Here is a 50,626-nt window from a genome sequence, read left to right on the forward strand (position 1 = left end):
TACTATCCAACAACTTTATATGCAATTTGGTCTAAGGATAGAGACTATGGTCGTCGCAAAGACCGTTATGATCGTGATAAACGTGATGAAGAACCTGTAGACACTAGAGAAGTTCACGACCACAACGCTTACATGTTCGGTTACACTGACGGAACTGTAAGACCTAATGGTAAGATTACAAGAGCTGAAGCAGCTGCATTAGTAACAAGACTTCTTGGCCTAGATACTTTCGCATCAGCTGCAAAACCAATGTTCTCTGATACTCCAAGTTCATGGTATAACAAAGCCATCAACGCAGCTGTTGATAGAGGCATCATGAAGGGTTACCCTGACGGAAGATTCAGACCAAACGCTCCTATCACTAGAGCGGAATTTACTCAAATGATATCAACTATTGACAACAAGCCTTATGGCGTTGCACCATTCGCTGATGTTGTTGGACACTGGGCTGAAAGACCTATCGGCAGCGAATATCAAGCTGGTAGAATCAAAGGTTATCCAGACGGAACATTCAGACCAAACGCATTCATCACAAGAGCTGAAGCTGTTGTAATTCTTAACAAGATATTTGAAAGAAATTACGATGCAATGTCAGCTATGAATGCAAAGAACAAAGAATATATCAAGAGATTCATTGACTTAGCACCAAGTTTCTGGGGTTTCAATGATATGGTAGAAGCTACTAACACTCACTTATTCAAGAGAAGAGTGAAGGGAGCAGTTCAAGAAGACTGGACTGAAGTTAAGTAGATAAAATTCAATTACAAATAAATAATTGACATAATGACAAGGCATGTGGGAGCAAATCTCACATGCCTTTGTTATTAAGTAAAGGAGGGGTGAGGTGATTTTTATTTTATTATTATATTTTATGGTAAAGGAGATTATTAAAATGTGTAACACAGAAGAAACTGGATTAAATGAATATAATCTAATTTTTTCAAATAGAACCTGTGACATATCTAAACTTAAAATCGAAAGTAAAATAGAAAAATTATTAAGATTAATTAGGAACAAACTATGTAATAAGAAAGTTAATAATTCAGATGAAACTATATTTTTTTACAATAAAATTAACCAAGTTGTGAATTATATGAGAGACAATCTTAAAGTTGAAGTTATAAGAAATGATTTAAGCAAAGTTAAAGCTCGTAAAGAATATATAATGTGTAAATCTCATACTGATTTACAAGCTGATTCTTTTATATCACTTATGCCACTTTTTTTATCTATAATTTCTATAGTTGTTAATATACATCAAAATATAATGACGTTTAATAAATTTGATAATTATAACGAGGCTAAAGATATTATTTATAACATTAACTTTAGTTTAAATGTTTTAAAAATTTTACTTTTTATTATAATAGCTATAGCAGTCGTTGCTCTTTTAAATAAAAATGATTTAAAAAATTATACTAATCAGGTTGCGTATTATACATATTTAGAATCTGAATTAAATAATTTAATTTCTAATATTGAAAAGAAAAGATTGCAAAAATAAATTATCTTTATTTCAAATATTTGGAGAAGTATTAATTAAATCTCAATACTTCTGTAAAAAATAGCATTTATTTTAGACTATCTATATTGAGCGCGGTAACGTTTTTTTTTAAAATAGCTTATTATGCGATAGGGCTTGCCATTTGAACCGAAAATATTATTCAAAAAGCCGCTAGCTACATGTATTTAAGCGAAGAAGACATTGAGAAAGAGATACCGAAAGCGATGGATGATTTCGATAATGCTAGGATATATTATTTAAAAGATATCAAAAAAGTTAATAAGCAATGAGAGAAAATCTAGTATGTCTCTGTTATAATAAATGGAGGGGTGAAATATGGAAATTTATGAATTTGACAAACAATTACTTACTAAAAATTTAGGAATAGATAAAAATTCATTTGAGAAAATTTTAGATGAAAAGGAATCAACTTTAATAGTTCTAGATACTAATGTACTTTTAGCACTAGCGGAAGTATCATATTATGCAAGCAAAAATTTACTTCAAATATTTGATAAGTGTAAAGATTTGTCATGGATACCATATCAGGTTATTTCAGAGTTTGAAAAAAATAAGTATAAAGTTTTTGGAGATATGTATAGAAAATATGAAAAGTTGTTGGAAAATTTAAGTAGAAAAACAGAAAAAATAGATAATGAGATAATTTCTGAATTTGACAAATATAGTGAATATGATGATTCTGTCATAAAAGATTTAAAAGTTGATATCAAGAAAAGTTTACAAGAATTATCTAATATAGTTAAAAAATATGATAAGAATAAAGAAGAAATGATTAGAACAGATAAAGACCAAATAAAAATGCTTCAAAAAGAAATTATGTCTTATATTAATGATTTAAAAGCTAACAACAGAATAGGTAATTGTGTGAAATTTAGTGAGGCTATGGAGATTATAAAAGAAGGTGACATAAGATATAAGTACAAAATGCCTCCAGGATTTCTAGATGAATACAAGAAAACTGTTGATCAGTTTGGCGACTTATTTATCTGGAAGGAAATAGTTAATCTACCTGAAAAGTTTAGTTCAGAAAGAAGTACAAATATAAAAAACATTATATTTTTGACCAATGATATAAAAGGTGACTGGTGGAAAACTATTAAAGACGATAAAGGTCAAAATATTAAGCTAGATGTAATGAGAGATGAGCTATTTTTAGAATTTAATGAAATAAATCCTAACACTTCTATATATTTTATTAAGTTAAATATGTTTCACGAATATACTTCAGAGATATTTGGTTTGTATGATTCATTTGTTTATATTGAACTTAACAAGAATGATGAAGCATATACTAATAAGATTAAAGATAAAGTAGCAAATGATATAATTGACCAAATTAAGAGTAATAATAGTGTTGATGAATTAGATTTTGAAGATGCGGGAATTAGAAATATACATGTGTATAATTGTGCTTTTAAGCAAAGTTTAGGAAGTGTTATTAATAAAATCGATAATTCAGCAAAAATAAATTATAAATTAGAGTTTATTGTTGATTTAGTTGGACACTCTAGCACACACAATATATACTCGTGTTACAACATGCATAGTCCGTTCGAAATTAAAGAGCACTATATGAGCTTGTCAGTAATTGTTAGTGTTGATAGAATTATAAAAGATATACAAGCAGAAAATTTAATTAAAGATTTAAAAAAAGATAGTGAGTATAAAAACTTTAGAATAATTAATGCCAGTATTATTAAACATGAGACAAATATAGAAGAAGAAAAGTATTCAGATAATGAGTGCCTTGATGATGATGAATATGATGAAAGTTTTGGTTTTATTTGCACTAAATGTGGAAGAAAATTTAAAGATAGGTCTAACGATATTGGGGGAGTATGTATAGAATGTTATAGAAAATATGATGATTTATAATTTACATTAAATTTTATCTATAAAACAGAATCACTAGTCATTTCTTGTAAGGCTTAGCTTTTACACCAATTTAATCAATAATTAACTCAACAGAACCTCCCCACGCTTAATGTTTTATACATGCGGACCAAGGGGAGGACATTTTTTTACCTTACTATAAGCATTTCACTTTCAAGAAATGAAAAAAAATTAAAGTTTTGAAAGTGAGGTGTCAACATTGAAAATTATTGAGAGGCCTTTGTATTTAGATAGGTTAAAGAGGCTCTACGGTACTCCTGACATCAAAATTATAACGGGTTTACGAAGGTCTGGCAAGTCTGAACTCTTGCGCTCTTTTGTAAATTATTTGAAGGAGTCTTACACTGACATTAATATAATTCGTATTGATTTTGGTGATTTAAAGTTTGATTCTCTAAAAAATTATAAAAGTCTTTACGATTATGTTGAAAAAATGTATGATGATTCTCTTAAGAATGTTTTAATTGTTGATGAGGTTCAGCTATGTGAGAAATTTGAGCTAGCGATAAACAGTTTTCATAATAGTAAGAACTATGATATTTACCTAACTGGCTCTAACGCTTTTTTATTGAGCTCTGATTTAGCAACGCTGTTTACTGGGAGGTTTATAGAGATTCCTGTCTATCCTTTTAGTTTTGAAGAGTATTGCTCTTACTTTGATATCGATAAGGATTATTCTGAACATTTACAGGATTATCTTGTTATTGGTGGGCTTTCTGGTTCTTATGTGTATGATAATAAGGAGGATAGGGCGGCTTATATCAATGATGTATATAAAACTTTGATTAAAAGGGATTTGATTGATAGGTACAATTTAAGTGATGAGGCGCTTCTTGATAACCTAACAGAGTTTTTGGTGGATAATATTTCGAATTTGACAAATGCTAATAATATAAGTAAAGTTTTAAATTATAACAATATTGCGACTAATCATGTTACTATTGGTAATTATATTAAGTACTTGTGCAATGCCTTTATGTTTTATAAGGTTAAAAGATATGATATTAAGGGCAAAAAGTATCTCGAAATCAATGATAAGTATTATTTATCTGATTTTTCATTTCGCTATGCTATCTTAGGCGTTAGAAATATTGATTATGGAAGGGCTTATGAAAATATTGTTGCGATAGAGCTTTTAAGAAGGGGTTATGATATATACGTTGGTACGCTTTATCAAAAAGAAATAGATTTTGTGGCAATGAAGGGTGATGAGAAAATCTATATACAAGTTAGTGATGATGTATCTAGTGAAAAAACAATGCAAAGAGAGCTTGAGCTGTTATTATCAATAAGGGATGCGTATCCAAAGATGATTCTTTCTAACACAAAGCACCCAATGAGCCTGATTGATGGCGTGAAACACATTGATATAGCTAGGTGGCTTATGGGGGATGAATCTTAGTTTGTGTATATATATTTTTATTTAATCCATTTTAATTAAGTATTGCTAAATGCTATACAAAGTGATATAATATATACAAAGGAAGTGATATTATGTCGAAAACATCAAATGTATATATAAGAGTTGAACCTAAGGTAAAGGATGGCGCTGAAGCTGTTCTTAACGAGTTGGGGCTTTCTATGTCGAATGCGGTATCAATATTTTTAAGACAAGTAGTTATGCATAATGGATTGCCCTTTGAAGTGAAAATGCCAAGCAAAAAACCTTTAGTATACGAAGATTTAAGTGAAGAAGATTTTGATAAAGAAATGCTAAAAGCAATGGATGACTTTGATAATGGCAGGACTTATACTGTAGAAGAAGTAGAAAAAGAATTAAGTAAAGAGTTTGAATGATGAGATATAAAATATTGTATTCAGAAAATGCACAGGAAGATTTAAGATCTATAGCAAGATATATTTCTTATGAATTGCAAGAGTTTAATACGGCAAAGAAAATTATTGATACTATTCTTAATGAGATAAAAACTCTTGATACTTTTCCCATGCGATATCGTTTGTGTGATTATGAGAGATGGAAAAAGATTGGACTGCGCTGTATGAATGTAAAAAATTATATAGTTTTTTATTTGCCAGATGAAGATAAAGGTGTAGTAAATATTATTCGCATAATGTATCAAAGAAGAGATTTAGAAAAAGTATTAGAATAAAATTAATATTACAATTTAAAACTATTTTCACTTTCAAAACTCAAATATTTTTACAATTTTGAAAGTCACTCAAACATTTTAAAAATCAAGGACTGCTTATGTGGTCCTTTTCTATTGCCATAATTACAATCAAAACCATTTCACCCGCCCATATGTAAATTATTTTTTGCTTTCTCTTAATAAATTCATAAAGTTGTTTTAATTTTTCTATATCTCGGGTATATATATGATAGAAAATCTATTAAGGAGGTAAGCTTATGAGAATCGAATTTGTAGGAAAGAACATTGAACTAACTCAAAGTTTAAAGGATGTGGCTGAAAAGAAATTCCAAAAACTTGACAAGTTTATTGGCAAGGATGTGGACGCGAAGGTTGTTTTCTCGGCTGTTAGAAATACTAAGGCTGTTGAAGTAACCATCTTCCTAGACAAAACTATCCTTAGAGCTGAGGAAGAAAGTGACGATATGTACACATCTATCGACAGGGCGGTTGATGTTTTGGAAAGACAGGTTAGAAAGTACAAAACTAAGCTTCAAAACAGATATCAAAAGAATGATTCGATTAGGTTTGAAAATATTAAACCGATGGAGGAAGCTGATGAGGCTAAGCTTGTGAAGAACAAGAAATTCAAGGTAGTACCTATGTCTTCTGACGAGGCTATCCTTCAAATGGAACTACTAAGACATAATTTCTTTGTGTTCCAAAATGCTAAGAATGAAGCGATAAATGTTGTATACAAGAGAAAGGATGGCAATTACGGCCTAATTGAAGTGGAATAAAATGAAGATTAATATAGATGATTTTAAATTGAACAAACCTGTATCTGCGCTTAAGATCTCGCCGGACGGTCGTCACAAGGTATTCACTGTGACTGATGTTGATATGGGGAAGAATGAGTACAAAAACTCATTTTATATGCTTGATGAGAATGATTCTTTGAGGAGACTGTCTACTAATGACGTCTCTTCTACTTATGCTGTGGACAATGGCGGAATCATTTTCGCGAAGGCTGATGAAAAAAGGAAGTATGCGTCTATCGTTTATCGTCTAAGTTTTACGGGCGGTGAAAGGGAAGAGCTTTTTAGGCTTATGTACCCTATCAATAGTATTCGCATCATGGATGAGGAAAGACTCGTTTTAAGTATCGGTAATTCTGAGAAAATCAGGCACTTTAAGGATATGGATCAAGAGACTTACGAGAAAAAATCGGCTGAAATGAAGGAAGAGGATGACTATACTATATATGATGAGATTCCTTTTTATCTTAATGGTGCTGGTTATATCAACAAAATTCGTTCGTCGCTTGCCATATACAATATGAAGAGTGACACTCTTAAGATGATTACTGATGATTTTACCAATGTTTCGAGCTATGATATAGCGCCTGACATGTCTGAAATTATCTACACTTCTGAGTCTTACACTGACAAGGCGCCTATAAAGAGCCAAATTTATGTATATAGTTTTGCCGAGGATAAGTCTGTAAAACTTAATTATGAGGGCGGACTGAGCTATTACGGACCAAGCTATGCTGGGGATGATGTTTTTGTATTTGCGACTGACCAAGAGGCCCACGGCATCAACCAAAATCAAAGGGTCTACCTTATTGACAAGACTAAAGAAAATATTAAGTGTATAAACGAGGACTTTGATATGTCCATCGGCTCATCTGTCGGCTCTGACCTTCGTTATGGCGGTGGATATTCGTTTAGAGTTTTAAATGATAAATTATATTTTATATCGACTCTTCAAAATAGCGCCGATTTATTCGCCATTGACAAGAAGGGTAAATTGGAAAGACTAAGTAAAGTAGTTGGCTCTGTTGATGAGTTTGACGCTTGTGAGTGCGGAGACATCTACGCTATAGGCATGCTTGACTACAATTTACAAGAAGTATATAAATTTGATGGCGGAAAATTTAAAAAGAGCACAGCCATAAACGAAGCTCTTCAAAAGACTTGGAACGTTGAAAAATACGATAAAATTACGTTTAATAATGACGATATAGATTTTGAAGGTTTTGTGATTAAGCCGGACGGATACAAAAAGGGCAATAAGTATCCTGCGATACTTGAGATTCACGGCGGTCCAAAGACTGTTACTGGCGAGGTTTTATACCACGAGTATCTATATTTTGCAAAGCAAGGATATTTTGTATTTTTCACTAATCCAAGAGGCTCTGATGGCAGGGGCAATGAATTTATGAACATCAGAGGCAAGTTTGGTACTATCGATTATGACGATTTGATGAAATTTACTGATGTGGTTTTGGAAAAATATGAGGACATCGACAGGGATAATGTTCATGTGACTGGCGGAAGCTACGGCGGTTTCATGACTAATTGGATTATCGGTCATACGAACAGGTTCAAATCGGCTGCATCTCAACGCTCGATATCGAACTGGCTAAGCTTTTTCGGTGTATCGGACATAGGCTACTATTTTGCAGATGATCAAAATTTAGCGGATCCGTTTAATTCGCCTGAGGCTTTATGGGAGCGTTCTCCACTAAAATACGCTAGCGATGTAAGAACACCAACATTATTTATCCACTCGGATGAGGACTACAGATGCCCTCTAGAGCAAGGCATACAAATGTTTACAGCGCTTAAGTACTTCGGAGTCGACTCTAAGATAGTTATATTCCACGGAGAAAATCACGAGCTAAGCCGCTCTGGCAAGCCAAAGCACAGACAAAGAAGACTTGACGAGATAATCACATGGTTTAAAAAGAGATCATAATATAGAAAAGCCTGGTTACTTTTGTAACTAGGCTTTTTGCTTGGATATGTTTTTTGTATTTCTTATAAAGCAAGCTTTTTCCACTTGCGGATTTTTGTTCTAAATGTGCCAAAGGGGGCGATCGTATTTACGTGAATAAACTTGTAAACTTCCCACGTAGCCGTTTTTGTTGCTTCATCAGCCCACTTTCTCATATGAGGCTTAAATAATTCATCATCGCTTAATGAGTCAATCATTTCACATATGGCACCAACATTGTCACTTAACATATCTTTAAGTTCACTAAGAGATAGCTTTGCATATGTATCAGTAAAGTATTGGTATAGTTTGCCGAGCTCATTCCATTTGAATTTATCAGATGGAGTTTTAACTTCAATGCCATTTCTTTCATCATGCTCCCATTTTAATAGAAGTGATGTCCATCCGACTTGATAGGCAAGGTTCTCGGCGGGCGTTCTATCCACTTCCTCTACACGTGTATTTTTTAAATTTTCTGATATATCGTCAAATTCAGCGATGTATTTTTCAAAGCTTTTATTGATAACTGATTTTAATTCTTCTTTATTTTGATATGTTCTCATTTATCTTCTTCCTTATTAGTATGATATTAGTAAAATGTTTTTTTCTAAAGTTGACAATTTGTCACGACTATATATTTATTTTCTATTTTCACTATCTTCAATATTCGAAATTTTATTTGAAACATCATCAATTAATTTTGCAAAATCTATAGCATTTTTAGATGTAATAACTGGTTGACCAGTTTCTTTCTCAATTTCTTTTCTTGCGTTTCCAGCTATTGATCCGCCATCTTTTGCTACTTTCTTGTTCTCATCTAAACCTTGTGGATTTTTTGTTTTCGTAAGTTCAGTTGTTGTTGCTTCAGAGGCATATTAAGAACTATTTCAAGAGTAGACATATTGTCTCTAAGGTTTTCCTTTTTTAGGCCTTTTAAATTTTTATATTCTCTAGTAGTCATTCCTGACCAAGCCATAGAAATTTCATTTGTTAGTATTGCATATTCTTTGCCAGCCTTGATGCCGTGATCTTGCCAAGTGTCAGTAAGTTCCTTTCTTACTTGTATCGCTTGAAGTCTTTGGTTAATCCACTCTCTTGAATAGCCTTTTTTTAAATATGTATCTAAAGCTCTATCAATCATTAATTCAGGATCAATGATTTCGTCAATTCTTTCTTTACCTACTTCAGCTAACCACATTTTGAATGGCTCTGCCTTTGGTGATGGAACAGATTGTATTATACGGAAAATGCCTTGCATATCGGCGACGTCTGTTTTATAAAATTTACCATCTTTTGGCGACTCCATTTTCAGTTCGTGACAAATTGTCACGAGCTCATTTCCCTCTTCCTTTAGTCTTTGTTTTAGCTTACGCCAATAAGCGCCAGGATCTTTACTATCAGTTAAAACTCCAACTATGTCAATAATAGAAAAGTACCACTCTTCTTTTTCATTATCCCATGCTGAACGTATTTGTCTTCCCTCAAATAATTTAACTTCGTTATCCATTTTACACCTCAATAGTATCTTTAAATATAAATTCATATCTATATTATATCATATTTTGAAGATTAAAATATTTACAATATTCCATAGCTAAAAAACGAATTTTGTAGTATAATTATCTTAGGGGGAAAATATATTGGATTACGAAAAATTTTATTATATAGCAGAAATCGTCGGTACCGTTGCATTTGCATCATCTGGCACCTTAGTCGCCATCAGAAAAGGCATGGACATCTTTGGCATAGTGGTTCTCGCCATAATCACAGCGGTTGGCGGAGGTATCATAAGGGACATAACACTTGGAATTACGCCTCCTATGGCATTTAGAGACACGACATATACAAGCGTTTCGATAGTGACAGCCTTGGTTTTAATTGTATTTTTGTCAAAAAAGATAAAGATACTTAGCCTAAAAGGTGTTGACAGAGAATTTATGATTAAATATACACAATTTGCCTCAGTACTCGACGCCATCGGACTTGGTATATTCACAGCAAGTGCAGTAACAGTCGGCATTGCACGTGGCTACATGAACAATCCGTTTTTACTGATCTTCGTAGGGGTTATCACAGGCTGCGGCGGCGGTGTCATGAGAGATTTGCTTTCGGACACAATACCGATTATATTCACAAAAAACACGATTTACGCAGTCGCCTCACTTTTGGGCGCAGTCGTATTTATAGTTTTGAGACCATTTGGAGCAAATTTCGCCTTCTTTATAGGCGCCTTAACTACAGTAGTTATCAGACTTTTGTCCATGAAGTACAGGTGGAGTTTGCCAGACGTATCATCAGACCTCGTTGATGGTGATGATTAAGAGAATTTAATACAGATTTTACAGAAGAAAGCTTTGTTTATTCACAAACAGAGCTTTTTTTTATGTTTATATATTTGTTATGTGAAGAGAACTGTTGATAAGTCTGTGGATAAAATTAAAATCACAAGAAAATAGCTTTGTCAAGTACTATTTTTGCAGAATATGCCTGTGGATAAAGTGGATAACTTTGTTAATAAGTGTAAAATAGCGATCTTTAGTGTGGATAAAAATGTGAGCAAGTGAATTATTAAATTTTTTAAATATTTGTAAGCTTAGTATTAAAAATATTTATAAGGAATAAGACCATTTCCATTGCTTTTATATTTCTTTAGTAGTATAATAAAGTTACAATATCTATTAAGGAGGAATTATATTATGAAGAAGAAAATTTCATTGTTACTTGCGATTTTAATGCTTGTAACACTAATCCCAACAGCATTTGCTGAATCAAAAACAGTAGATGCAGTTAAAAACACTAAAAAAGTGACACTTGACGGAGAAGAAGTGAAGGTAGGCGCATACGACGTAGAAGGCTACAACTACTTAAAACTTAGAGACGTGGCAGCAATTTTAAATACTAAAAAATGCCAATTCAACGTTGGTTTTGATAAGCCAACAAAGCTAATCACAGTTGAATTAGCAAAAGGCTACGAAAAAGTTGAAGGCGATCTAGCAGAAATTAAAGACGAAAAAGCAAAAGCAATCGTTTCAGTTAAGAAAATCCTTGTTAATGGCGAAGAAAAAGAAATAAAAACAGCTCTTATCAATGAATATAACTATATGCAATTAAGAGACCTTGGTTCACTTGTAGGACTTGACGTTAAATATGACGCAAAAAATAAAGTTATCATGCTAAAGAGTGATGCTGAAGAAAAAGAAGAAAAGCCAGAAGATAAAAAAGACGAAAAAAAAGAAGAAAAAACTGACGATAAAAAAGAAGAAAAAGTTGAAGACAAAAAAGAAGATAAAAAATCTGATGATAATGTAAAAGTTATTAAAACTGATAATTTTGATGAATTAGAAACAGCAAAACTAAATGCTATGGAAAAACTACACGATGTGTTTGCTAAATATACAAAAGACAGCTACATGGTAAAGAGCAATTTATTTACACAAGTAATACCAGGAGCCGACACTATGATATCTCTTAAGAATTTTGCTAGATTACTTGGTAGCGATTTATATATAGAAGAGCATACAAGCAAGAAAAGAATAGAAGAAGTTGACGGAATACCATATTATGCTGTAGAATTTACTTATCCAAACGGCTCAAGCTTAGTAGAAAGACTTAGCGTTGAACCAGTAGATGGCGATTTTAAATTCTTAAAGAATGTGTTAATATTACCTATGATAACAGTAGATGGTGATAAGTCTTCTATACTTGATAAGGATCAAGATTATATAATAGAAAATATTAAAAAATTCCACGACGCATTAGCTGCAAAGAATTTTAAAGATGCTAGCGATGCATTAAAAGCACTTAATTTTAAAGCTACAGAAGAAAATGTTAAGAAAATGTTTGCACTTAGATGTGAAAATGCAGAAAAATTGGGAGTAGAAATATTCTCTACAGATTATACTTTTAAAAACGAAAAAGACGAAGACGATTACGCTTATACATTTACTTACAAGAATGGCGCAAAATTTATGATATATTTGAATAAACAATATCCAGGCTTAGCTAGTCTAGTAGTTGATAAATAGAATAATTTTTATGAGCAGAGTCATTACAGATTCTGCTCTTTTTATTTTTATAAATATAATTAATATAAAACAATTTCACGAGTATATTGATTTTGTATTTTTTAAGTAGTATAATGAACTTAATAATATTTATATGAGGAGGAATATATTATGAAGAAGAAAATTTCTTTGTTACTTGCTATTTTAATGCTTGTAACATTTATCCCAACATCATTCGCTGAGAGAAAAATTGTTGACGCGAAAAAGAACAATCAAAGAATAGCCCTAGATGGAGAAGAAGTAAAGGTAGGCACTTACTTAGTTGAGGATTATACTTACATCAAATTACGTGACGTTGCCGCTCTATTGAATGGAACAGCAAATCAATTCGACATTGGCGTTGCTGCGGAAGATCCTAAACAAATTGTTTTAGCACGTGGTTATGAATACAAAAAAACTGACGATGATCTTCAAGAAATTAAAAAAGATAAAGCTAAGGCTAGCGTGGGAGTTATGAAAGTTAGCGTTAGAAAAGACCCAGAGGACCTTAAAACAGCTTTAATTGATGGCTTCAACTATGTTCAGCTAAGAGATTTAGCAAAGCTTATTGGATTTGAAGTAGCTTATGATGCTAAAAACAAAACTATTTTAATAAATACTGTAAAGAACAACGAAAACTATGTAGATGATGATAAGAATAAAGTTTCTGAATCTGAGTGGACTGAAGCTGAAAAAGAATGGTTCAATGGTAGAAAAACTTACTTAAGCAATATGGTTCTAGTTATATTCGGTTTTGCAAGTGCAGATAGCCCTAATATTGAACAAATAAAACAAAAATACTTGGACAACCTAGGATTAAGTGTTCTTGGAGGAAGAAAGCTTTTTCAAGGCTCAATAACAAGCCAAAGTAATAGGGTTGAGATTAGAGATGGCATTAGATATGCTATAGCTACTTTAATCTACGAAAGTGGAGCAACTGTGGTATATGAAGGACAAAACATTGGACAAGAAAATGAATTCTGGAATACTTATTTTTATAATACAGTAATACTAACTATTGCAGACAAATTACCTGAAAAGTATATGAACGATAAAAATGCTGCTTGTGAACAAATAGTTAAATTTTACGATGCTATAGTTAATAAAGATTATGAAAAGGCTGTTAAAGAAATAAAAGAACTTAAGATAAATGCGACTGTTGAAAGCGTTAAGTTATTTGAAGAAAGAATGAAAGAATATGCTAATGGAGTAGAAATATTTAGAAAAGAGTATACAACAGTATTTAAGACAGACGAAAATGGCGACCCACATGTATTTTTCCAATATAGCGACAACACTGTTTTTGAATTAGCATATATCGGAACAAACTCTACTGGTATTTTAGCAGCAACACGCAAATAAATTAATTAATTAATCAATTAATCAAAAAATTGGGAGCGAAGGCTCCCTTTTTTTGCCTTGCTTTTATATTTCTTTAGTAGTATAATAAAGTTAATAATATCTATTAAGGAGGAATTATATTATGAAGAAGAAAATTTCATTGTTACTTGCTATATTAATGCTTGTAACATTAATCCCAACAGCATTTGCTGAGTCAAAAACAGTAGATGCAGTTAAAAACACTAAAAAGGTGACACTTGACGGAGAAGAAGTCATGGTCGGCGCATACGACGTAGAAGGCTTCAACTACTTAAAACTAAGAGACGTAGCAGCAATTTTAAATGCTAAAAAATGTCAATTCAGCGTTGGCTACGATGAGCCAACAAAATTAATCTCAGTAGAACTAGCAAAGGCTTATGAAAAAGTTGAAGGCGACCTAGCTGAAATTAAAGATGAAAAAGCAAAAGCAATAGTATCAGTTAAAAAGATCCTTGTTAATGGCGAAGAAAAAGAAATAAAGACAGCTCTTATTAATGAGTATAACTATATGCAATTAAGAGACATTGCTTCGCTAGTAGGACTTGATGTTAAATATGACGCAAAGAACAAAGTTATCATGCTAAAGAGTGATGCAGAAGCAAAAGAAGAAGAAAAGAAAGAAGAAAAGAAAGACGAAAAAACTGATGATAAAAAAGATGAAAAGAAGGAAGAAAAAACTAAAAATGAGAAATCTGATGATAAAAAGTATTCTGAAGAAGAAAATAAAGTATTTAACTTTCTAATATCAATGATAAATCAAAGGATTGAGAAATTTAAAAATTTTGCTAATGTGCCTTTTACAGGAAACGAGGAAGATGATTTTCAAGCTCAATTAATTAACATGTCTATATTACACGGAAGAAGACTTTATATGGATGGAGCACGTATAGAAAAGAAGATCACTATGGAAGAAGGTAAAAAGTGCTATGTTGTTGAATTCACTTATCCTAGTGGTGGAAAAAATACTATCAAAGCTGCTATAGAAGAAGGCAAAGAAGGTGCAGTAATAACTGAAAGCCTTTCTTATTCTCCAATAATCGGTCTTATTGATAAAAGCAAAGATATACGTAAATTATCAAAAGATGAATTAAAAGAAAAGTTTACTAAGGTACATGATGCTTTTGGCGCTAATGATTACAAGAAGGCTGCAGAGTTATTAAGAGAGCTTAACTATGATGCTAATGAAGATAAAGTAAAAGAGCTTGTAGAATTAAAAAGAGCTGATGCAAAGAGATTTGGTAGAGAGATTTTCTCAAAGGATTACAAAGTAAGCGTTGAAACAAAGGATTTAAATGGAGCAGATTACGTGCTTGTAGTGTTTAGATACAACAACGGAATGGCTTTCAGATTCGATATATATCCTGAAGCAATTGAAGGCTTAGGAACTATGTTCTTATATACTGATCAATATTAGAATATGTATTTGCATTAGTGTAATTAAAGCTAATAAACAGTTCACAGATAAAGAAAGGGTCAAGCAATTATTGCTTGACCCTTTTCATGTTTATAGTATTTGCCAAATAGACGCAAAATTAGTTTTTCCAAGTCTCTTTCATATCCTTTACTATTTCAAAAAACTCATCGCCTGGATAAATTATATGCTTAATCCATTCTTCCTTAATTTGCCAAAGATTTGCTTGAACGACAAATTCGCTTCTATCTGTAATTTCAAAGATTCTTTCCCAGCTAGCGACAATTTCTTCTCTTAGATCATCAAAAATACCGTTGTATTTTTTCTCGAACAAGTTATACACTTTATCTGCGCTGCATTTTTTTAGAGAATTTTCGAAGCGTTTCGCATCATCTTCATCAAGTGGCACGTATTGATTGTTTAAAACTAGATCCCACTTTGCTCCATCGAAGTAAATAACTTCGTCCTTTGGTACTGTGATTGCATAAACGACTTCTTTCTCGATTGGCTTTAAGCAGTTTCTCTTTGAGACGCTGCACCAAATTGGGTAGCTTATATCATTTGGCTTAGGAACTCTTTTAGATGCCATCTTAACGAAATAATCATATTTTTCTAAGAAAAAGTCTGAAATGTCTCTCATATGTAAGCTCACATAGAGCCTTTTATTTTGTATAATGCCTTTATTTTTTAATTCGTAGAGGCTATTCTCATGCTGTCTTGTATATAAATTTACATATTCCATAATATCACCTATTTATTCATACCCAATATTTCGGATTTGAAATTTTAATCCTTGACTATAAATATTTTCTATGGTATAATATCTATGGATGAGGTGAAAGGTATGATATTCATACATAATTATTTATTTACTCACAATTTTAATAAAAAATAGATTTAAGGAACGCCATGTGCGTTCCTTTTTACTTTATCAGAGTACTAACTTAGTAAAAGGAGGACATTATGGAAAAGATCGTAATCAATGGCAAAGATCTAACAATTGAAGATGTGGCAAAGGTAGCAAGATGCCACGCAGAGGTTGAAATTTCAAAGGATGCAAAGGAAAAAATCATTGCGTCAAGAAAACTTGTTGACAAGTTTGTTGAAGAAGAAAGGGTTATCTACGGAATCACAACTGGTTTTGGAAAATTCTCTGAAGTACATATCTCAAAGGATATGACTAAAAATTTACAAAAGAATTTAATTATGTCTCACTCATGTGGCGTTGGCGAGCTTTTTGACGAAGACATCGTTAGAGCCATCATCCTATTGAGAGCTAATTCGTTATCTAAGGGTTATTCTGGCGCAAGACTTGAAACTATAGAAACACTTGTTGCTATGCTTAACAAAGGCGTTACACCATGTATTCCTGAAAAGGGTTCACTAGGTGCATCAGGTGACTTAGCTCCTCTTGCTCACATGGTTCTACCTATGCTTGGTCTAGGCGAAGCTTTCTATGAAGGCAAGAAAATGACTGGTAAGGAAGCTATGGACAAGGCTGGCATAGAATGTATCGAATTAACTAGCAAGGAAGGTCTAGCTCTTATCAATGGTACTCAAGTTTTAACTGCTGTTGGCACATTAACTTTATACGATGCTATTAAGCTTTCAAAATTAGCTGATGTTGCTACATCTCTTACAATGGAAGCTATGGGCGGAATTATCGATGCATTCGATGAAAGAATCGCTGATGTTAGACGTCACCAAGGCATGTATGATACTTCATATAATGTTAGAGCGATTCTTGAAGGATCAAAAAATATTACTCGCCAAGGTGAATTAAGGGTACAAGACGCATACTCACTAAGATGCGTTCCGCAAATTCACTGCGCACCAAAGGATACACTAAATTATGTTAAGAGCAAAGTTGATATCGAAATCAACTCTGTTACTGACAACCCAATCATCTTCCCAGATGACGAAGCAGTTATCAGTGCTGGTAATTTCCACGGCGAACCAATGGCTCTACCATTTGACTTTTTAGGCATTGGTATCAGCGAACTAGCTAACGTATCTGAAAGAAGACTAGAAAGACTAGTAAATCCAGCATTATCAGAAGGACTTCCAGCTTTCTTAGTTAAGGAAGGCGGAGTAAACTCTGGCTACATGATAGTTCAATACGCAGCTGCAGCTCTTGTTAGCGAAAACAAAGTACTAGCTCATCCAGCAAGTGTTGACTCAATACCATCATCTGCCAACCAAGAAGACTTAGTATCTATGGGTACTATAGCTGCTAGAAAAGCTAGAGAAATTTATTTAAACGCAAGAAAAGTTATAGCTATGGAAATGTTTGCTGCATGCCAAGCTATTGACATAAGAGGAGATAAAGGTCTTGGTAAGGGAACTAAGGCTGCTTATGACGAAGTAAGAAAAGTAATAGACTACATTGACAAAGATAGGGTTATGTACTTTGAAATCAATAAAGCTGAAGAATTATTAGCTGATGACAAGGTTCTTAACGCTGTTGAAAAAGCTGTAGGCGCACTTAAATAGTTATTAAGTAGGGAGGTTAATTATGAAATTTGATCTTAAAGACGCTATGACAATCAAACTTGATCCGGTTTTACCACCGATGCACAAGATTGATCCAAAGGTTAGAAGAGCACCTGTCAGAGACTTAACTCTTTCAAAGCATGAGATAGAGCTAGCTTTAAGGAATGCACTTAGATATATTCCAGAAGAGCTTCACGCTGAACTAGCTCCTGAATTTATGGAAGAGCTTATGACTAGAGGAAGAATTTATGGCTATAGATTCAGACCTGAGGGCAATATCAAGGCTAAACCTATAGATGAATACAAGGGTAAATGCATCGAAGGCAAGGCAATACAGTTAATGATTGACAATAACCTAGACTTTGACGTAGCACTATATCCTTATGAACTTGTTACTTACGGTGAAACAGGACAAGTTATGCAAAACTGGATGCAATACAGATTAGTTAAAAAATATCTAGAAAATTTAACTGATGAACAAACACTTGTAATGGAATCGGGTCACCCACTAGGCTTATTCAGAAGCCATAAGACTTCACCAAGAGTTATAATCACAAACTCATTAATGATAGGTGAGTTTGATAATCAAAAACATTGGCACAAAGCAGTTGCTATGGGCGTTGCAAACTATGGACAAATGACTGCTGGTGGCTGGATGTACATTGGACCACAAGGTATAGTTCACGGCACATACAATACAGTTCTTAACGCAGCTCGTCTAAAATTAGGCGTTCCACACGATGGCGACCTAAGAGGACACATCTTCATTTCATCTGGTTTAGGCGGAATGAGTGGCGCTCAAGGTAAGGCAGCTAAAATTGCCAACGGCGTTGGTATCATCGCAGAAGTTGATATTTCAAGAATCAATACAAGACTTGAACAAGGCTGGATAGACGAATGTTCAGATGACCTTGATCAAGTATTCAAATGGGCCAACGAAGCAAGAGACTCTAAGACTCCTAGAGCAATCGCTTATCATGGTAACATCGTAGACCTACTAGAATACTGCGTTAAAAATAACGTTCACGTAGAACTTCTTTCTGACCAAACATCATGCCACGCTCAATACGACGGAGGCTATTGCCCACAAGGCTTAACATTTGAAGAAAGAACTAAGATGCTTGCTGAAGACAAAGAATGCTTCTGTAAATTAGTTGACAAAACATTAAAGCATCACTTTGAATTAATCAAAACATTAGTAGATAGAGGAACATATTTCTTTGACTATGGTAACTCCTTCATGAAATCAGTTTTCGATGCAGGCGTTAAAGAGATAGCTAAGAACGGCGTTGACGAATCAGAAGGATTCATCTTCCCAAGCTATGTTGAAGATATCATGGGACCAATGCTATTTGACTATGGTTACGGACCATTCAGATGGGTTTGCTTATCAAATAAGGAAGAAGACCTAATCAAGACTGACCACGCAGCTATGGAATGCATTGACAAGGACAGAAGAGGCCAAGACCTTGATAACTACATCTGGATCAGAGATGCTGAAAAGAATAAATTAGTAGTTGGCTCACAAGCAAGAATACTTTACCAAGATGAAATCGGTAGATTAAAAATTGCTCTTAAGTTCAACGACATGGTAAGAAAGGGAGAAGTAGGCCCAATCATGCTAGGCCGTGACCATCACGACGTATCAGGAACTGACTCACCATTTAGAGAAACATCAAACATCAAAGACGGATCAAACATCATGGCAGACATGGCTACACAATGCTTTGCAGGTAACTGCGCTAGAGGTATGTCCATGGTAGCTCTTCATAACGGCGGCGGCGTTGGTATAGGTAAATCAATCAACGGCGGCTTCGGTATGGTTCTAGACGGATCAGACAGAGTAGATACAATACTTAAGGCAGCTATGCCTTGGGACGTTATGAGCGGTGTAGCTAGAAGAAGCTGGGCTAGAAACGACCACTCAATCGAAACAGCAATACAATATAACAAGGATCACAAAGACACTGACCACATTACTATTCCTTATCTAGTAGACGACAAAATTATAGAAAAAGAAATGGCAAAGGTGGATGAATATGAAGCAAAGCGTCATAATTAAAAATATTTCTTCGCTTTTAGCAACAAAGGCCCATGGTAAAGTTAGAGCAGGCAAAGCACAAGGCGAAGTAGAAATAATCAAAAACGCATATTTAATAACAGAAGACGATAAAATAAAAGCACTAGGTACTATGGATGAGTATAAGGATATGGGAGTAGATGAGAGTAAATCTACAGTAATCGATGCTACAGGCAAACTAGTTACATCGGGCCTTGTAGACTCACATACACACCTTGTTCATGGGGGCTCAAGAGAAAATGAGCTCTCCATGAAACTTCATGGCAAAACATACATGGACATAATGAACGCAGGTGGCGGTATACACGCAACACAAAGACATACCAAAGAGGCAAGCTTCGAAGAGCTTTATGAAAAGGCAAAAAAATCGCTTGACATAATGCTAAGCTATGGTGTTACAACTGTTGAAGCAAAGTCAGGCTATGGTATAGAAGACTTCGATACAGAGCTTAAACAATTAGAAGTAGCTAAAAAATTAAACGAAGATCATCCAATCGATTTAGTATCAACATTCATGCCATGTCATGCTATGCCAGATGAGTACAAAAACGACAGAGAAGCCTTTATAAATAAGGTTATCAATGAATATAATCCAAAAGTTATGGAAAAAGGTCTTGCAGAATTTGCCGACATCTTCTGTGAAGATGGTGTTTACAGCATAGACGAGTCAAGAAGAGTGCTTGAAGCATCGAGAAAAACTGGATTTAAGCTTAAAATACATGCAGATGAGCTAATTAGCTTTGGCGGAGCAGAGCTAAGTGCTGAGCTAAAATGCGTTTCAGCAGATCACTTGATAGGCGCATCAGATGAAGGCATAAAGGCCATGGCAGCTAATGGGGTTATAGCAAATGTACTTCCAGCGACAGCATTTAACCTAAACACAGGCAAATACGCAAGAGCTAGAAAGATGATAGAAGAGGGCTGCCCAGTAAGTATCTCTACAGACTACAATCCAGGCTCATGCCCATCTGAAAATATTCAATTAGCAATGCAAATAGCTTCAATCAAAATGAGAATGACACCAGAAGAAGTATTTAATGCTGCTACCATAAACGCAGCAGCAAGCGTACTTAGAACACAATCAATAGGTTCGCTTGAAGTAGGTAAGAAGGCCGACATCGCCATCTTTAACTGTGAAAATATCGATTACTTCATATATCACTTCGGTATAAACCACACATATAAAGTAATTAAGAACGGAACAATAGTTTATGGCGCTTAAATCATTTAGAGTATTAATAGTTGGCGGTTCAGAAATATACGCCCTAGGCATAAGAGCAGCTCTTTCAGCTTTTAACGATATGCACGTCGTTGAAAGCTTTAGAGATGCTTCAGATGCTCAAGAATATTTAACAATAAAGAGCGTAGATTTTCTCATCTATGTAGATGATGAACTAAATGAAAGAAAAAAGATACCCGAGCTACAAATGATAGCCGTTAAAGATAGGCGCTATAGAATACTCTTTATGACTAACAAGCCAAACACAGAAATGATAATTTCGCCAAAAGACTTTTATCTCGATGGCATCATAGACAAAGAACTTAGTGGAGCAAGTCTCAGACAAGCGCTTCTCGATATGAGAAAAGGGGTAGTAGTTGTGTCTAAAGAAAAAAACTTCAGTATACAGACGGAACAAAAATTGGGGGATTTTTTGGACCGTAAGAAGATTTACGACACACTAAGTTCACGAGAAAAGCAAATCCTACTAAGTATAAAAGAAGGCCTAAGTAATCAAGAAATAGCCAACAGATTTTTCATCACACTATCTACATCCAAAACACACATCTATAGATTGTATAAGAAGTTGGGGGTTAAGTCGCGCTCTCAAGCTATCAACTTTTTAAATTAGTTTTGCATTCAAGCGAGCCCTTGAGCTCGTTCCTTCCTCAGCAATGCTCACGTACCATTAGTACGCTGCGCTTGCTTCGTCGGTCCACATCGCTCAATCATCTCGCTTGCTCTGCAAAACTAGTGAATAAAGATAATTTTATCTGATAAATTTGTGATAAAGATAATTTTATCTGATAAATTTGTGATAAAGATTATTTCATCTAAAAAATTTACGAAACAAATGATTTCATTTATTAAATTAGAGAAAAAAGATAATTTTTTTACTAAATTTATAAATAAAGATAATTTCATCTAATAATTTAATCGAAAAAAATTGCTATGCAGACTGAAAATTACTTCATACAATCATTACACTTGAAAATAAAAAACAAAAAATCTTAATTAATTTACGCAAGGCAATATATGATCGGAAAGAGCTTTGCGTAAAGTCATTTCAAATCCTTTTTGATGCGCCTAAATATTGGGTGCATCTTTTTTGTATTTTTTTATTAAGTATAATTAGGCTTACATTTATAATATTAATATGATTCATAAGTATTAATTATTTCTATTTCCGAAAAAAGTTTTACGTGTAAAGTAGTATTTTGATCAAAATACTTGTAATCTTAAATAAGTAGTGGTATAATATATAAAAGAGCTTTAATTAGGTAGAGCATATCGATGTTAACACGAGCTCATGAAGAATTAGTAGACCGATTCCGATTAGCAAGAACATAGCATTTATACCATACATACGGGGCTCTTAGACTATAGCTAGGACCACTTAGGTCTTAAGCACACGCAGAAATGCAAGGAGGTTTTTATGAAGAAGTTTATTTCACTTATCTTGGCACTAGCGCTTGTTATGACAGTACTTACTGGCTGCGGTGGTGGCAACAAATCAACTGGAGAAAAGAAAGGCGACAAGGACACACTTGTAATCGCTAACGACTCAGATGCTATATCTCTAGATCCAATGGGAACTAATGATAACGCATCATCAAAAGTATTAGTTCAAATTTATGAAGGTCTATTCGAACTAAATGATAAGGCAGAAGAAGTTCCTTTACTAGCTGAAAGCTATGATAAGGTTTCTGAAACTGAATATGTTTTCCATTTAAGAAAAGGAGTTAAATTCCACAACGGAGACGAAATGAAGGCTTCAGACGTTGTATTCTCATTGAAGCGTGCGTGCGAAGCACCTAACGTTAAACACTTGTTTAACACTATCGATGAAGACTCTATCAAGGCTGACGATGATTACACTGTAAGATTCAATCTTAAGTTCCCTTATCCTGGTATCATTGCATCTTTAATGCATCCAGGTGGAGCAATCCTTTGCCAAAAAGAAGTTGAAGCAGCTGGAGACAGCTACGGTACTTCTACTGATAAGGTTTGCGGTACAGGTCCATTCAAACTTGACGAGTGGTCTAAAGCTAACGCTATTAAGTTAAGCAGAAACGAAGACTATTACGGAGAAAAAGCTAAGATGGCTAAGGTTGAATACAAGATCATCCCTGAACCAACTAACAGACTAGTTGAACTTCAAACTGGTGGAGCAGATATCATTTATGAACTACAACCACTTGATGTTGAAAAAGTTGAAAAAGATGAAAATCTTGTTATGTTAAAATCAGCTGACTATGGTACAACTTACCTAGGATTCAACACTCAAAAGGCACCTTTCGACAATCCAAAGGTTCGTCAAGCTGTAGCATACGCTATCGATATGGACGACTTAATTCCAAAGGTTTGGTTAGGTCTAGGAAAAACTGCATCTAACTCAATGCCACCATCATTAAAATATTCTATCGGTGGAGAAACTAAGGCTAGAGCAAGAGATGTTGAAAAGGCTAAGGCACTTCTTGCTGAAGCAGGATATCCTAACGGCTTTGATACAACTATCTCTACTAACGAAAGAAAACAACGTGTTGACATGGCAACTATCATCAAAGAACAACTTAAAGAAGTTGGTATCAACGTAACTATCAACGTTATGGAATGGTCTGCATTCAACGATGTATTAAAGAATGCTAAACAAGATATGTTTGAAATCGCTTGGAATTCTGATACACCAGACCCAGACGCATTCTTATTCCCTTGCTTCCACTCAAGTGCAAAGGGCGAAGGCGGTAACTACTGCTGGTTAGAAGACCCAGAAATGGATAAACTACTTGATGACGCTAGACAAGAACTTGACGAAACAAAGAGAGGCGAAATCTACAGAAAAGCTCAAGAGTACATTCTTGACAATCAAATTTGGATCCCTGAATACTGGTCAGAATTAACTGTAGCAACATCTAAGAATGTTGAAGGTTTTGAAATGAACTGCTTTGGTTACTACAAATTAAACAAAGTAGAAGTTAAGACAAAGTAGTAAAATATTAGAATATTACAAATAGTGAAGGGGGAGGAGGATATCTTCCCCCCCTAACATAGTTCAATTATATCGGAGGCATTATGATAAAATACGTTATTAAGAGAATCCTCTATTTAATACCTGTTATCTTGCTTGTAAGTCTCTTCGTTTTCTGGTTATTATACATAACACCTGGAGATCCTGCTCGTAACATCTTAGGCCCATCAGCCACAGAAGAGCAAGTAACAGAACTTAGAGAAGAACTTGGCTTAAACGATCCATTCTTCACACAATTCGGTAGATACATATCTAACCTAGTATTTAAAGGAGATTTAGGTCGTAGTTACAGAACAAGAATGCCTGTTGTGCAAGAAATTGGCAACAGAGCAGGCGCAACAATCAGACTTGCGTTTTTAGCTATAACTTTCGCAGTTTTACTAGGTATACCTATAGGTATCATATCAGCAGTAAAACAATATAGTATATTTGATAACTTGACAATGATATTTGCCCTAATTGGTATCTCGATGCCAGTATTCTGGTTAGGTTTACTACTAATCATGCTATTTAGTGTGCAACTAGGCTGGCTACCTGCATCAGGCTTTGATATGCCTAATCAATGGGTTCTACCAGCGATAGCTTTAGGAGCTCAATCTGTTTCTGTTATCACAAGACAAACAAGAAGCTCTATGCTTGAAGTAATTAGACAAGACTACATCAGAACTGCTAAGGCAAAAGGTCAAGATCAAAAAGTTATCATCAGAAAGCATGCTCTTGCAAATGCCCTTATCCCTATCACAACAGTTATCGGTACACAATTCGGACAACTTATGGGTGGAGCGCTAATGACTGAAGTTATATTTAGTATTCCTGGCATAGGCAGACTTATGGTAGATTCAATCAAGATGAGAGACATACCTCTTGTTATGGGATGCGTATTGTTCGTTGCAGTTACATTTGCCCTTGTAAATCTAATTGTCGACATACTATATACATTCATAGATCCAAGAGTTAAGAGTCAATATATGTAGGTGATGATATGGCAGAAAAAAATATGAATAAAGAACAATCAGTTAAAAAATCAAAAAGACAAACAGGTCTTAGTGAAGTTTTAAAGAGAATGAAGAGAAACAAACTTGCTATGGTAGGTCTACTTATACTTATCATACTTGTTTTGGTTGCGATATTCGCAGACGTAGTTGCTCCATATACATTCAATGATATGGTTGGTCCAACATACCAAACACCTAACTCACAATTCATTTTCGGTACAGACCACTTGGGCCGTGATATATTCTCTCGTGTTGTTTACGGATCTAGAATCAGTTTAAAGGTTGGATTCATATCAGTATCCATCGCCTTAGTACTAGGTGTAACACTAGGAGCTGTTACTGGTTACTACGGCGGTAAAGTCGACACACTAGTTATGAGATTTATAGATGTGCTTCAAGCTATACCAGATATACTTTTAGCTATCGCCATCATGAGTGCGCTAGGCACAGGCCTTGCAAACCTTATGATTGCCGTTGGTATAGCTTCGGTTCCAGCATACGCCAGAATCGTTAGAAGCTCGGTTTTAACAATAAAAGATAATGAATTTGTTGAAGCAGCTAAGGCCAATGGTTCAAGTGACCTTAGAATCATCTTCAAACACATAATTCCAAACTGTATGGCACCTATCATAGTTCAAGCAACTCTTGGTGTTGCCTATGCAATTATTAACGCGGCAGGTCTATCCTTCATAGGATTAGGACTTGAACCACCTACACCAGAGTGGGGCGCTATGCTTTCGGATGGTCGTTCATATATCATGGACTTCCCACACATTACATTGTTCCCAGGTTTAGCCATCGTTATTACCATCTTTGCTCTTAATGTTATGGGCGATGGTCTTAGAGATGCACTTGACCCTAAGCTTAAGAGGTAGGAGGTTACTATGGAAAAAGGAAATTTACTTAATATAAGAGACCTATCTGTTGAGTTCAATACAGATTCAGGTGTTGTTAAAGCCGTTAATGGCATGAACTTGTCTCTAAATAAGAAAGAGACACTTGGCCTTGTTGGAGAAACAGGTGCCGGCAAGACTACTACTGCTCTTGCAATACTTAACTTAGTTCCTGATCCACCTGGAATTATTACTTCAGGAGAGATTGAGTTCGAAGGTAATGACATATTACAAACTAAAGAAAAAGACATGAGAAAGATTAGAGGGGAAAAGATCTCCATGATCTTCCAAGACCCAATGACAAGTCTTAACCCTGTTATGACTATAGGTAAGCAAATCGAAGAAGTTCTTGCTCTTCACACTAAACTTGACAAGAACGGAAGAAGAGAAAAGACCCTTGAAATGCTTGATCTAGTTGGTATCAGACGTGAAAGAGTTAATGACTATCCTCATCAACTTTCTGGTGGTATGAAACAAAGAATAGTTATCGCCATGGCTCTTGCTTGTAACCCAGAGATAATCATTGCGGACGAGCCAACAACTGCTCTAGACGTTACTATACAAGCTCAAGTTATGGAGCTAATGAAGGAACTTAAGAGCAAGTTTGATACATCCATCATCATGATTACTCACGACTTAGGTGTTATCGCTGAAATAGCCGATAAAGTAGCGGTTGTTTATGCTGGAGAAGTTGTTGAAAGCGGTACTACTAAGGATATATATACAGACAAGAAGCATCCATATACAGTTGGACTTTTCTCGTCAATACCAAAATTAACTGGAGATGTTGAAAGACTTCAAGTTATTCCTGGTATGACACCAGACCCAACAGATTTACCATGTGGCTGTAAGTTCCACCCAAGATGCACTAAGTGCATGGAAATGTGCAAAACTGAAAATCCACCAGTATACGAAGTAAGCCCAGGTCACTATGTTAAATGCTTCTTATATAAAGACGCAGCCATGGGTGTAGAAGGCGAAGCTCATACAGAGAATGAGTCAGAAGAAAAGTAGAGGAGGAAAGTTATGAGCGATAATTTCATTGAAGTAAAACATTTATGTAAGTACTTTCCGACTAAGAAGGGCGTTCTACATGCAGTTGAAGACCTTAACTTTGAAATAAAGAAAGGCGAAACACTTGGCCTTGTAGGCGAGTCAGGCTGTGGTAAGTCAACTGCTGGTCGTGCAATAATTAGATTACATGAGCCAACTAGTGGAGAAATATGGTTTAATGGTGAAAACATCATGAATCGTCACACTAAAAAGGAAATGCATCAATTAAGACGCGAAATGCAAATTGTTTTCCAAGACCCATATTCATCACTTAACCCAAGATTAAACACATTTGATTTAATTGCAGACGCACTTTATGTAAACAAAATTTACGATAGTAAGAAAGAAATAGAAAAAGTAGTTCTTGAAATGATGGAAACAGTAGGTCTTGAAAAAAGACTTATGAACTCCTACCCACATGAACTAGACGGAGGAAGAAGACAAAGAATTGGTATAGCTAGAGCCCTAGTAATGAGACCTGAGTTCATAGTACTTGATGAGCCAGTATCAGCACTTGACGTATCAATACAAGCTCAAGTACTAAACCTTCTTCAAGACATACAAAAGGAAAAAGGACTAACATACTTATTTATATCACATGACCTTTCAGTTGTTCGTCACCTTTCAGACAGAGTTGCAGTAATGTATCTTGGTCGTATGGTTGAACTAGCAGACTACAAGCAAATATTTGAAAACACATTGCATCCATACACAAAAGCACTTCTTTCAGCAATTCCAGTACCTGAATATGACTACAAACAAGAAAGAATTATACTTAAAGGCGACGTTCCAAGCCCAATCGATCCACCAGATAGATGCGTTTTCTATGGTAGATGCCCTATGAGAGACGAAGGCATTTGCAATGGTACACATCCTACGCTAAAGGAAGTGGAGCCGGGACACTATGTTGCCTGTCATTTAGTAAAATAAAAAATTTTGAATTAAAATGCCGGCCTAGGCTCGTTCGCTTTTCGGCAATACTCACGTACCATTAGTACGTTCCGTTTGTCTCAAAGCTCCACTTCGCCTAATCCATGCATTTTCTCTTCAAAATTAGTAAAAAACAATTTGGTTCTGAAGGTTGATTTACTTCGCATAATCATCTTGTTTTATCTAAAAAAATACGCATAAAGAGAATTAAGATTATGCCTTGACTAAATATCGCCTAATCCATGCTGGCGCAAAGGTTCTCGGACGTACACGGACGAGGTTCTTCTTTTCTCTTCAAAATTTACAAATAAAGATAAATTGATTTTGCATAATCACATTATTTTATCTAAAAAATTAAAATTTAAGATCTAATTTAAATAAATTAGTGACTACAAAAGCAGATGCATAATACGTGCATCTGCTTTTACTTGTCTATAAAAAAATGGAGTTACATAAGCGTAACTCCAAAATAAATTGTTAAATATATTTAAAATTTTTAATTTTATCTAAATCAAATTCTATGGATTTTATAGATTTAAAAAATAATTTATTTATGTTTCTTTACATAATCCAAAACAAAATCCTTAAATCTCTTGCCAAGTGGGCTAAGTGGCTTTTCTCTGTGATACAAGAAATAAAAGTCTCTTGAGAAGTCTACCCCCTTTATATTTAAGTACTTAAATCTATTTTCTTTAATATCTCTTTCAATTGCAATCTTGTTCATAAAACTTAGACCAACACCCTTACTTACCAAAGACTTGATCGATTCATTGTCATCACAAGTGCCAACTATCCTAAGTTTTCTAGCATCTTTAGAACTTTGGTAAATAGCGTTGATTATTGTTTCAAGCGAGGCAGAACCATATTCTCTTAAAATAAAATCTTCATCAAGAATATCTTCAAATTTAACTGAATCGCCATTCTTAAGATTTTCAAATTTTTCATTTGGAACTATAAGTACGCTGGTATCTTTAACAAGCTTAACAAAGTCAAGTTTTGGGTTGCCAGTCATCTTTCCGACGATTGCAAAGTCATTTTCATAAGATATGATTCTCTTAATCGCTTCCTTTGAGTCACTTCCTTGAAGCGAAAAACTAATCTTTGGATGTTCATTTAAAAATGATTTTATAAGATCGGGAAGTATGTACTCTCTTGGGATGGAACTTGACAAAATGCTTATCTTGCCCTGAAGACCTTGGTCGTAAGCGTCAATCTCATACTTAGCGTTATTAATCTGGTCAATAATCTTCTCCGCATGCTCGTACAAAATTCGTCCAGTTGGCGTAACTCTAAAGAGTCTGCCGCTTCTGTCAATAAGCTCGCTACCGACTTCTTTTTCAAGAGCAGTTATGTGATTGGAGACTGTTGGTTGCGTGATAAACAGCTTTTCTGCAGCTTTGGAGAAACTTTCAAGTCTAACGACTTCAACAAAAGTTTCTATTTGTCTTATGTCCATATTCTTCCCTCCTTATATATAAAGATATTTTATCACAAGTATAGATTTTTTTCAAGCTAAATATATAAATATTACGATTTTTCAAATGATATTTATGCAAAACTTGACGTAAGAACAATTATGTTTTAAAATATCTTTGAAGAATAAAATTTATTGGATAAATATATAAGAGGACGTAAATGAAGCATAGTTTTTCTAGCAATATCAAATTTTTAATTAAAAATTGGTTTAAGAAAGATAGTTTTGGGACTATCCTTGTATTTTTGTCGGCTATTCTTACAATAATAATACCGCTTTTTGATGCATATATACTTAAAACGATAACAGCAGCGATTATCGAAGGTCTTGACGCTGAACAATTTATCTTAAGTTTAATCAGTCTATTTATTTTTTACATTTTATTAAAAATTTTAAACACCTGGATGGATACTAGAAATGATTTTTTTCAAACTAAGGTTAGTATGCTCTATGGTGTAGACCTTATCTCTGCTCTTATGGATAAGGATCTACTTGATTTTAAAACAGCAGAGCAAAAATCTTTATTCGAAAGATCGAAGTCCTTTGCTTTTGAAGGAGAACAAGCTGATGGCGCTTGGTCTGCGATTAGACTTTCTAAGCTTATCACATCTTTTTTAGGTTTTTTTGCTTATGCAATTATTTTTTCTTTTCTTAGCTATAAATTAGTTTTAATTATCTTAATTTCAGCACTTATTACAGCCTATTTCCAAGATAGGCTTATGCTTTATGGAGACGCAATCACTGATGAGATGGCTAAGGAAGAGTCAAGGCACTACTATATGTATAAAGTTTCTTTAGACGATGGTGCACAAAAAGAGATTCGCTTAAACAATGCTCTTACATGGTTAGTCTATCACCTAGATAAGATATCAAAAGCATATTACACGCTTCTTCGCGGATGGACTAAAAAAGCTAATCGAGTCTCTTTAGTCGAAGGCATCTTTGGCTTCATCAGAGACTTATTTACCTACGTTTTACTTACAAAGAGCGTTCTTAATGGAGAGATAAGTGCAGCGAATTTTATCTTTTATCTAAGCTTAGTAGTTGGTTTTTCAGAGTGGCTAAATAATTTCTCGGGTCATATAAGGTCGCTTAGGAGAATTTCTCTTGTTTGCGATAAGTACAGGACTTTTGTTCAAGACAAGGCAGATCTTAATACTGAAAAAATTATTTTAAAGTCAATAGATGAGATAAAACTAGAAGATGTTTCTTTTGCGTATGATGAAGATAACGAAATTTTAAAGAATATTAATCTTACTATCAAAAAAGGTGAGTCAATCGCCATAGTTGGGGAGAATGGCGCTGGCAAAACAACTCTTATTAAGCTTATTACAAAGCTTTTTGATGCTAGCAGCGGTAGGATTTTAATCAATGGCATCGATATTGATCTTTACGATAAAAAGTCCATTTACAAGAGAATAAGCGCTCTCTTCCAAGATTACTTTTTGATGCCGACTACGCTTATTAATAATTTGGACGATAAGCAGCAAGATAGGGTTCAGGCAGAAAAGTTTATTGATGAGATGGGTTTAAGTAATAGAGTTACTTCACTAGAGAACGGCTTGGATACTGAGCTAATAAATATCGAAGATAATAAGTTAGAAGGTTTTTCTGGCGGCGAAACACAAAAGCTTTTATTCATCAAATCTCTTATGAAAGATAGCGACTTATTGATACTTGATGAGCCAACATCAGCCTTAGATCCGATTGCTGAAGAAAAACTTTATCTAAAGTACAAAGACTTTACTAAGGACAAGATGGCAATATTTATCTCACACAGAATTACTTCAACGAGGTTCTGCGACAGAATTATTTACTTAGATGATAAAAGTATTGCAGAACTTGGAACTTATGATGAGCTTATGAACTTAGGTGGAAAATACAAGGCTATGTTTGATATGCAAGCTAAGTATTATAAGGAGATTGAAAATGAAGAAGCAAGTTTATAAAGACATCTACAAAATTAAAAAAAGTATATTGCCAATAGTTTTTATAAATGCTTTATTGTGTGCGGCTGAGCCTTTTATCTTTGTCTACATATCTGGCTACTTACTAAAATTTATAATCGAAGCTAGAGAAATTAGCTTTATAATAAAATTTTCTGTGGCAGCAGCGGCAATATCCTTTGCACTTCACTATATTAAAAATATCACTGAAAACTATAAGTTAGAGTACGGCGACTATTTAAATACTAATGAAAAAAATATTCTTATTAAAAAATTGTTTTCGCTAGATTTTAAGGATCTTGAAGCTAAAGATACAAAGGACAAAATTTTAAGACACAAAGAAGAAAGTGATGGAATGAGCACCATTTACATGGAAGCGATGTATCAATTTTATAATTTTACTGTTAATATAATTAGCATTATTATAGCAATAGTATCATTAATTAGCTTTTATCCAGCACTATCAAAATCTGTGGATATTAAAGTTTTTGGCTCAAAATATTTTCCTTTGCTAATAATATTTTTAATGCTAGTAATTACTTATGCATTAATCAATTTTAGGAAGAGGGCAGAAGAAAAGAACGAAATCGATAGAGAGACCTATGCGAAAAAATATAAGATTTACGATTATTACATGAGGTTACTCTCTGATTATGAGTCGTTAAAGCAGATTAAAATTTATGATGAGAAGACTTTTATACTTGACGATATAAACGAGAATTTTGTAAAGAGTGGTCTTGGATTAAGAAAGAAAATTGCAAGAAGAACAGGTTTTAGCGAAGGCATAGATGATTTTTTGCTATCGACGCTTGGAATCTTGTTCTTAATTATGCTTGCCATTAAGGCAAAAGGTGGTCTCTTTGGCGTAGACAAGATTATAATATACTATGGTGCTTTTAAAGCATTATGCGAAGCAGCAAAGGAGCTTATCAAAACTATTGGCGAAGAAAAAGCACTTGAGCCTAAAATAGCGATTTTGTATGATATACTTAATTTGAAATCTGATAAAAATTTTGAAGTAAAGAAAAAAGATTTTACAGAGACTTTGATTAGTGTAAAGGATTTAAGCTTTTCCTATCCAGATTCAAAAATTACTCAGCTAAAAAATCTTAATCTTGAAATAAGGCGAGGCGAAAAAATTGCAATAGTTGGAGAAAATGGTTCAGGTAAAACGACTTTTGTAAATTTGCTAACAGGTTTATACAAAGCAAATGAAGGCAGCCTTCTTATTGATGGCGATGTATCTTCACTTGATTTTACTGCGAAAAATATTGGAGTAGTGAGTCAAGACTTTTATCTATTTTCATTTAAGCTTGGAGAAAATATTGCCACAAGTGAAAATTATAATGCTGATGAGTGCGAAAGAGTTTTAAAGCTTGCTAATTTTGAAAAAGCTTATGACTTAGAACAATATATATACACAGATATTGACGAAGATGGTGTGGATATCTCTGGCGGTGAAAGCCAAAAAATTGCACTAGCAAGAGCTCTTTACAATGATAAGGATATCTTGATATTTGACGAGCCGACATCAAAGCTTGATCCAAAGTCTGAGATGAAAATTTTCGAGAGCTTCAATGAGGCAGCTAAGGGCAAGACGGTCATATTCATTTCTCACAGGATGAGTGCTTGTAAATTTGCAGACAGAGTTATTTTATTCCACGACGGCAAGATTATAGATAGCGCACCACATGAAGAATTATTAAAACGAAATGAAAAGTACAAGGAAATGTGGAGTGCACAAGCAAAATATTTTAATTAATTTATATAAGTGATTAAGCAAGTCTTAGTCACTTTTTTATTGCTATTTACTCAGCTTTATAATATAATAGAATTGGTGAGGATTATGATTTATTTAGATAATTGTGCAACAACAAAAGTATATAAAGAGGCGATGGAGGCGGCGATAAATGCCTTTGAAGTGACTTATGCGAATCCATCGAGCATACATAAGGCAGGCTTTTTACTAAGAAATGATTTTGAAGAGGCAAGGGAATGTATCAAAAAATTTCTTAATATCAAGTCTGGCGAGATAATTTTTACGTCTTGCGCGAGTGAGGCGAACAACATTATTGTAAATTCGATTAAGGATATAAAGAAGAAGAAAATTTTGACAACGGCGGTCGAGCATCAAGCGATGAACAAGCCTATTGACAATCTAGTTGCGGGTGGCTTTGAAGTTATTAAAATTCATCCGCATGACGGACAAATTACTTTAGATGACGTTTTAACTAAGCTTGATGATAGTTTTGGATTTGTTTCACTAATGCATGTTAATAACGAAGTGGGCAGCATCACCCGCGTAGAAGGCATTGCTCGTGAAGTAAAAAAGCTTTATCCAGATATAATTTTCGCGACTGATGCGGTTCAAGCCTTTGGCAAGCTTCGTATAGATTTAATCGAAGGAAACATTGATTTTCTGTCGATGTCAGGTCACAAGGTTCACGCGCCTAAGGGCATTGGCTGTCTATACGCACGCGATACCCATTTAGTTAAGCCGCTTATCTATGGCGGCGAGCAAGAATTTTCTCTAAGAGCAGGAACTGAGAATGTTCCGGGCGTTTTAGCTCTTGCTGAAGCGGTTAAAATTTTGGATAAAAATCTTGAAGATAATTATAAATATGTAAATAATTTAAAAAATAAAATGATAGTGAGCCTAAAAGAGCTTGACGGCGTTAACGTTCACTCAGAGGGTGAGGGCTATTCGCCATATGTCTTGTCAATTGCTTTTGACAATATCAAGGCAGAGGTACTAGTTCATATCTTGGAGCAAGATGAGGTCTACATTTCAACGTCTTCTGCTTGCTCATCGAAGCAAAAAAAGCACATGCGCGTACTTGAGGGCTATGGCTACAGCGAAAAAGAAGCTGAAGAGACGGTTAGAATTTCATTTTCTGAGATGAATACTGAAGAAGAGGTTTTAAAAGCGGCGGAACTTATTAAAAAAGCGGTTAAATTTATTAGGAGTGTTAAAAAATGATGATGGATAAAGTGTATTTAATCATAAGTGAGGGCGAGATGCACCTAAAGGGCGGCAACAGAAGGTACTTCGAGCAAAAACTTATCTCAAACATCGACAAAAACTTAAAAGATATCGGTTACGATAGCCTTTATAATGATATTGGCAAAATTATTATAGAAGTGGACGATGCAAAATCTGAAAAAGCGATTGAAGCACTAAAAAAAGTTTTTGGCATAGTTTGGATCAGAAAAGCTTATAGATGCGAAAAAGATATTGAAGTGATTAGGCGCCTTGCTATAGACCTAGTTAAAGAAAAAAATTTAAAAGGCACTTTCAAAGCGTCATCTACAAGAGCGGACAAGAAATTCCCGCTTAACTCGATGGAGCTAGCAAGGGATATAGGCGCCGCCATACTTACAAATATGGACGGACTAAAAGTTGACGTGCATACGCCCGAACATGAAGTTTACGTCGACATAAGGAAATTTGCTTACGTTTCAGTAGAGAAGCATAAGGCGCTAGGCGGCATGCCAAAGGCTACTAACGGCAAGGCGCTTTGCCTACTATCAGGCGGCATAGACAGTCCAGTAGCTCTATATATGATGGCTAAGCGCGGCGTTAAGGTCGACGCGATACATTTTCACTCATATCCATTCACCTCGCTTCAAGCACTTGAGAAGGTTAAAGGCCTTAGAGACATAGTCGCTGCCTACACTGGCGACATAAAATTATATTCATATAATATGCTTGACGCTTACACAGCCATCAATCAAAATATGAATGTTTCGTACACAACAGTCGTTTCAAGAAGGATAATGATGCGCGTTGCGAAGAAGCTCGCTCACGACAAGGGCTACGACGCCATCATTACAGGGGAAAATATTGGTCAAGTCGCATCTCAGACAATGTATGGTATTAAAGCGATAGAGGACGCGACAGACATGGTTATCTTTAGACCGCTCATAGCCTTTGATAAGCTTGACATCATTGACATAGCGAAAAAAATTGGTACCTATGAAAAATCGATAGAGCCTTTCGATGACTGCTGCTCAGTATTTTCGCCAGACCATCCACAAACGAGACCACTTATAGCTGACGTTAAAAGAGAAGAAGAAAAAGTAGATATAGACGCAATAGTAGAAGATATTTATAAAAAAGGAGAATTACTATGAAACTAAGTTTTTTAGGCGCAGCACAAGAAGTAACTGGCTCCAACTATTTGCTTGAAGCCTGTGGCAAGAAGATAGTCATAGACTGTGGCATGTTTCAAGGCAGTAAGGACCTTGAAGAGCTGAACAAAAGGCCATTTGACTACAATGTAGGGGACATTGACAAAGTCTTGATCACTCACGCACACATAGACCACATAGGAAGGCTTCCTAAGATGGTTAAGGACGGCTACGACGGCGAAGTTATCATGACTAAGGCGACTATGGACCTAGCTCCAGTCATGCTCTACGACTCAGCCAAGATTGGTATGCAAGACGCAGAGACTGAGACTAAGAAGAACCTTCGTCAAGGCCTTGACCCAGTTGAACCTCTTTACACAGATGTAGACGTTGATGAGACTCTTAAACTACTTAGGGGCTACGCTTATGGTGAAGAGATAGAACTCTTTGATGGCATCAAAATTATTTTCAGAGATGCAGGTCATATACTTGGCTCAGCCATTATAGAAATTTATATAAATGAAGATGGCAAAGAGACGAAACTTGTTTTTTCTGGTGACCTTGGTATGCCAGACAGGCCTCTACTAAAGGATCCGACATTTATCAAGGACGCGGACTACGTCATAATGGAGTCAACTTATGGTAATCGCAATCACGAAGAACTTACGGATAGCACTCAAAAGCTGATTGAGATCATAGATAAAACTGTTGCTAGAGGGGGAACTGTTCTAATACCAAGCTTTGCAGTTGGTAGGAGTCAAGAGCTTATATACTTATTAAACAAAGAGTTCGAGAAGAGAAAAAATAATAATATAAGAGTTTTTCTTGATTCGCCAATGGCGGTCGATGCGACAGAAGTTTTTATGCGTAACTACGATGTTTTGGACGAGGATACACAAAAGCTGCTTAAGTCGGGCGACGATCCACTTATGTTTAAGCACTTAAAGTACATCCGCGAGACAGAGGACTCGAAGGCGCTTAATGTGGACGAAGGACCAAAGGTTATCATCGCATCATCAGGCATGATGACAGCAGGCAGAATAAGGCATCACTTAAAGAACTGTCTGTGGGATAAGAGAAACTCGCTTGTTATAGTTGGTTACCAAGCAGAAGGCTCTTTAGGTCGCATCATTCTCAGTGGCGTGAGAAGAGTTAAGCTCTTTGGTCAAATGGTGGACGTAGGTCTAGAAGTTTATGACTTACAAGGCTTTTCTGCACATGCCGATCAAAATATGCTACTAAAGTGGCTAGATGCCTTTGATAATAAGCCTAAGAAAGTATTCTTGGTTCATGGCGAGAGCGATGCACAAGAAATTTTAAAGCAAAAGATAATTAGAGACGAAGGCCTTGAGGTATACGCACCAAAGCTTGGCGAAACAATTGACCTAGCTACTGGTGAAAGCGCAAGGATCGACGTTCATAAGAACAAGCTCGCTGATGAAGAAGATCTTAAGAAGAGCTTTGACAATCTATTAGCCGCTTTCTCAAACATAGTTAAAAGCTCAAATAAATTATATACGAAGGAAAATTTAAAGAAGAGTAAAAAGCTTAAGGACGCACTTGACGAGGCAGAGCTTGTCTTAGTTAACGTCAATAAGGAGCTTAACTCGTAGGAGGAGAAAAATGAAGTACACAAAAACACTGAAGCGCCTGCTTGGGGACGCGATCAGAACAGACAGGAAGATGATTTTATACATCTTATTCGCCTGCATCTTAGGGGCCTTTGCTCCACTAGTATTATCTTTAATGCCTAAGCTAATAGTTGGAGTAGTAGAAAATCCTGGCATAGACGCGATTAGAAGGATTTTACTAATCTCGCTTGGCTTTTTTATCTTGGAGTTCTTAGTTGAAGGCGTGAGCCTTTACTGCTCAAATCAAGTACTAACAGTTGCCAATAAAACAAGGTTCGAGCTAATGAATGAGCAAAATAAAAAGATGGCGGCTGCCGACTTTAAGTACATAAGTGATAGATCCATCTTTAAGATGTATGGCATGGCCTTTGAAGCAACAAGCGGTGACTGGGGCGGCGTTGTGGGTACACTTAGAGAGTTTGCAAGAACCGCACCTATAATTCTCTCGCTTATACTTATTGGCGGAGTGATTACGGCTTTATCACCATTAACAGGTTTATTATTACTTTTATATGCAATTACTTATGCCTACGCACAAAGACAAGCAAACAAAGAAGTAAGAGATAATGATGCTGAGATTAATAAAATAACTGATGAGATTAGATATTACAATAAAACTGCTGGCGACTTTAAATCTGGTAAAGAAATAAGGCTTTTTAACTTAAAAGATATGATACTTAATGCTTACAAAAACGTTATCAATAAGAGAAAGGGTTTTAGCCTAAGTGGCGTGCGTAAAACATTTAGAAAGAGCCTTTTATCAGTTTTAATTTTAATTCTTGCGCAGGGCATTTTTGCTTATACACTTATACTTAACTTTAAAAACGGCTCAGTTGATACTGGTAGCTTTTTGATGTATCTAACACTTATGCTACAATTTGTATTATTGGCCGACAGAGCCATAGAAGACTACGAGTTTTTTGTTGTTAATCAAACTATTTACGTAGAAAATCTATATGACTTACTTGAAACAGATAAGTTAAACTCAGACCACGGAACTAGAGATAGACTTAGTGGCGCTGTTGATATTGAGTTTAGAAATGTTACTTTTGCTTATCCAAATACAGACAAGAAAGTGCTTGATAATCTAAGCTTTAAGATAGCTAAGAACGAGACTATAGCCCTAGTTGGTAACAATGGTGAGGGTAAGTCAACCATAATCAATTTATTAGTAAGATTATATAGACCGGACGAAGGCGAGATACTTCTTAATGGCGTAAACATCAACGAGTTTAAAGAAGAAGAGCTATATAAGATGTTTGCCTGCATATTCCAACAAGTAAATATCTATCCATATACACTTGGTAATAATATATCGATGCATGAAACTTATGATTTAGAAAGAGCCAGGAGAGCAATTGAGGACGTTGGTCTTAAAGAGCGTATCGAAGAAGAGAAAAACGCTTACGAAAGAAACATGTCTCATGAAGTTGCTAAGGACGCTCTTGAATTATCGGGCGGACAAGAGCAAAAACTTGCCATCTCGAGAGCTGTGTACAAGGACTCACCTATACTTATACTTGATGAGCCAACAGCAAACCTCGATGCACTTGCTGAGCACGAAATTTATTCAAAGCTAAATGACTTAAGAGAGGACAGAACCTCGATATACATCTCACATAGACTTTCATCGACAAAGTTCTGCGATAGAATCATCTTATTAAAGGGCGGAAAGATCTTTGAAGAGGGTACTCACGATGATCTTATGAAGAAGAAGGGTGAATATTACGAAATGTTCACTATACAAGGTAAGTACTATACTAAGGAGGCCTAAATATGAAGAACTTTAAAGAACACATGAAGATATATGGCTTCATGATCAAATCAATTTGGGAATACTCCAAAAAAACAGTATTTTTAATCTTACTAGCCTCACTGTCATCAGCAGGACTTTTACTAATAAATGTATTCTTGCCAAAACTAGTTATTGACTCAATAATGAATGGCGGAGGTTTCGAGATAGTGACTTATGTAGTACTTATGGTGCTTGCAAACGTTGTCTTAGCTAAAATACCAGGCTATGTCAACAACTACATCAACAACGTAGACCTTCCTGGCGTGCAACAAAGAATTCGTTACAATATATGCGAAAAGACTATGAAGCTTGATTACTCGATGCTTGAGAACAAAGACTACATGAATCTTAAGGACCAAGCGGACTTCATCATGAGCACTCAATCACCTCTAGCAAACTTCACTCAAGTAGCGGCGGAAGTCTTTGTTTCATTCGTTGTTGTAATCTTCTTAGCGGTAATCGCCTTTAGCTTCTCCTGGGTTTTAGGCCTTGTGCTTCTTCTAGTAGCATGCCTAAACTTTGTCATAGGCGCTTGGGCGAACAAGAAGATGGGAGACTTCTTAGCTTCACTTGAAGATATAAACAGAAAATTTTCTGCTTATATGAATATTATTTATGACAATAGCAAGATGATGGATGTAAAGCTATTTTCCATGCATAACTTGGTCAATGGCTCTATATATAAGCTGATGAAGGACATAAGCGCAGGTATAGCGAATATGTATACCATAAACTCACTTTCATTCTTTTTTAGTGGTATCTTAGACGGCGTATCGAGAGCTTTAAGCTACATCTATATATCAGTAAGAGCCGTATCGAATGTTTTTGGCCCGCAAATCTCAATCGGTTCCTTCGCTTTATACACATCGGCCTTTGTTAATTTTAACCAAAGAGTTAGAATCATCTCACAAAACTATGTCAACATGATTATGATGAGAAACATGACAGAGCCTTATTATAGATTTATGAATTTGCCAGAAGAAAAAGCAAAAGCATACGAATATGATATGCCTAAGTCCATTGATACGATTGAGTTTAAAGACGTATGGTTCAAGTACCCAAGCTCTGAAGACTACGTTTTAAAGAATTTATCCTTTAAGATTAATAAGGGCGAAAAGATTTCTATAGTAGGTCTTAATGGTGCTGGTAAGACTACCATCATCAAGTTAATGACTAGGCTATACGAGCCAACAAAGGGCGAGATACTTCTTAATGGCCTTGAGATATCTAAGATAAAGATGGATGAGTACCAAAAACTTATCTCAGTTGTGTTCCAAGACTATAACATATACAATTTCCCTGTGGCAGAGACTGTTGCATCAAAGACTGACTACGACAGAGAAAAAGTTACTAAAGTATTGAAAGATATTGATATATATGATAAAATAAATTCGTTAAGTAGCGGTATGGACACTAAAGTCTCCATGGGCTACTCTGAAACGGGAGAAAAACTATCGCAAGGACAGTTCCAAAAGCTAGCAATTGCAAGGAGCTTGTACAAGGACAGCGAGCTTGTTATACTTGACGAGCCAACATCGGCACTTGACCCGAAGAGCGAGGCGGAGATTTACGAAAACTTCAACTACCTTGTTAAGGAGAAGACATCGATATATATCTCACACAGAATGAGTTCGTCGATATTCTGCGATAGAATTTTATTAATAAATAACGGTACTGTAGAGGACTTTGACACGCATCACAATCTAATGCAAAAGACGGACAGCCTTTACTACAAGATGTTCAACGCACAAAAAGAAAACTACGAGTACCAAGAGGAGGAAAAAAGCTATGAGAATGAGTAAAATGTTTTTTAAAACATTGAGAGAGGATCCTAGCGAAGCAGAGATTGCATCACATAAACTACTATTAAGAGGCGGCTTTATCAAGAAGAGCGCCTCAGGAATTTATTCATACATGAACCTTGGCTACAGAGTAATCAGAAAGATCGAACAGATAGTTAGAGAAGAGATGGACTCACACGACGCTCAAGAGATCAACATGAGTGCTGTTCAGCCAAGAGAGCTTTGGGAAGAGTCAGGTAGATGGGATACCTTCGGACCAGAGATGTTTAAGCTAAAGGACAGAAACGACAGAGAATTCTGTCTTGCGCCAACAGCAGAGGAGTTTTTCACAGACCTTATAAGAAGCGATGTGAACTCATATAAAAAGCTGCCAATAAATATCTACCAAATCAAAACTAAGTATAGAGACGAGAAGAGACCGAGATTTGGTATCAACAGAGCGAGAGAGTTTTTGATGAAGGACGCTTACTCCTTTGACAAGACTCAAGAGGACATGGTCGCTAGCTACAAGAACATGTGGGAAGCGTACGAAAACATCTACGACAGACTTGAACTTGATTATAGGATAGTTAGAGGCGACTCAGGCGCCATCGGTGGTAACGAGTCACACGAGTTCACTGCTTTATCAGATGTTGGTGAAGGCGTGATCACATATTGCGATAGCTGCGATTTTTCAGCGACTGATGAAAAAGCCGAAGTAGCTTATAAATATGACAATAGCAGTGAAGATATAAAAGAGCTTGAAAAAGTTGAGACAAAGGGCTGTAAAACTATTGACGATTTAGCAAAACTACTAAAAGTTGATAAAGATAGATGCCTTAAGGCAGTTGACCTAATGGTTAAGGGGGAAAGAATCGTTGTATTCATACCAGGATCAAGAGAGCTAAACCTAACAAAATTAATAAAGCATCTTGGCTGTGCAGAGCATGAGATTGAGATGATGGGCGATGAAGACATCAAGTCCATGGGCTCTTTCCCAGGCTACACTGGTCCTATCGGTCTAAAAGCAGATAGACTTATAGCCGATGAGAGAGTTAAAAATATCAAAAATGCTATTATAGGCGCTAACGAAGAAAATTATCACTATATGAACTATAATATTAGTGACAATGAAAAATTTGAATTCGTAGACGATTTACTAATGATAGCTGAGGGAGACCTATGTCCTAAGTGCGGTGGCAAACTTGAATTCAAGAGAGGCATCGAGGTCGGAAACATCTTCCAACTTGGTCAAAAGTATTCAAAATCGATGAAGGCAACATTCTTAGATGAGAATGGCAAGGACGAATACTTCTGGATGGGTTGCTACGGCGTTGGTATTTCAAGAACAGTATCTGCCATAGTTGAGCAAAACAACGACGAAAAGGGTATCATTTGGCCGATATCATCATGTCCATACGAAGCCATCATTACCATAGTTAATGTAAAAGACGAAGAGCAAAATAAACTTGCTGAAGATATTTATCAAAAACTATTGGCAGAGAAAGTCGAAGTGCTTCTTGATGACAGATCAGAAAGAGCCGGCGTTAAGTTTAACGACAGAGACCTAATCGGTATACCGCTTAGAATTACAGTAGGTAAGCTTGCTAGCGAAGGCAAGGTTGAGTATTCAACTCGTCGTGAGATGGAAAATGAAGAGATAGATGCTAGCGAAGCTATTAACAAGATCATTGCATATATAAAGGAAAGGAAGAATAATCGTGGATAAAAAAGTTAGAGTAAGATTTGCACCATCGCCAACAGGTTTTGTGCACATAGGCTCATTAAGAACAGCGCTATATAACTACTTATTCGCTGAAAAGATGGGTGGCGACTTCATCTTAAGAATCGAAGACACAGACAGAACACGTTATGTAGAAGGCGCTATAGAAAACTTGATAAACTCACTTCACTGGGCTGGCATACATTACAGCGAAGGCGTTTTTATTGAAGATGGCAAGGTAGTTCAAAAAGGTGACTACGGTCCATATATACAATCAGAAAGACTTGATATATATAAGAAATATGTTGATCAGCTAATCGAAGAAGGCAAGGCATACTACTGCTTCTGCGATAAGGAAAGACTTGACAGAATCAGAGAAGAAAGACAAATCAAGGGTCTAATACCAAAGTATGATGGCTTCTGTAGAAATATTCCTCTTGATGAAGCAAAGAAAAGAGTCGCAAATGGCGAGCCATACGTAGTTAGACTAAAATTACCAAAAGATACAGACATAACTTTCCACGACGTAGTTAGAGGCGACATCACCATTAACACTGAAGATATAGATGATCAAGTACTATTAAAATCAGACGGTTTCCCAACATATCACATGGCAGTTGTAGTCGACGACCACCTAATGGGCATAACACACATCGTTAGAGGAGAAGAGTGGCTACCATCTACACCAAAGCACGTATTTTTATACGAGGCACTTGGCTGGGAAAAACCAGAGTACGTTCACTTACCAACAGTACTTAACAAAGACAGAAAGAAATTATCAAAGAGACAAGGCGACGTATCAGTAGAAGACTTCAAGGATAAAGGCTATTTGCCAGAAGCATTAAATAACTACTTAGCACTAGTTGGCTGGTCACCAGAAGATAATAAAGAAATATTTACCATGGATGAGCTAATCAAAGAGTTCTCATTCGAAAGAGTTTCCAAGACAGGCGGTATCTTTGACAAAGACAAACTAGATTGGGTTAACGCACAATTCTTAAGAAATCAAGATATAGATGTATTAAGAGAAGAAGCAAGCGAAGAACTAATCAAGGCAGGATTAATTACAGAAGATTTTGCAAAAAATAATAAAGAGTATATGGAAGTTTTAATCGATACACTTAAGGACTCCATCTCACTAATGACAGAATTGCCAGAAAAGGCAAAATTCATATTTGAAGAGCTTCCACTTGCAGATGAAACAAAAGAGTTCTTAGAAGGCGACAATGCAGAGAACGCTAAAGTACTTGCAAACGCAATTGAAGAAGAGCTTTCATCAGTAGACGAAATCACACTTGATTACGCCAAGACATTCATGAAGAGCATACAAAAGAAGACAGGCATCAAAGGCAAAAACCTTTATATGCCAGTTAGAGCGATGATTTCCTTCTCAGTACACGGACCAGAAATGGATAGGATACTTTATTTATTAGGTAAGGAAAAGATATTCAAGAGATTAGATAAATTTAAATAATTGAATAGGAAAATGATTATGGGCTTTGCGCGATGCAGAGCCCATTTTTATGGCAGTGGGCTTGATAAATAAATATCAAACAATTATAATATAATTATATCCGCAAGAAAAGCTACAAAGAATGAACGAATGATATATATCAATGGTATTTAGGAGGTATAAAATGAGAGAAGAATACGATATAAAAAAATTAAATCCAAGAGAAAACATTTATGCTGAACAAATTGCGAAAAAGCAAATAACGATAAATCTTAACGAAACAGTTATAAGTTATTTTAAAGATCAAGCGAAAAGCACAGGCATACCATATCAAACTTTAATCAATTTATATCTTGAAGATTGTGTAGCAAACAATAAAAGCTTAAAAATGACTTGGAAGTAAATATTAAATTATAGAAAGAAGTAGGGGGAGACTCTACTTCTGTTTTTTGGGTAAGATTTAGATAGAAATATACATACAATACATTTACATAAAAGAAAAAGTTTTAGCTGTGGATCAATTGACCCTAGGCTAAAACTTTTTTATTGCTTTATTTACTTTACTTCAAATTCAATGACGCCTTGAGCATCAACGGCTTTAATAATTACTTCAGTCTTAATACTTTGACGTTTTTCTACATATCCAATAATTGTTTCCTTATGTTCATTGCCATCAAAGTCAGTGTATTTCATCATTAAACTTCCCTCATAAAATGTATCATTATAACTTATCTTTATAGTTTTCTTTTCATTAGCTTCTAAACTAACTTTATAAAATGACTCTTCATTTGATAAATATAAATTTAAATCATTTACCTTTTCTGTACTTTCATTTTTAATTGTAAGTGTAATAAGTTCTTCATGTTTAGAATTCATTAAGTAATAAGCTAGTAAAACTAAAACAACTAAGGCTAGAATTAGTAAAATTTTGTACTTTGAATTTTTATTCATATAGCATCACTCCTATGAATTTATTTTATCATAGAATTGTTAATAAAGAGTAAAGAAAATATTACAATTTATTAATATGTACTTTAACTTATTAATTTTGTTTTTTTCTTCTTAATTACTGTATTTAGTACCAAGATAGCGATTATATTTTCATAAAATAATTATAATATTACTTGACTTGTATTTATTAGTTTTACTAATATGGTCTTTTGGATTAATACTTATTATGACAATGAGCGTTTTAATGTGGTATAAAATGAGGCAAGAATACAATATCAAACTTTAATCAATTTATATCTTGAAGACTGTGTCGCAAATAATAAAAGCTTGAAATAGACTTGGAACTAAAAAGTATGTCATGTGGTATAAGATATGTTACAAAAACAAAAAACCGGAAAGGAGCTTCTATCATGACAATTAAATAGAAGAAATGTGTTTGCGCAAGAGCTTATGTGATTGCGCTTTAAAATATTGAGTAATAAAGCCGAAAGACAATACCATGCAAACCTTCAATTCGTTAACAAGCAGCTAAAAATAGTTAAAGAAAAAAGTACATACGAAACAAGTAAATTTTTAAAAGAACTAGAAAACAAATTATAATTCAAAATAAAGACAATACAAGTAGATAACGGATATGAATTTGTAAACGATGGAGATAAGACAGACAAAACAAGCACATTTGAAAAAGTTGCACAAAAACTAGGAATAAATATTAAAAGAATAAGGCTATATTCACCATGGCAAAATGGAAAAGTAGAAAGAAGCTATAGAGAAGATAGTAAAATAGTGTATAACAGAAAAACATTTACAAGAGAAAAAGATCTATTCAAGCAAATAAATAAGCATCAAAATAGATATAACAATACAGCTAAAATATCATTGAATTTTAAGACGCCAAACCAAGTTGTAAAAGAATACTTTTCTAAGTGTAACATATGTCTTGACAATTAAGAAAATAAATATTTAATTTTGTCCTACAAATATTGATTTCTGTCCCAAATTATGGTATAATATAAAAAATAGGAGGTATACTGAAATGAAAAAACAAAATGTCTTAAATTTAATAAAATATCACGTTGAAAGAAATGAGAATTCATTTAGAAATGAATCAATAGAAATCGCAAGATACTTTGATAGTATTGGTGATTATGAAATAGCTGAATATATTATGGGGTTAATATCTGAATCAAACTTATATGCACCACAAGGTAGTGATTTTGAAAGTGAATTTTTAAGACAAGTAGAAACAAGAAATTTAGACTCATTGAATTTACCGTTAGAAATATCAGAGGATATTAAAGGAATAATAAATGCTGTAAACCATAATGTGGGGATTAATAAATTTTTGTTTGAGGGTATGCCAGGAAGCGGAAAAACTGAGGCTGCAAAAAATATTGCAAGATTATTAGATAGATCACTTTTTTTAGTTAATTTTGAAAATCTTATTGATAGTAAACTCGGTCAGACTAATAAAAATATTTCAAATGTATTTAAAGAAATAAATATGATACCAAACGCAAACAAGATAGTGATTTTATTTGATGAAATAGATGTGATTGCGTTAGATAGAATTAATTCTAATGATGTTAGAGAAATGGGAAGAGCTACGTCTACTATTTTAAGAGAATTAGATAGATTAACAGATCTTAATAAAGAAATAGTAATTATTGCAACTACTAATTTATATTCAAATTTTGATAAAGCATTAGTTAGAAGATTTGATGCAGTTATTAATTTTAATAGGTATAGTCAGGAAGATTTAATAGAAGTTGCTGAGTATTATTTTTCTTCATTTATAAAAAATTTTAAAGGAATATCAAAGGATACCAGATTATTAAAAAAAATATTAAAGACGGCAGAGAAACTACCTTATCCTGGAGAGTTAAAAAACATTATAAAAACATCACTCGCATTTAGTGATGCTGAGTCTGAGTATGATTATTTGAAAAGATTATATAACAGTTTGATAGGAAATTTAGATCAAAAAGATATCAGTCAGCTTTATGAGGAAGGATTTACGGTAAGAGAAATAGAAAAACTAAAAGGAGAGTCTAAGAGTACTGTATCAAGAAAATTAAAGATGGAGGAGATAGATAGTGAATAATATCTTGGAGTTAAAAGGAAAACGTTTTGTACAAGCCAGCAAAAATAGTAATGGTGGCGGGGTATCTATGAATGGTAAAGTAGAAGTAACTTCAGAACATTTATCAAGATTGAAATTTCAGTTAAATCAAATCAAAGAGTTCTGGGATAATGAAACAAAACCATTTAAAGGAATTTTAGTTAGCGTTTATTATAATAAAATTGTTGCAAAAAGTAACCGTATTGCTGGTCTTTTTAAAGGTATGGATTCCAATGATGCGATTGTAGGAGCAAAATTTAATGTAGATAAAAACAAACATATAATAACATATTTTCTTGGTGAAAATGATTTGGTTAAAAGTATTGAATTGATTGCAAGCACAGAAAATATATTATCTGAAAATCTTTCAGGGAAAATAGATAAAAGCTTATTTAAAGATAAAAACATAATTAATTCAATTATGTTTAAAGATTATTCTATAAGTATGTCTACATTCAAGCAAGTGATTGCAGATGCATCTTATATAGATTCATTTCAAGTAGAATTACCAACAATCGAGCTTAAACAAAGCATTATAACGCTTTATGATGTAAAAAAAGATACAAGGTTATTATTTGAAAGTTTGGGGATAGATTTATTAAGTACTAGGATTTTAGATAATCAAACGGTTTATTTAGATGAAAACCAAGTAAAACAGCTTTTGGAAAAAGCACCTTATCTTGTTTCAATGGCAACGGTTGATTTATCAGAATTAGCACCAGATGATTCTATCAATGAATACCAAACAAAAATAGTAAGTATACCATCTCCAACTATTGAACCGACAATTGGAGTGATAGATACTTTATTTGATGAGGCTGTTTATTTTAATGAATGGGTTGAGTATCACGATATGGTGTCAGATGATATACCTAAAAGTTCAAAGGATTATAATCATGGAACAGCAGTATCTTCAATTATTGTTGATGGAGCAAAATTAAATCCTTGGTTAGATGATGGTTGTGGGCGGTTTAAGGTTAGACATTTTGGAGTTGCTGTTGGTGCTGGATTTTCTTCCTTTTCGATTATTAAGCAAATAAAAAATATTGTGATTAGTAATCCAGATATTAAAGTGTGGAATATTTCGCTTGGCAGTAATCAGGAAATAAATGACAATTTTATCTCTGCTGAAGCTTCAATCTTAGATCAAATTCAGTCTGAGAATAATGTAATTTTTGTTGTGGCTGGAACCAATAAGCCAAGTGAAGATGTGATAAAAATAGGCTCGCCCGCAGATTCTGTTAATAGCATGGTTGTGAATGCCGTTACGAAAAGTGGTTTGTCAACGAAATACGCACGAAAGGGTTTGGTATTGTCTTTTTTTGCAAAACCTGATGTGAGCTATTATGGAGGAAGTGAGGAGCAATACATTAGAGTCTGTGAACCTTTAGGAGCTGCAAGCGTTGCGGGAACATCTTATGCCGCACCTTGGATTGCAAGGAAGTTATCCTATTTAATTGATGTTTTAGGACTTAATAGAGAGGTTGCAAAAGCTATGATAATTGATGCTGCAAGAGGTTGGAAGGAAAAACCAACTCCTGAAGAAGTTGCGTTATATGGTCATGGTATTGTACCAATTCATATTAATGATATTATCCAAACGAAAGATGACGAAATAAAATTTATTGTATCTGATATTAGTGAAAAATGGAATACCTATAACTATCATTTTCCCGTTCCTCTAAAAGATAATAAGTATCCGTATATCGCAAAAGCTACTATGTGTTATTTCCCGTTGTGTAATAGAACGCAAGGTGTTGATTACACAAGCACTGAATTGAATTTACATTTTGGTCGTATAGGAAATGATGACAAAATTAAGGATATTAAAGGTGATAAACAAAATACAGAGGAATCATTAGGAGGAGAAAGAAACTACCTTTTGGAGGATGAAGCTAGAAAGCAGTTTAGAAAATGGGACAATGTAAAGTATATTGCGGAGAGTTCTACAAAAAGAATGATAGCAAAAGATTCTTATCGAAATAAAAAATGGGGGATGGAAGTAAAGACAAATAATCGCTTAGATCCTAGAGACGATGTAGGACTTAGATTTGGTGTAGTAGTAACACTAAAAGAAATAAATGGTGTGAATAGAATTGATGAGTTCATTAAAAGTTGTACATTAAATGGTTGGTTAGTAAATGTAATTGATGTTGATAATAGAGTTGATATTCATCGAAAAGTCAATGAAGAAATTAAGTGGGAGTAATAATGAAAGTGTAGGGATATAAATGTTAGAAAATATAGGAACTAATTTCATTAGTATTGGACTTTGTTTTTTGATTGATATACTTGTAGACAATTATAGTATGATAGGGTTGTTTGTAAAATCGTTGATACATTAGAGCAAATATATTAGGTTTAATATTGCGTTTTTATATAAATTAAAAAAAGAATGAGCATTTTTAGAAAATTTAGGTAAAGAAGTGAATGGTTTTATTGAGGTGTACAAATGAAAATAGATTTTTACTATTGGGGGAATATCTGCCCTATAACTACAGGAATTTTAAAGTTAATGAGCGAATATGAAGATAAAGTGGATATTTACTTGCATGACATTTCTAATGATAGTGAATCGTGTAAAATTAATAAAATATTTTTTCCATTTTTAACTGTACTAAATGAAGTCAATAGATTTTACTCGCCTATAAGCAGAAAATTTATGGAAGAAATTGCTGTGGGTAATATTCCTAAAGAAAAGCCATTTATTCCTAAATTAGGAACTAAAATTATATCCGAAACTATTAAACCTATAAGAAAAGATAATTATATATTCGCTTCAAAGTATACATCTAGAAAAAATTGCTTAGGATGCGGAAGTAAAATTGATATGTATAATTCAATGAATGAAGAAATTTATGGTTTTATTAATGTTTTGGGAAATGAATTGTTGGGCGGAGCTGAATTTGTTCCATCTAAATATGTTCCATATGATATTCCAAAGGATGAAGATATAGCGTTTATTACATGTGTGTATTTATCAAATAAAGAATATGATTATAAATCCGCCCCACTTAAGGCGTTGGAAAACTATTTAGGAATTAATTATAAAAAAGTTTTAGTAATATCTGATGAATTTGGAGTTTTTCCTAATGGCAACTTAGATTTTTTCTTGAAGAACAGTTATGTAGATGAAGGAATAATATTTGAAGACAGCTATTGTAAATTACATTTAATGTCTAAGCTACTATGATTTAGCGAATAATGTATAGTGTTAGGAAAATCTATAAAAAGCATAAGTCGCTTATATATAATTAATTTTGGGTATATATCAATCAAGGAGTTGATTATATGATTCTTATTGGATACAAAAAATGCACTACATGCAAGGGCATTGAAAAGATGCTTGACGAAAAGGGCATAAAATACACTTACAGGGAGATTGACAAGGACATTCCTACGGTGAAGGAGCTTAAAGAATGGCACAAGGCATCGGGTCTTGACATTAAGCGTTTCTTCAACACTTCAGGTCTTGTATATAGGGACATGAATCTTAAGGATAAACTGGGCGATATGAGTGACGATGAAAAATACAAACTTCTATCGACTAATGGCATGCTTGTGAAAAGACCAATACTTATCAAGGATGATGGCTCTTTCGTGGCTGTGGGTCCTGATGTGAAAAAATATTTAGCGTAAAAAAAATAAAAGCGGACTGAGATGAAATGATATGTACCCTCTTTACTGGACAAACCAGTAAGGAGGGTATTTTTATGCGATATAGTTATGAATTCAAAAAAGAATGCGTAGAACTATACAAACAAGGAAAGTGGATGGAAACGCCAGAAGGTGTCAAACAACATAT

Annotated in this window: 41 protein-coding genes and 1 pseudogene (1 of these 42 running past the window's edge); 37 read left to right on the forward strand and 5 right to left on the reverse strand. The window is 34.5% G+C overall.

Annotated elements, in window-relative coordinates; translation table 11 throughout:
- The 8 genes from AC2UOP_RS05510 to AC2UOP_RS05545 form a co-directional block, all read left to right on the forward strand.
- Window positions 1-750 carry the end of an S-layer homology domain-containing protein gene (locus AC2UOP_RS05510; protein WP_484832924.1) on the forward strand. The gene continues 2,703 nt to the left of window position 1, outside the view, so only the last 750 of its 3,453 coding nucleotides appear in the window; the start codon falls outside the window, past its left edge; the stop codon is at window positions 748-750.
- Window positions 751-844: 94 nt separating this feature from the next.
- Window positions 845-1,504, forward strand: coding sequence for a hypothetical protein (locus AC2UOP_RS05515; RefSeq protein WP_484832925.1), 660 nt, complete (start codon window positions 845-847; stop codon window positions 1,502-1,504).
- A 336-nt stretch (window positions 1,505-1,840) separates the two neighbouring features.
- Window positions 1,841-3,400, forward strand: a complete 1,560-nt coding sequence (locus AC2UOP_RS05520) for a PIN-like domain-containing protein (protein ID WP_484832926.1) — start codon at window positions 1,841-1,843, stop codon at window positions 3,398-3,400.
- A gap of 217 nt (window positions 3,401-3,617) precedes the next feature.
- Window positions 3,618-4,820 carry an ATP-binding protein gene (locus AC2UOP_RS05525; RefSeq protein WP_484832927.1) on the forward strand — a complete coding sequence of 401 codons (1,203 nt, stop codon included), beginning with the start codon at window positions 3,618-3,620 and terminating at the stop codon, window positions 4,818-4,820.
- A gap of 92 nt (window positions 4,821-4,912) precedes the next feature.
- A complete protein-coding gene (locus AC2UOP_RS05530; protein ID WP_484832929.1) occupies window positions 4,913-5,215 on the forward strand; it encodes a type II toxin-antitoxin system RelB/DinJ family antitoxin in 303 nt (100 codons plus the stop codon).
- Window positions 5,212-5,529: a type II toxin-antitoxin system RelE/ParE family toxin gene (locus tag AC2UOP_RS05535; protein ID WP_484832930.1), complete on the forward strand. Its 318-nt coding sequence runs from the start codon at window positions 5,212-5,214 to the stop codon at window positions 5,527-5,529. The genes AC2UOP_RS05530 and AC2UOP_RS05535 overlap by 4 nt, the downstream gene beginning before the upstream one ends.
- Window positions 5,530-5,786: 257 nt before the next feature.
- Window positions 5,787-6,308: a ribosome hibernation-promoting factor, HPF/YfiA family gene (gene hpf / locus AC2UOP_RS05540; protein ID WP_019214881.1), complete on the forward strand. Its 522-nt coding sequence runs from the start codon at window positions 5,787-5,789 to the stop codon at window positions 6,306-6,308.
- A 1-nt stretch (window position 6,309) separates the two neighbouring features.
- Complete coding sequence (locus tag AC2UOP_RS05545) at window positions 6,310-8,271, forward strand: S9 family peptidase (protein WP_484832931.1); 1,962 nt, start codon at window positions 6,310-6,312, stop codon at window positions 8,269-8,271.
- A gap of 62 nt (window positions 8,272-8,333) precedes the next feature.
- Here the strand turns inward: AC2UOP_RS05545 and AC2UOP_RS05550 are convergent, their stop codons facing one another.
- The gene (locus AC2UOP_RS05550) at window positions 8,334-8,852 is read right to left on the reverse strand and encodes a ClbS/DfsB family four-helix bundle protein (protein WP_484832932.1); all 519 of its coding nucleotides are present in this window, start codon (window positions 8,850-8,852) and stop codon (window positions 8,334-8,336) included.
- A 75-nt stretch (window positions 8,853-8,927) separates the two neighbouring features.
- Window positions 8,928-9,796 (reverse strand): annotated as a pseudogene (locus tag AC2UOP_RS05555) (BRO-N domain-containing protein).
- A 133-nt stretch (window positions 9,797-9,929) separates the two neighbouring features.
- Between AC2UOP_RS05555 and AC2UOP_RS05560 the strand changes: the two are divergent.
- The 4 genes from AC2UOP_RS05560 to AC2UOP_RS05575 all read left to right on the forward strand — a co-directional run bounded on the left by AC2UOP_RS05560 (window position 9,930) and on the right by AC2UOP_RS05575 (window position 15,126).
- Window positions 9,930-10,610, forward strand: a complete 681-nt coding sequence (locus tag AC2UOP_RS05560) for a trimeric intracellular cation channel family protein (RefSeq protein WP_484832933.1) — start codon at window positions 9,930-9,932, stop codon at window positions 10,608-10,610.
- A gap of 375 nt (window positions 10,611-10,985) precedes the next feature.
- On the forward strand, window positions 10,986-12,314 hold the full coding sequence (locus tag AC2UOP_RS05565) for a hypothetical protein (RefSeq protein ID WP_484832934.1): 1,329 nt from the start codon (window positions 10,986-10,988) through the stop codon (window positions 12,312-12,314).
- A gap of 150 nt (window positions 12,315-12,464) precedes the next feature.
- A complete protein-coding gene (locus AC2UOP_RS05570; RefSeq protein WP_484832935.1) occupies window positions 12,465-13,694 on the forward strand; it encodes a stalk domain-containing protein in 1,230 nt (409 codons plus the stop codon).
- Between the two features lie 121 nt (window positions 13,695-13,815).
- A complete protein-coding gene (locus tag AC2UOP_RS05575) occupies window positions 13,816-15,126 on the forward strand; it encodes a hypothetical protein (RefSeq protein WP_484832936.1) in 1,311 nt (436 codons plus the stop codon).
- Between the two features lie 118 nt (window positions 15,127-15,244).
- Here AC2UOP_RS05575 and AC2UOP_RS05580 read toward each other — a convergent pair whose 3' ends face one another.
- Entirely contained in the window at window positions 15,245-15,865 is a 621-nt protein-coding gene (locus AC2UOP_RS05580) for a DUF3841 domain-containing protein (RefSeq protein ID WP_484832937.1), read from the reverse strand.
- A gap of 221 nt (window positions 15,866-16,086) precedes the next feature.
- Between AC2UOP_RS05580 and hutH the strand changes: the two genes are divergently transcribed.
- From hutH to AC2UOP_RS05625, 9 genes are all read left to right on the forward strand, one after another.
- Entirely contained in the window at window positions 16,087-17,616 is a 1,530-nt protein-coding gene (hutH, locus tag AC2UOP_RS05585) for a histidine ammonia-lyase (protein WP_249242467.1), read from the forward strand.
- Between the two features lie 22 nt (window positions 17,617-17,638).
- Window positions 17,639-19,678 carry a urocanate hydratase gene (locus AC2UOP_RS05590; RefSeq protein ID WP_484832938.1) on the forward strand — a complete coding sequence of 680 codons (2,040 nt, stop codon included), beginning with the start codon at window positions 17,639-17,641 and terminating at the stop codon, window positions 19,676-19,678.
- Window positions 19,656-20,918: an imidazolonepropionase gene (gene hutI / locus AC2UOP_RS05595; protein WP_484832939.1), complete on the forward strand. Its 1,263-nt coding sequence runs from the start codon at window positions 19,656-19,658 to the stop codon at window positions 20,916-20,918. Before AC2UOP_RS05590 ends, hutI begins: the two co-directional genes overlap by 23 nt.
- Window positions 20,908-21,546 (forward strand): response regulator transcription factor, encoded by a 639-nt coding sequence (locus AC2UOP_RS05600; RefSeq protein WP_484832940.1) that lies wholly within the window; start codon window positions 20,908-20,910, stop codon window positions 21,544-21,546. The genes hutI and AC2UOP_RS05600 overlap by 11 nt, the downstream gene beginning before the upstream one ends.
- A gap of 804 nt (window positions 21,547-22,350) precedes the next feature.
- Complete coding sequence (locus tag AC2UOP_RS05605; protein WP_484832941.1) at window positions 22,351-23,904, forward strand: ABC transporter substrate-binding protein; 1,554 nt, start codon at window positions 22,351-22,353, stop codon at window positions 23,902-23,904.
- Between the two features lie 83 nt (window positions 23,905-23,987).
- Window positions 23,988-24,917 (forward strand): ABC transporter permease, encoded by a 930-nt coding sequence (locus tag AC2UOP_RS05610; protein WP_484832942.1) that lies wholly within the window; start codon window positions 23,988-23,990, stop codon window positions 24,915-24,917.
- An 8-nt stretch (window positions 24,918-24,925) separates the two neighbouring features.
- Window positions 24,926-25,813 carry an ABC transporter permease gene (locus AC2UOP_RS05615; RefSeq protein ID WP_484832943.1) on the forward strand — a complete coding sequence of 296 codons (888 nt, stop codon included), beginning with the start codon at window positions 24,926-24,928 and terminating at the stop codon, window positions 25,811-25,813.
- 9 nt (window positions 25,814-25,822) lie between these two features.
- A complete protein-coding gene (locus tag AC2UOP_RS05620; protein ID WP_019214143.1) occupies window positions 25,823-26,845 on the forward strand; it encodes an ABC transporter ATP-binding protein in 1,023 nt (340 codons plus the stop codon).
- A gap of 12 nt (window positions 26,846-26,857) precedes the next feature.
- Complete coding sequence (locus tag AC2UOP_RS05625) at window positions 26,858-27,814, forward strand: ABC transporter ATP-binding protein (RefSeq protein ID WP_019214142.1); 957 nt, start codon at window positions 26,858-26,860, stop codon at window positions 27,812-27,814.
- 547 nt (window positions 27,815-28,361) lie between these two features.
- Here the strand turns inward: AC2UOP_RS05625 and AC2UOP_RS05630 are convergent.
- Window positions 28,362-29,270, reverse strand: a complete 909-nt coding sequence (locus AC2UOP_RS05630; RefSeq protein ID WP_085839649.1) for a selenium metabolism-associated LysR family transcriptional regulator — start codon at window positions 29,268-29,270, stop codon at window positions 28,362-28,364.
- Window positions 29,271-29,449: 179 nt separating this feature from the next.
- On the opposite strand from AC2UOP_RS05630, the gene AC2UOP_RS05635 reads away from it, so the two are divergent.
- The 10 genes from AC2UOP_RS05635 (at window position 29,450) to AC2UOP_RS05680 (ending at window position 44,151) form a co-directional block, all read left to right on the forward strand.
- Window positions 29,450-31,237, forward strand: a complete 1,788-nt coding sequence (locus AC2UOP_RS05635) for an ABC transporter ATP-binding protein (RefSeq protein WP_484832944.1) — start codon at window positions 29,450-29,452, stop codon at window positions 31,235-31,237.
- Window positions 31,218-32,996, forward strand: a complete 1,779-nt coding sequence (locus tag AC2UOP_RS05640; RefSeq protein ID WP_484832945.1) for an ABC transporter ATP-binding protein — start codon at window positions 31,218-31,220, stop codon at window positions 32,994-32,996. Before AC2UOP_RS05635 ends, AC2UOP_RS05640 begins: the two co-directional genes overlap by 20 nt.
- Window positions 32,997-33,080: 84 nt before the next feature.
- Window positions 33,081-34,214, forward strand: coding sequence for a cysteine desulfurase family protein (locus AC2UOP_RS05645; RefSeq protein ID WP_484832946.1), 1,134 nt, complete (start codon window positions 33,081-33,083; stop codon window positions 34,212-34,214).
- On the forward strand, window positions 34,211-35,368 hold the full coding sequence (thiI, locus tag AC2UOP_RS05650) for a tRNA uracil 4-sulfurtransferase ThiI (protein ID WP_484832947.1): 1,158 nt from the start codon (window positions 34,211-34,213) through the stop codon (window positions 35,366-35,368). Before AC2UOP_RS05645 ends, thiI begins: the two co-directional genes overlap by 4 nt.
- Complete coding sequence (locus AC2UOP_RS05655) at window positions 35,365-36,978, forward strand: MBL fold metallo-hydrolase RNA specificity domain-containing protein (RefSeq protein ID WP_484832948.1); 1,614 nt, start codon at window positions 35,365-35,367, stop codon at window positions 36,976-36,978. The genes thiI and AC2UOP_RS05655 overlap by 4 nt, the downstream gene beginning before the upstream one ends.
- Before the next feature lie 10 nt (window positions 36,979-36,988).
- The gene (locus AC2UOP_RS05660; protein ID WP_484832949.1) at window positions 36,989-38,770 is read left to right on the forward strand and encodes an ABC transporter ATP-binding protein; all 1,782 of its coding nucleotides are present in this window, start codon (window positions 36,989-36,991) and stop codon (window positions 38,768-38,770) included.
- Window positions 38,771-38,772: 2 nt separating this feature from the next.
- On the forward strand, window positions 38,773-40,593 hold the full coding sequence (locus AC2UOP_RS05665) for an ABC transporter ATP-binding protein (RefSeq protein WP_484832950.1): 1,821 nt from the start codon (window positions 38,773-38,775) through the stop codon (window positions 40,591-40,593).
- Entirely contained in the window at window positions 40,580-42,301 is a 1,722-nt protein-coding gene (locus tag AC2UOP_RS05670) for a proline--tRNA ligase (protein ID WP_484832951.1), read from the forward strand. Before AC2UOP_RS05665 ends, AC2UOP_RS05670 begins: the two co-directional genes overlap by 14 nt.
- On the forward strand, window positions 42,294-43,769 hold the full coding sequence (gltX, locus tag AC2UOP_RS05675) for a glutamate--tRNA ligase (protein WP_484832952.1): 1,476 nt from the start codon (window positions 42,294-42,296) through the stop codon (window positions 43,767-43,769). The genes AC2UOP_RS05670 and gltX overlap by 8 nt, the downstream gene beginning before the upstream one ends.
- A gap of 163 nt (window positions 43,770-43,932) precedes the next feature.
- The gene (locus tag AC2UOP_RS05680) at window positions 43,933-44,151 is read left to right on the forward strand and encodes a BrnA antitoxin family protein (protein WP_106018509.1); all 219 of its coding nucleotides are present in this window, start codon (window positions 43,933-43,935) and stop codon (window positions 44,149-44,151) included.
- 152 nt (window positions 44,152-44,303) lie between these two features.
- Here the strand turns inward: AC2UOP_RS05680 and AC2UOP_RS05685 are convergent, their stop codons facing one another.
- Window positions 44,304-44,699 carry a hypothetical protein gene (locus tag AC2UOP_RS05685; protein ID WP_106018510.1) on the reverse strand — a complete coding sequence of 132 codons (396 nt, stop codon included), beginning with the start codon at window positions 44,697-44,699 and terminating at the stop codon, window positions 44,304-44,306.
- Window positions 44,700-45,170: 471 nt separating this feature from the next.
- Between AC2UOP_RS05685 and AC2UOP_RS05690 the strand changes: the two genes are divergently transcribed.
- The 6 genes from AC2UOP_RS05690 (at window position 45,171) to AC2UOP_RS05715 (ending at window position 50,460) form a co-directional block, all read left to right on the forward strand.
- Window positions 45,171-45,299, forward strand: coding sequence for a hypothetical protein (locus tag AC2UOP_RS05690; protein ID WP_484832953.1), 129 nt, complete (start codon window positions 45,171-45,173; stop codon window positions 45,297-45,299).
- 111 nt (window positions 45,300-45,410) lie between these two features.
- Window positions 45,411-45,650, forward strand: coding sequence for an integrase core domain-containing protein (locus AC2UOP_RS05695; RefSeq protein ID WP_484832959.1), 240 nt, complete (start codon window positions 45,411-45,413; stop codon window positions 45,648-45,650).
- Window positions 45,651-45,735: 85 nt separating this feature from the next.
- A complete protein-coding gene (locus tag AC2UOP_RS05700) occupies window positions 45,736-46,803 on the forward strand; it encodes an AAA family ATPase (protein WP_106018511.1) in 1,068 nt (355 codons plus the stop codon).
- Window positions 46,796-49,030, forward strand: coding sequence for a S8 family peptidase (locus AC2UOP_RS05705; RefSeq protein WP_484832954.1), 2,235 nt, complete (start codon window positions 46,796-46,798; stop codon window positions 49,028-49,030). The genes AC2UOP_RS05700 and AC2UOP_RS05705 overlap by 8 nt, the downstream gene beginning before the upstream one ends.
- Window positions 49,031-49,273: 243 nt before the next feature.
- A complete protein-coding gene (locus tag AC2UOP_RS05710) occupies window positions 49,274-50,014 on the forward strand; it encodes a hypothetical protein (protein WP_484832955.1) in 741 nt (246 codons plus the stop codon).
- A gap of 98 nt (window positions 50,015-50,112) precedes the next feature.
- Entirely contained in the window at window positions 50,113-50,460 is a 348-nt protein-coding gene (locus AC2UOP_RS05715; protein WP_484832956.1) for a Spx/MgsR family RNA polymerase-binding regulatory protein, read from the forward strand.
- The last annotated feature ends 166 nt before the right edge of the window (window positions 50,461-50,626 follow it).

This window comes from Fenollaria sp. (assembly GCF_057222035.1).

Coding starts and splice junctions, on each gene's coding strand:
- AC2UOP_RS05715 (WP_484832956.1), top strand. CDS start 50,113: ATGATTCTTATTGGATACAAAAAATGCACTACATGCAAGGGCATTGAA.
- AC2UOP_RS05575 (WP_484832936.1), top strand. CDS start 13,816: ATGAAGAAGAAAATTTCATTGTTACTTGCTATATTAATGCTTGTAACA.
- AC2UOP_RS05660 (WP_484832949.1), top strand. CDS start 36,989: ATGAAGTACACAAAAACACTGAAGCGCCTGCTTGGGGACGCGATCAGA.
- AC2UOP_RS05535 (WP_484832930.1), top strand. CDS start 5,212: ATGATGAGATATAAAATATTGTATTCAGAAAATGCACAGGAAGATTTA.
- AC2UOP_RS05610 (WP_484832942.1), top strand. CDS start 23,988: ATGATAAAATACGTTATTAAGAGAATCCTCTATTTAATACCTGTTATC.
- AC2UOP_RS05620 (WP_019214143.1), top strand. CDS start 25,823: ATGGAAAAAGGAAATTTACTTAATATAAGAGACCTATCTGTTGAGTTC.
- AC2UOP_RS05600 (WP_484832940.1), top strand. CDS start 20,908: ATGGCGCTTAAATCATTTAGAGTATTAATAGTTGGCGGTTCAGAAATA.
- AC2UOP_RS05605 (WP_484832941.1), top strand. CDS start 22,351: ATGAAGAAGTTTATTTCACTTATCTTGGCACTAGCGCTTGTTATGACA.
- AC2UOP_RS05580 (WP_484832937.1), bottom strand. CDS start 15,865: ATGGAATATGTAAATTTATATACAAGACAGCATGAGAATAGCCTCTAC.
- AC2UOP_RS05685 (WP_106018510.1), bottom strand. CDS start 44,699: ATGAATAAAAATTCAAAGTACAAAATTTTACTAATTCTAGCCTTAGTT.
- AC2UOP_RS05640 (WP_484832945.1), top strand. CDS start 31,218: ATGAAGAAGCAAGTTTATAAAGACATCTACAAAATTAAAAAAAGTATA.
- AC2UOP_RS05520 (WP_484832926.1), top strand. CDS start 1,841: ATGGAAATTTATGAATTTGACAAACAATTACTTACTAAAAATTTAGGA.
- AC2UOP_RS05570 (WP_484832935.1), top strand. CDS start 12,465: ATGAAGAAGAAAATTTCTTTGTTACTTGCTATTTTAATGCTTGTAACA.
- AC2UOP_RS05530 (WP_484832929.1), top strand. CDS start 4,913: ATGTCGAAAACATCAAATGTATATATAAGAGTTGAACCTAAGGTAAAG.
- thiI (WP_484832947.1), top strand. CDS start 34,211: ATGATGATGGATAAAGTGTATTTAATCATAAGTGAGGGCGAGATGCAC.
- hutH (WP_249242467.1), top strand. CDS start 16,087: ATGGAAAAGATCGTAATCAATGGCAAAGATCTAACAATTGAAGATGTG.
- AC2UOP_RS05590 (WP_484832938.1), top strand. CDS start 17,639: ATGAAATTTGATCTTAAAGACGCTATGACAATCAAACTTGATCCGGTT.
- AC2UOP_RS05625 (WP_019214142.1), top strand. CDS start 26,858: ATGAGCGATAATTTCATTGAAGTAAAACATTTATGTAAGTACTTTCCG.
- hutI (WP_484832939.1), top strand. CDS start 19,656: ATGAAGCAAAGCGTCATAATTAAAAATATTTCTTCGCTTTTAGCAACA.
- AC2UOP_RS05635 (WP_484832944.1), top strand. CDS start 29,450: ATGAAGCATAGTTTTTCTAGCAATATCAAATTTTTAATTAAAAATTGG.
- AC2UOP_RS05700 (WP_106018511.1), top strand. CDS start 45,736: ATGAAAAAACAAAATGTCTTAAATTTAATAAAATATCACGTTGAAAGA.
- AC2UOP_RS05550 (WP_484832932.1), bottom strand. CDS start 8,852: ATGAGAACATATCAAAATAAAGAAGAATTAAAATCAGTTATCAATAAA.
- AC2UOP_RS05670 (WP_484832951.1), top strand. CDS start 40,580: ATGAGAATGAGTAAAATGTTTTTTAAAACATTGAGAGAGGATCCTAGC.
- AC2UOP_RS05680 (WP_106018509.1), top strand. CDS start 43,933: ATGAGAGAAGAATACGATATAAAAAAATTAAATCCAAGAGAAAACATT.
- AC2UOP_RS05710 (WP_484832955.1), top strand. CDS start 49,274: ATGAAAATAGATTTTTACTATTGGGGGAATATCTGCCCTATAACTACA.
- AC2UOP_RS05665 (WP_484832950.1), top strand. CDS start 38,773: ATGAAGAACTTTAAAGAACACATGAAGATATATGGCTTCATGATCAAA.
- AC2UOP_RS05655 (WP_484832948.1), top strand. CDS start 35,365: ATGAAACTAAGTTTTTTAGGCGCAGCACAAGAAGTAACTGGCTCCAAC.
- AC2UOP_RS05545 (WP_484832931.1), top strand. CDS start 6,310: ATGAAGATTAATATAGATGATTTTAAATTGAACAAACCTGTATCTGCG.
- AC2UOP_RS05645 (WP_484832946.1), top strand. CDS start 33,081: ATGATTTATTTAGATAATTGTGCAACAACAAAAGTATATAAAGAGGCG.
- AC2UOP_RS05630 (WP_085839649.1), bottom strand. CDS start 29,270: ATGGACATAAGACAAATAGAAACTTTTGTTGAAGTCGTTAGACTTGAA.
- hpf (WP_019214881.1), top strand. CDS start 5,787: ATGAGAATCGAATTTGTAGGAAAGAACATTGAACTAACTCAAAGTTTA.
- AC2UOP_RS05615 (WP_484832943.1), top strand. CDS start 24,926: ATGGCAGAAAAAAATATGAATAAAGAACAATCAGTTAAAAAATCAAAA.
- AC2UOP_RS05565 (WP_484832934.1), top strand. CDS start 10,986: ATGAAGAAGAAAATTTCATTGTTACTTGCGATTTTAATGCTTGTAACA.